A 42903-nucleotide genomic window follows, 5' to 3' on the forward strand; every position below is an offset into this window, starting at 1 on the left:
AAGAGCATGAAACTACTTGACAATGAAGCGCTAATAGCCTAGATTTACACCAGTTGGAGACCTGGATTTTCAACTAAAAAAGGGACAAATTCGTCGTCACCGCAAGCAGTGAAAATAGCGGCAGCGCCGAGAGCGGCAATAAGAGCGAGTTTTTTCATCTTTGTTTCCTTTTTTTTAGATGTTATGTTGTAACAATTGTGAAAGAAAATATAATTTCAAACGAATTTAAAAGTAAAGAAAATTTCAACAAAAAGAAGAAAACCCCCTTTTTAAGGAAAAAAGGGAAATTTACAAACGAAAACAAATGTTTACAAAATGGCGAATGTGGACTTTGCGGCTTCCAAAGTGCGGTCAATGTCCTCGTCCGTGTGGGCAGCACTCACAAAAACCGCCTCAAACTGGCTCGGAGCGAGGTAAATCCCGCGGTCGAGCATGCCGAGGAAATACCGGCGGAACAAGTCCAGGTCGCTTTTTTGCACATCCGCAAAGCATTGGACGGGGGTCTCGGTAAAGAAAACGCACCCCATGGAACCCACCTGGTTGGTCGCAACAGGAATTCCGGCAGACTTTGCCGCATCGGCAATCCCGGCGAGAAGCTTTTTGGTGTTCGCCTCGGCACGTTCGTAGTATTCGGGATGTGCAACCAGTTCACGCATGGTAGCAAGACCCGCCGCCATGGCAACCGGGTTCCCTGAAAGCGTTCCCGCCTGGTAAATACCGCCGAGCGGTGCAATCTGCTGCATCACGTCCAAGCGGCCGCCGTATGCACCTACGGGCATGCCGCCACCGATAATCTTCCCGAAGGTCGTGAGGTCGGGTTTGATGCCATAAAGCCCTTGCGCGCAATGAATACCCACGCGGAAACCCGTCATGACCTCGTCTACAATCAGGAGCGCGCCGTGCTTCTTGGTCTCCTCGGAGAGCGCCTGCAAAAATTCGAGCTTGGCAGGCACCACACCCATGTTGCCCGCCACCGGTTCCACGATGACACCTGCAATCTCGTCGCCAATCTTGTCGAAGAGTTCCTTCACGCCCGCCACGTCGTTGTACTGGAGCGTAAGCGTGTACTTCGCGAGGTCGGCAGGCACGCCCTTACTGCTCGGCTTTCCCGTCGTGAGCATGCCCGAACCCGCCTTGATGAGCAGGCTGTCGCTGTGGCCGTGGTAGCAGCCCTCGAACTTCACAATCTTGTCGCGGCCGGTAAAACCGCGGGCGGCACGGATGGCGCTCATCGTCGCCTCGGTACCCGAGTTCACCATGCGGATCATCTCGACGCTTGGCACAAGACTCATCACGAGCTTCGCGAGTTCCGATTCCAAGCCGCAGGGCGCACCGAAACTGAGTCCGTTCTTCGCGGTATCTGCAACGGCGGCAAGCACGGCATCGTGGGCGTGTCCCAAAAGCATCGGACCCCAGCTGCCCACGTAGTCGATGTACTCGTTTCCGTCCACGTCAAAAATATGGCTGCCCTTCGCGCGGGCAATAAACGGAGGGGTCGCGCCGACGTTCCCGTAGGCACGAACAGGACTGTTCACACCGCCCGGCATGAGCGTCTTGGCTTCGGCAAAGAGTATTTCGCTAACGGAGTGGTTCATACCAATCCCTTTTCCAGCGCTTCCTTCGCGTGGTAGGTGATGATGATGTCGGCGCCCGCACGGCGGAAGGCGATGAGCGTTTCGCGGATAATCGCGTTCTCGTCAATCCAGCCCTTTTGCGCGGCAGCCTTCACCATGGCGTATTCGCCACTCACGTTGTACACCGCCACAGGGACGTCGCTCATCTCGGCGGTCGCACGCAAAATATCGAGAAAGGCAAGACCAGGCTTCACCATCACGATGTCGGCCCCCTCTTCCATGTCGAGCGCCACCTCGTGCAAGGCCTCGCGGGCGTTGCGCACATCCATCTGGTATGTTTTACGGTTACCAAAATGCGGTGCAGAATCCGCGGCATCGCGGAAAGGTCCGTAAAAGGCGCTCGCGAACTTCGCGCTGTACGCCATGATCGGGGTGTTGCAAAATCCGTTCTCGTCCAGCTTTTCGCGAATTGCCGCAACACGACCATCCATCATGTCGGAAGGAGCCACCATGTCGGCACCCGCCTGCGCATGCGAAAGGGCAGTCTTCGCCAGGAGTTCAAGCGTCGGGTCGTTGTCCACGTCGCCATCCTTCACAATTCCGCAATGGCCGTGGCTCATGTATTCGCAAAGGCACACATCGGTAATCACGTACAAATCGGGGAACTTCTGCTTGAGGGCGCGCACCGCACGCTGCACAATGCCGTTCTCGGCGTAAGCCTCGCTCGCCATTTCGTCCTTGTGGTGCGGGATGCCGAACAGGAGGACACTCTTGAGCCCGAGCGTCCCAAATGTCGAGACTTCCTTGAGAAGTTCGTCGACCGAAAAGCGGTACTGGCCCGGCATCGACGGAATTTCTTCCTTGACGCCCTCCCCCTCGACCACGAACATCGGGTACACGAGGGAATCAGGGTTAATCGCAGTTTCCGCAACCATGTTGCGGATGGTTTCATTCTTGCGTAAGCGGCGTGGACGGTTAATCATAATGCCCTAATATAAAAAAAGGCCGGCAAGCCGGCCTTTCCCCTTTTTGAAATTTCTTATTTCACAGCATCTTCGGATCCCGGAGGAACAATCAGGAATGCTTCGCTGTATTGAATGGACAAGTCCATGCCCGGATTATTCGTGACGAAGACATAGGCTCGGGCGACCTTCAGGTTATCGATTTTTTCAGTCATCGTGGCCGTCATGGTATTCCCCACAACCTTGGCATCCTTAATCTCCCAATTATTGTTATTCCATTGCTCCGGAAGATTGTCTTCTGCTGATTCAATCGCATGTACCGGGTACTGCCCTATCGCAAGGGTCGGGTATTCCATTTCTTCGGTATAGAACTGTCCCTCGCTCAAAGTCACCTTGATCGTAAAGGTAGCCAGGTACTGCTTGTCATTTATCTTATTCTGTTCCCATGTAGGTTCAGAAATTTCGAACGTGGCGATGGTAGAAGCTTTCGCCTTGGAACCCTCTATAATCTTTTTTGCCCATCCCAGCTGTTCTGCCGTACCATCGGCATCGTCCATGTCATGATTTCCCTGTTGTACAGTCACTTTGTCCGCCTCGGGTACACCCGTTTTGACCAAAGTAAATGTCAATGACACATTTTCGTACTGGGTAATCGTGAACTTGCCGTTTTTCACTTCGATGGGCATGTCCCATTCTTCCGCATGGATTTGCACAACGGCATTCGCAAAGTCGTCGATATTGCCTTCCCATGTGCCTTCGCCGGCAATCGCATTCTCGTATGTAGCGACATTGTTGCTCATCAGGATTTTCTGATCCGTGGCAACGAACGAACCGTCGTCAAACAAAAAGATGGCTTCGACAAACCCTATCTGCCTGCCCTTGTCATTCACAGAGACCTTATCCGAAACATACCAGGCAACGACCTTGTCCGCATCGTAGCCTTCGGGGAAGAATGCCGTTACCTCCGAGGTTTCTTCAGGGTCTTTGGGATCGTCCTTAGGGTCATCTTTCGGATCTTCCTTAGTTTCCCCCGACTTGCTCGCCTTCGGCACGTTGGAATCCATCAAGGTAAATTTCATGGATTCACCGCCTTCCGGGGCAATTGTGAAGACGCCATCCTTGATTTCAAACCGCATGATATCTCCGTCTATCGCGATTTCAAACGAACCATTCTCGAAATCCTCCTGCGAGCCAGCCCATTCTCCTTCGGCCGCTACACCCTTGGAAGAAGTCACGCCATCCGGTTTGATCTTCACCTTGCTTTCCGTAGCGACAAAGGTGCCATCCTTGAACAGGAAAACGGCATCGACATAAATCTTGGTACGGTCCTTTTCGACGTCCGTTGTCACCTCAGTCGCAAACCACGCCACGACATCGTCAGCCTTGTAGCCTTCAGGGAAGAACGGCGCAAGGGTGTCGGCAATGGCCTGGGCATCGACGGTGCCTCCGTTATTATCGGAAGTGTTTTTACCACCGTTTTCAGAAGCGTTGGCTACAGAATCGGAAGAGCTGTCTCCGCAGCCAACCATCATCCCCATGGACAGGGCAAAAGCAAGGAATAGACCTTTTTTCATACCAGGACTCCTGTTGTTATAATTTTATTACAAAAAAAAACTACCATTATTTAATGGCAGTAGGTATAAAAAAAACGGACTATTGTCCAAAACGTGATTTTAATCACACTTCGTTTTTATTTAAAATCGCGTTCGACCTGTTCGAGGCCCTCGGCCCATTCGGTCTGGATTTTCTGCTTGAGCTTCTTGGCGAGCGCGGGGGCGCGGCCCTGCGTAGAGACCGTTACCGCGATATTTTCGCCAAAATCCATACGGGCAGGCACGATGAAATCGCCATCGAGGTAGTCACAGGCGTTGTTGACCAGGATGCGGCGGGCGCGGGCGTCGTTAGAAACCTGCGCGTTTACGGCGGGCTGATCGGTGCAGATAAAGACCATGAAGATGCCGCGGAGGTCGAGCGGCTCGTAGGGACGGTTTTTCAGGGTAATCGATGAGGCCGATTCGCCGGACTTGAGTGCGTCAAATTCCGGGTCGAACTGCGGGGCAACGACAGTGATGCGGGCACACGTCGGGAGGAGCGTCTTGACCTTGCGAAGGGCGATGCGGCCACCGCCCACGACGAGGACGTTCTTGCCCTCGAGGTTCACTTCGATGGAGAAAAGATTTGAGGTTCGATGCGCAGGAGTCGAGGACGACGAGCCACAAGTACGCGGTTCCTGCGCATTGCGAATACCGGCCACGACCATATCGGCAAAATCCTTCCAGTCGCCAAGGCACGGGAGGAGCGTAATGGGCGTGTCGGGATACTCCTGCTGGAGCCGCGTCACCACCTTGGGCACGTCGCTCTTGGTGTGCTGCCCGTTCAACAGCAGGTAGGGCAAGAGCGTCACCGAGTCCACGTCATCTTCGCGGAGGAGCGTACGCAAATCGTTCTCCAAATCCAGCAAGCTGGTGCTGGTCACGCGAGAGCCCGGCATCTCGTGGTGCAGGCGGTCCAAGATCAGTTCAAAGCCCTTGAACGCCCCAGGCAAGATGCAATGGTGGGCTATGATAAGTATGACGTTCATGCTCCAGAAGCTTTCTTGAAGAATTACTTCTCGAACGGAACCATCTCAACACGGCGATTCTTTTCGCGGCCATTCCTTTCGTTGTTGCTCGCAATAGGCATGGTGCGTCCATAGCCAACAGCGCAAAGGCGAGAGCGGTCGATTCCCTTGGTAATCAAGTAATCCATAACAGCCTGGGCTCGCTTCTGCGAAAGCTGCATGTTGTACTCGTCGGTACCCTTATCATCGGTATGGCCCTGGACTTCAAGGTTGGCATTCGGGAACTTTTTCATCAAGCGGGCAATGTCGTCTAGCGTACCATAGCTCTTTGTGGTGAGCTTGGCAGAATTCAGCTTGAACTGGATTCCCTTCTTGAGTTCGTCAAGGTTTTCCTTCTTGTTGAGCGGGCAACCCACGGTATCGATAGCAACACCCTGCAAGGTATTCGGGCACTTGTCCTTATTGTCGGGCACGCCATCCTTGTCGAAGTCAGGGAGACATCCCAGAGAGTCGACCTGCGCACCTTCAGGCGTATTCGGGCACTTGTCCTTCATGTCGGGAACGCCGTCCTTGTCGGAATCCTTCGGGCAGCCGGTGCTATCCACTTCCGTTCCCTGGGCAGTATTCGGGCACTTGTCGAACGTATCAAAGATTCCATCGCTATCGGAATCCTTCGGGCAGCCAGTGCTATCCACTTCCACGCCCTCGGCAGTATTCGGGCACTTATCAAACGAATCGGGAACACCATCCTTGTCGGTATCCTTCGGGCAGCCAGCGCTATCCACTTCTACGCCCTGGGGAGTATTCGGGCATTTGTCGAGGCTATCGACAACGCCATCCTGGTCAAAATCATGCTGCGTAGTATCCACCATAAACACAATAACGGTATCACGTTGGACAAGCGTATCGCGCTGCGGAAGCCCCTGCGGATTTTCGCGCTGCGGGGCAGGCTCAGCACCGCCAAAGCGGATTGTGAGCATGGCAGCACCGGCCCAGAGGGGCGTAGGTGCGTAGCAGAAGTTGGCGACACGACCATCTTCGCCCTGGTAGTGTACGGGCACATCACTACAACCCTCGACTTCTTTTTCGTAGTCAAAGCCCAGGTTCTTGAGCGTACGAACCGCAACATCCAAACCCATGGCAAGGTCAATATTACGGGTCACGTGGAAACGCATACCCGGAGTAAGGAGCATCGGGTCGGCAAACGGAGCAAAATCCAGGTCGCCCTTGGACTGCAAGCGCATTTCACCGCTAAAATCAAGGAAGAAATCCACAAAGCTAAGCGGTACAAAGTTCAGGCCGGAGCTGTACTCGAGGGTAACCGCTTCGCCATCTTCTAGAGGAATCACGGCCCCACCGGCAATGTTCCAGCGAATGGGGATGTTCTTCTTAGTGAAATCAAGAGAGAACGCAAGACCCGCACCAAAAGCCCAGCTATTGGCCGTGTACGGGTGCGTATAGTCTTCGCCGTTCAAGTACCAAGCGTGCCTCGGGCGCACGCCGGCCTGCGTTTCGCCGGTGGGAACGTAGGCGTCTAGCAAAAGAGCGACGCTAAAGATTTTGTTCGTATCGAGCGGCGCACGAACTTTGGCGTTGATGTTCAGGTCACCACGGGCCACAGTCCACATGTTCATGGAGCCGGCAGGTGCTTCCTGCGCATGGTCATAGTACAAAGGAATGCTTAAGCCAAGGTCCAAGAAATCCAAGAGACCAACCGTCACAAAGAAGTCTCCGGTCATGGCGAAGGTGTAATCGTCAAACGCATAGCGGCTGCCGTTCACCTCGTATCCACCACCGCGGGTAAAGGCCCAGGCGTCGGCAGCAAACGTTCCGCCAGTACCGACAACCACATTCCACTGTCCAAGAGTCTGCGCATTGATTTGACGCAAGCCCTCCGTACCGCCGGCCACAATACCGGAATGGGCAAAAGAAAGTCCCGCAGCAAGCAGAGCAGAACAAATAACCTTGTTAGTAAATTTCACGTAACAATCTCCTTCTTTGGATTGTTTAAAAAGTTCTATGCAATTATAGCAAATTAAAATGTTCCGTGATTCTTTTCACAAGTGAAACCACGGTGGAATCGGCACTCACGAGGGTCTCGAAACCGTACTTGCGGGCGGTAGCCTCGGTCATGCGACCAATGCAGAACGCCAGGACCGGGCAGGCAGGTTGCTTTTGCGGTCCACCAGCGGTGCGGGTCACCCGGGCAAAAGCCTCCACGGCACTGGAGCTGGCGAACACCACGGCGTCGGCCCCCTCCACCGCCTCGCGCTTCCATTCGGGGAGCGACTGCGCGGGGAGCGTCTCGTAAACCACCCAACGCGTCGCCGCGGGGAGCAGCTTAAGCAGGGTATCGTCGGCGAGATTGCCTTGCAGCAGGAGGATTCTGGACGGCTCTGCACCCAAAGCCACCAGGAGCTTGCCCAAACCTTCACCGGTATGGTCCTCGGGCACGTAGTCGCACAAAATACCGCGTTCGCGAAGCCGCCTTTCGGTCATCTTGCCTACGGAGGCAATCTTTTTGCCCGCAAGGCTGCGGATATCGAGCCCCGCGCGGTCCAGCTGTTCAAAAAAGGCGTCCACGCCGTTCACACTCGTAAAGGCGAGCAAGTCAAAATTCTTGAAATCGGCAAAGTTCGCCGACGCAGTCGCGGCATCACCGACCGTCGCGACCATCGGGTTTTCCAAGGCGCGCGTCTCGATCATCGGGGTCTCGATGACCTCGGCACCGAGCGCCGCAAGCTTGCTCGCAATACCACCCACCTGCTTTGCGCTGCGCGTGACCACCAGGCGCTTGCCCGAGAGCGGCAGCTTTTGCCTCCAGGCGAGCGATTTGCCGAGTTCCACCACACCGCCCATGATGGTAATCGCAGGCGCAGTCACCTTCTCGCGCTCCACCACATCGACCGCAGTCGAAAGTGTCGCCACAACGGTGCGCTGGAACGGAGTCGTACCCTTCTCAATAAAGGCGACTGGCGTCTCCGGATCCTTGCCGCACTCCACAAGGCGTTGCGCTATGGTCGCGATGTTGGCAATGCCCATAAGGAAGATGAGCGTCCCCGGGCACTTCGCAAGCGACTCAAAATCAAGCCCCAGCCGGTCGCCATCTTCGCGCTCATGCCCGGTGATAATGTGAAAACTCGTCGCCACACCGCGGTGACTTACGGGAATCCCCGCATAGGCGGGCACGGCAATCGCCGACGTCACTCCGGGAACAATTTCAAAATCCACACCGGTAGCCTTGAGTTCGAGGGCCTCCTCGCCACCGCGCCCAAAAACAAAGGGGTCTCCCCCCTTGAGGCGCACAATGACCGCGCCCGGGCGGGACTTCGCAAAGTCAACGAGCATGCGGTTGATTTCGGACTGTTTCACCTTGTGGTGCGTCGGCATTTTGCCCACGTCGACCATCTCGGCGTTGGCGGCGCAAAAAGCGAGAATCGAGGGCGAAACCAGGCGGTCGTAAACCACTACGTCGGCACGCTCCAAAATGGATTTACCACGCAAAGTAAAGAGCCCCGGGTCGCCGGGACCCGCGCCAATCAAATAAACCTTACCGGCAGTGTTCTGTTCTTTCATCAAAACGCAATTTAGAAAATACGCACGCGCACGGGCAGCGCCGCCCTTATTTTTGTGGCGCAGGTGCGGCGACTAATGGCGGGGTACACCCACGAGTCGCCCTTCCACATGCGCAAGTGGTCACTCCACGCTGCAATCAAGGCTTTTTGCTGGTCACCCATTTTAAAACTGTTCCGCAATTTTTGAAGCCAGGCGGCAACCCAGCTCGCGCGCCTGTTTGTCCGTGGCACACTCGCCTTCCACCCGGGCACGCAGCAAAACCTGTTTAGGTTCAAACCAGTAAATTCCGTTAATACACATAACGTTGTCTTTACAAGCAACGTTATCAATATTTACAACGTTATTTTCACAAGCAACGTTGTTAAAACTATTATTTATTTTATACTCGGCATGGGCAGCCACCGGGTATTGGCAACCGGCGTTGAGCGCCTTGAGAAACGCCATCTCGGCGACCGCAACATTGTAGGTGCGGGCATCGTTTGCACGGGCAAGGATTTGTTCCAGCTCGAGGGAAGGTTGCAAAAGGGTCTCTATCGCGAGGATTCCCTGACCGCTGGCCGGCAGCATTTTTTGGGCGTCAAAGTATTCCGTCACCAAGTCGTCGAGGCCCATGCGTTTGAGGCCCGCGGCGGCGAGCACCACCCCGTCGAGCTCAGAGAGCTTGGCAATGCGGGTCTGGATATTCCCGCGGATGGGGACGTATTCCAAGTCGGGGCGGATTTCTTTGAGCTGCACCACGCGGCGCACGCTCCCCGTGCCAACACGGCTTCCGGCGGGCAAATCCATAAACATGACGCCACCAGCGCCGCCCTTGGCAATAAAGCAGTCGCGCGGGTCTTCTCGCTTAAGGACCGCGGCAAGTTTGAACTGCGGAAGGAGTTCGGCGGGCATATCCTTGAGGCTGTGGACCGCAATATCGGCACGGTGTTCCAGCAAGGCGACCTCGAGTTCCTTCACAAATACGCCTTTCCCGCCAAAACTCGAGAGGGGCCTGTCAAGGCGGCGGTCGCCCTCCGTAGAGAGTTCCACCAGTTCATAATCGAGCGGCGTGTTTGCCAAAGCGCCTGCGGCAACGCCGGAATTCCGCCGGACGATTTCTTCGGCAGCAAGCTTGGTCTGCGTCACGGCGAGTGCACTCCTGCGGGTCGCGATGCGAAGCTTATGCAAGGCGCTCCTCCTTCGCCGTCTTTTCGGCGGCATGGAGGCAATCCAAAAAAGAGCGCACATCGGCCTGCGGGTTCGCGTCCTTCACGCGGTAAAGGTAGTCGTTCGCCATTTTTTTCGCGAACCGCACATACATCATGCGGATGCGCTCACGGTCGGCTTGACTCACGTCGGGGAGTGAACGCAAAAGCTTTTCGCTTTCGCCCTCGGCGGTCGCCACCATGCGTTCGGCCAGCACATGCACATCCTTCGCGATATCGTCCATGCGGTACCACTGCAAAAATTCTTCGATGCCCTCCTGCAAAATGCGTTTTGCGGCGGGGAGTTCCTCCATGCGGAGGCGGCGATTCTCGTCCACCACCTTCTGGAGTTCGTCGACACACACGTATTCTACCCCCGGGAGGGTGCCAACGGAAGGTTCGGCGTTGCGAGGGTTGCCGAGGTCAATGATGAGACGCCTTGTGGCAACTATGGACTTGGGGACCGCGCTTTCACAGGCAGCGGCAAAGGCGTCACGGGTCACAATCGGTTCCTGGCAAGCACTGCAGAGGATGACCACGTCACACTTGGAGGCAACGGCATAGCGGTCCTCGAAGGGCACCGGAGTGAGCACGTCGGCGAACTTTTGCGCGTTTGCAAACGTCTTGCTGCTCGCAAAAATGTGCGTCGTATTCTCTTGCACATACTTGAGCATCAGGGAGCCCATTTCGCCGAGCCCAAAGATATAGACGGAGCGGTTGTCCAAGTCATCAAAGGTCTTGAAAACCCGTTTCATCGCAAGGAACGGGATGTTGCAGCTGAGCTTGCTCAGGTTCGTCTCGGTCTTGATGCGCTTGGTGGTGTGGATGGCCGATTGAAACAGCTTGTTCAGGGTGTTGGCAGTGGCTCCAAACTGGTGGGCTGTCTCGTAGGCACGGGAAATCTGGTGCAAAATCTGGTCTTCGCCCATGGCCACCGAGTCAAGGCCCGCGCACACGTTCATCACGTGGTGAGCAACGTCGTCGCCCGACTTTTCGTAAAAATACTTGCCGAAAGAGTCCTCGCTCTGCCCAGCGATGCCGCACACATAGCGCGTGAGTTCGCCCGCGGCAATGTCGCGGTCGCTCGCCACATAGACTTCGGTGCGGTTGCACGTCGCAAGGATCAGGAGTTCGTCAAACGGGGACTGCCGCAGGGCCTCGGTTTTTACATCCATCGGGATGTAGAACTTCTCGCGGACCGCGATTTCAGCCACCTTGTGGCTCATGCCTGCCATGTAGATTTTGCGCATGCACCAAATCTAGAAAAATTATTCCTTGACAATGTCGAAGGATTCGTTCTAGAGCTTGGCGCACTTTATGGAAGCGGCGCTGTTCTTGGGGACTGTTTTGGATTGTATAGAGACGTTGCTCACATAGTGACAACAATCACGAACTACCTAAAATTCGAGTTTATCCAATCGTAACGTTTTCGCATCCAATCGACCATTGCCGAGACCGCCTCGTCGTATGTCTCGTAAGGGTCCTTGAGCGCCCAGTTCTCGGTGTTCTGCAGCACGGGCCAACGCCGGTACTCGTTGTCGATGGCCTTCTCGATAATGCCGCGGTACAGGGGGACGCTGTCGATAAGCGCCCTGAACTTGTCGTGGTGCGCCGCCCAAAAGTCTTCTACGGCGGGTTTCACCTGGTCCGAATGCACAATGTAGTAGAACCAGCGGTACCGCCGCACATACCAATCCTCGGGGGGCGAGTTCGGTTCGCGGGAGGCATTGCCAAAACCCAGGTCAAAGTCCCACAGCGGTCCAAAGTGGATGGTCCCGCCCACCTGCCAGGTCATGAAGATGCTCCGCGAAAAGTTGGCGTCCTCGTTCTTGGCGAATTCCTGCACCCAGTAATAGCGAACAAAGTCGTCTATGTCGACCCACTCGTGCATAAAGCGGTTGCGATTCACCCCGAAATTCAAAAAGTCCTCGAACTCGTTCAAGTGCGTGCGAAGCAGCTCCAGCGACTTTTCGGAGGCGTTCTTGGGCGACTTCACGTGAAAAGTGTTCCCACCCTTCGTGGTAATGTAGGGCGAGTCAATTTTTTTGTCGCTCTCCTTCTCGAAGAGGAACGCGGAATCGCCCTCGGCCATGTTAACACGGTCCTTGGCGACCTTGACGGTCTCCGAGAGCAGGTAGAGCCCCATGTACTTGCGGTTCAGGTAGAGTTCCACGAAGGTGCACCTGGGGGCGTAACGCACCTGGAGCCAGTCCGAGAGGCGGTACATCATGTAGTTCCTCAGGTGCGTCTTGTCGCCAAAGTTCGCGATGAGCGCCCAGTCCCTGTTCTTGGGCATCCCCAAAAGCGAGACCTTGTCTGTAAATTCCAGTTTCATGCCGTACTTGGGCATTTTGAAGCTGGAATTGCCGCGGCCACGCACCGTGAGGGGCATCGGGGCGGTCTCCGCCTCCGTCTCGCCGTATATCTGGAAGTAGGCGTCAAATTCCGTTTCGCGGTCGCGGATTTCCCTGAAGTCCTCGGTCTCGATGACCACCCGAGGGAGCCCCGCGTAAGGGTACACCGAGTCGTCCATCATCAGGTAGTCGGGCGCCGTCTCGGTCTCTTGCCAAAAGCAACCCGCAAGGAGTCCGAGCATGGCTAGCATCGGCAAAAAAAGTCGGGCGGTTCGCTTTGGCGAGAACAACATGGCAAATAATATAAATATATTTCCCTTTACCATGTTCAAGGCGGCACACCACATTACGACACTTTGTACAACCGTGCTCGTTTGCACCGCAGGCGTCGCCGCCACAGAGACCCTACACCCCATAACGCCACCATCTAGCCATGCGGCAACCCACTGGGGAGTCGAGCTCGACGACGACGTTTACAGCAGCGACCTGACGCTCTCCGCCGAGTACGCCCCGCTTGCGCGCGTGTCGGTTTACGCCGACGCGAGTTTCCGCTTTTTGAGCTACAGTTACGAGTACTCCACCGAGGGCTATATTCACAACTACTGCAACCTGCACGTGAACGGGTTCAACGAGACTTACGCGGGCGTCAAGGCCATGCTCTGGAGAGGCGTCGGAATTGACTTGGGCTGGAGATTCCCGCCCGGCGAAGGCTCGCAGGTGGCGCGGTTCCACCGCCTGAACGTGGAGCCGTTCACCACACTGCAGTTTTCGAGGGACCTCTTGGTGGGCACCGCGTTGCGCTACAATACGTTCTTGGAAGAAGGCGGGTTCAAGCCCGGCGACGAAGTGGGCGTGCGCGGCTCCTTTGTGTGGAGGTTCGGGCAAAACGCCAGGCGAACCGCGGGCTGGCAGCTGACCGAGAAGTTCCTGTACCAGGTGCGTATCCAGGACTCCGAGAACCGCAACCTCGCCCGCCCCTACCGCCAAATGAAGGACCAGTACCGCGGCATGAAAATTGACTACGAAATCATGCGCTACTTCGAGATTTTCAAGGTCCCGCTGGGAATCGGACTCAACTACCAGATAAAAAAAGGCACCCTGTTCGGATTCGAGACAGGGCACCTGATTGGGGTAAGCGTGGGCGGGCGCTAAGGTTGACTAATCGTCAGATGGCTCGGCCCCCTCGTCCGTAGGTTTATAATCCACGGCTCCGTCTCCGCAGGTTCCCCATTCACCCAAGGATTGCATCGTGAACTCTCCGTGTGCATCGCCGAAGAATATGCTGATTTTTTGAGCATTCTCCAACACACAGTTTTTTTCACATCCTTCTGTCTGGTAATCAAACTTATTAAAGTAATCAAAGGAGAAATTATAAATGGTATTACCATCTTTATTTTCAGGCAGATCTATTGCAATATAATTATATTTACCTTCTACATTATACTCTACCCTGAGCTTCGGCAGTAACGGAGATGAACCGTGGGAATACATGTATTGCATACAAAGGCCTTTCATACCACTGATGTCCAAACTAGAACCATTATTCAAGTCAAACGCAACAGCACCCTGGGAATCATCTAGATCCACAAGGATTTGCGCCCCTGCTTGGGCGGTAAAGGTCACGATTAATCGTTGTTCATCATCACTCGGCCACTGATACCATTGAGCATAAACATTGGAATTATTGTAAGATACGAATGCGTAATTCAAGTCTTCCGGCGCACACCACATGGCATTGTGGCATTGGCTTAGAGAATTCAGGTAGTCGGCATATTTACTACTTCCTGAATTTTTTCCAATGGCAATGATATTGAAGTATTGGTTTGCAGAGCCGGACTTCGGAACAAACTGCACTCCGACAAATTGTTTCATATATTCGTCAATATCTTTCCTTATGCCAAAATAACCGGTCTGTTTAAAGTCAAGCCAGCTGAAGCACTTATGCGTAACTTTGTCATCAGTGGTGGATACTAGATTCGCACGATATACATTGTTACCTACAAAACCTTCAGGATCTTTTACAGTCAGCCTAATTTCTATGGTATCCACAGTAGAAACATAATCTACGCATACACCATCCCATTCCTTTATGGAGTCTTCAGATATTACTTTTGCACTCTCCAGGCCCAAACCACCCGGCCAATCGACTTCGTCAAATGGCTTACTTATAAAAGCGCAAGCCCCGCCTTCACATTGTGCAGCAAGTTCCGGACTCATATTTATAGCATCTACCGGGAAAACAAGGATCGACTCATCGTTGCTAATCCAAGTATGGGTAAACACATCGTTGTAAATTTTGCCGTTATACCAGAGCAGATCATTTTCAGAGATGTATTTTTCAATCAAGTTATTTTCGGGCGTGTAATCTATGGGGTCGAATACGTTGTCATCCTTGACGCAGCGAACGGAAGCCTTCTGGCTTTTAGATATTGTCCCTATTTTTGCACCATCTTCCACACCAATAAACAGTGCAAAGGCTGAAGATCCATCCTGTGTTTTACTCCAATACAGCGCAGTACCTGTTGTCGATGGCAGGGCCGCAAATCCATAAAGGTTTTCGCCATTGTAAACACCATCTCCTGTTTTATAGCTGCCCCAGCCAGAAGGGGCTTTCAGCGCCTTGCCCGCGACACTCGAGCCGCCTACCGACGTAACCAGGTCATTGAATTCTTCAACACTCGGCAAATGGAACCCATCGGGGCAGAGTTCGCCAATAAATTCATTTTCTGCCGCGGCCTTCCACGTGTAAATTCCATCATGACCTGTAGAGTCTCCAATGTCGTAGTAATAATCTTGCAACATCCACGTGTACTTGCCAATCTTCCCAATTATGTAATCTTTATCAGTACGATTATCTTTAACAGATCCATAAACCACAGACGATGGGGAAACGTAAGCGGAAGTTTCAAAATCGGATCTAGTAATAGGAGAGAATCTTTCGACAGTAGGGATGCAGGTTCCCTTCGCGCCAATTTCCAGAATGCTGAAGACTGCAGACGTTTGAACAGTATCGAATATACCAAACTGGATAGACTTCATTTTCTTGGCAACATCCTTGCCCGTAACATTCGACGTTTGAGAAAAGTTCTTTTGTTTAAAATCATCCCACGACAAATCCATTATAGAGTAGCTACCTGTTGTTGCCGGCAAAACAGCTATAGGATTATCGTATTGTTGTTTTTTAGCATAAGAAGCAGAAATGTGCAATTCAACCGGGTGTTCGCTGGCGTAGGTAATGCACAAGCCTCCCCAATCCGACACGTCGGCAGACGAATCTTCCGTCACCATAAAAGCGAGCTGGGCATACTTGTGGTTATATACAGTTGAATAAATATCCCGCTTTTCGAGCGAATCCTTCAATTCGGCTATGCCACACATACCATTGCAACGTTTAACGATATCGGCTATGTTAACATCTTCATCGTTTGCAACAGGCCATATAATGCGCGAATTTCCAATAGAAGAAGAGTCTCCCTGGTCGTTGATTTCGAACCATTCTGAGCCGCTGTTATAGCCAGTGTATATCTTTGAGCCATTTATTCCGCCATGCCAGTGGAATTTGGCCGTTGTTGCGCCCAAACAAAGCGCCTGGTTATTATTCAAATTGAATTTTATCGAGGTCGTATCGCCAAGTGTCACGTTAGGCTGGTCCCCTAGAGTACGCGCGGCATCCAACACCTGGTGTTCAGTACCGTACTCAATCTGGTGCGATTCGAGCCCGAGACAATCAAACAGGCTGGCATTCTCTATTTTTATTGCCGTATACACATCCACCGGATATTTCGTCGACAAGACGGATACCGCGAATTTCAAGGTGTCGCCCGGCATAAAAACCTGGACCAGGAACGTGTATTTTTGTATAGAGCTGCTCGAGGACTTGGCAGAACTGCTGGACGAAGCCACGGAAGAACTGCTGGACTTGGCCGAGCTGCTGGACGGAGCCACAGAAGAGCTGCTCGAGGACTTGGCCGAGCTGCTGGATTCCTTTGAACCTTCGGACGAGGAGCTCTTGGGGACAACCTCCGCAACGTTCCCCTGTTCCTCGGCCCTTTGCACGGCGGCATCAAACTCGTCTATCGCAGCCTGGTACTGGTCGCGAGTTTTCTCGACCTCGGCCTCGTAGTCGGTACAGCCCCAAAAAGCGAGAACCATTGCTGCAGCAAGTATAACTTTATACATCTTCATTTTCCCGCTCCTTAGAATAAGATGGACAACCCGATACCGAGACCGCCCGCGATGGCGAGCCCGTAACCGACAGTCCTAAGCTTTTGGTACTTCGAGACGTTGTCTTTGTGCGCGCTGTAGCCAGTATCCTCCGGCGACGAACCGACGGAGCCGTCTTCGACGCTTGCATTAAAGGCGTCTAGTTCCGCCTGGTAGGCTTCGCTCTCGTCCTTCGCCTTTTTGTTGAAAATCACAGCCATGATGCCACCACCCACAAGGATTGCCGAGGAGATGGCGAACGGAATCCAGTGGATGCTCAGGCCCTCGCCCTCTGGCTTGGCGGCGTCCGCCACGGCATCTTTCGCCTTTTGCGAATTCTCTTCGTATTCATCGTCGTAGTAGTCCAGTCCGCGCTGGATGGCGAGCGAGTCCTCGGCGGTCATCTTTTCGGAATCGTCGTTCGCTGCGGTTTCGGGGAAGTTCTTGTCGTTGTCCCACATCCAGCGGCCAAACATGTCGGTCTTTTTGAGTCCCTTGAACACCAGGCGTCCCTTGAAGTCCTCGATAACAGCATCGAGACCCAGTTCCATGACAGCCTTTTTGTTTTTGAGGTCAAATACCAGATGGGACTGGGTGTCCTTAGACGAAAGTTCGCGGCTAAAGAGTTTGTTGCCGTTCAAAAAGTAGGCGCCCTTAGCGGAACGACGCATGGCGACCTTGACGGCGAGCGACTTCTTGTTCATCATCAACTTCACGTTGCTGCCCGCCTTTTTGAGGGAGTCGTTCTTCATTTTCAAAGAAGCGATGAACATGGGAGCAAATTCCTCGTGGGTCTGGCGCAGCACAATGTCTCCGCACTTGCTGAGCCAAAGGTTGGCCAGGCGTTCTTGCTGGGACATGCGCGTTGGGTCGTACGAGAGGGAGAACCGGTATTCAGCGTCAAAGTCGCCGGCAAAGTTGATAGGTTCCAGGTAAACGTTGCCCTTGAGGCGGAGCAGCTGCTCGCGGGGAACCACGATGCTCGCCAAGGCCTCGGAACAGCTCATAAGCTGCTGGGTGCGCTCTTCGAGGGTGGTCGCCATGCGCATGGAGCCCAATCGAACCTCTCCCGTCAATTCCATGTACTCGTTCTCGAATGCGGGCAATTCCACTTCGTAAAAGTATCCGCAAGCCGTATCCAGCACTTCGTTGATGGAGACCATGGAGCAGCGGTCGTTCATTTGGGCTATGCGGTTCGCCTTCTGCAATAGGGCTTCAATTTCTGGATTCGATCCACCAACCATGGTCTGCAAGCTTTTCAAGTCATCTTGCAAAGCCTTGATTTCTTCGGGAACTCTTCACAAATACCGATATGGTGGAGGCTTCACTCTCTTTTTTTTCTTCGACATTGGGCATTGGTTCAGCGACAAAAGCAGGAGCCGGAGCGGCGGGATCGGACTCGACCGCGGCAGGGGCTACGGCTTGTTCCACAGGCGCGGGTTCAGCTGGTGCCGGTTGTGCCGCGGGAGCAGGTTGCGCTGCCGGAGCAGGCTGGGGCGTCTGTGCCAAAGCGACAATCGCCATAAAAAGAACTAGAGAAATGATTCGCTTATTGAGCATATATACTCCAGACATATTGTAATATAAAGATAACTTTAAAGAGAGGTTTTGATCAAAGTAAATTTTCCTAGATAAAAAAAAGCCCCCCAAAATGGGGGGGAGTTGAAATTTAGGTGGGTTAAAAAAAGGTGAAACTGGTCTTTTTGAGTTCGAGGAGAGAGTGCAAAACGGTGTATTTCACCTGACATGCACTCCCTGCGGAAAGCGCCGAAGCCGTCTGGGCTATGGCCTGCTCCAGCTCCCCCGCCGAGGCGGCATGGAACATGGCGTAGAGGTTATACGGGAAGCCCTCGAAGGGGGGACGCTCGTAACAATGCGAAATATGCGGCTCCATGGTCAGGATCCTGTCCGCATCCGGGGCTAAGGGGTGCTCAAAACATACCATGGCGTTATGGGCGAATCCCGCCTCCTGGTGGCGTAGCACCGCACCAAAGCGGCGCATGAGTCCCGAGGCGAGGTCGCCGCGAATTGCCGCCAAAAAAGAGGGCAAGTCGCCCGCCGCATTGGCGCCTGTTTGCGAGACGCCCGCGAAAACATCGACGAACGGCGTAAGGGTGTGCGGCAGGTCGCCGCTGAGGGCGCGGATCCTGCACTTGTCGGCATCGGAGAGTTCCGCGGCGGTCAAAGAATCCGCAGTAACACCGGTCGCAACATTCGTAGCGGTCCCGGTCGCAGAGACCATGCGTGTCGCCGCCTTCCCCATCACCGTATTGATCTTGATTTTGCGGGTGGCAGGAAGCACATGCACGTCGCGGAGCGCGGTTGTCGCGATTAATTTATCTACAATAGAATCGATGGCGGCGGCGGACTCGGCAATGACGGTGAACCACACGTTGTAAGCGTGGCTGCGCACGTAGTTGTGCGTAACTGCGGGAACCCTGTTGACGGCAGCGGCAAACTCATTGAGGGCACTGTCGTCGGTAGCCTTGTTGCCGAGGGCATAAACCTTGCCCGCGACCAATCTGCTCACAAAGCCCAACTTAAAGGAGTCGTAGACGCCGCCAATGCGCCGGATGACGCCCGTGGCGCGAAGTCCCTCGACCAGGGAAAAAGCCTCGCTCTCGGTGACTCCTGTAGAGCCCGCGCCGCAGTCATTCAAGACGCGCGCCAGCTCGGCATAAGGACGTTCCGCGATGGGGAACCCGTCCTGGATAACGTCGAGGATGGCTTGCTCGAGGGGTGCCATGCGTTAAAGACCCAGCTCCGCGTCGGTAAGGTAGCAGGCCGGGTCCTGTTCCCAGAAGTCGCCGGTCACGGCCTCGGCGCGAGTGCGGAAGTTGCCGTTGCAAAGGCCCAGGTACGGGCACTTGGGGCAGCGGCCCTTCAAAAGCGGTTTGCGGTTCTTGAGGCCCGCCATGATCGGGTTCGATTCGTTGCTCCAGATTTCGCCAAAGCTGCGTTCACGCACGTTGCCGAGCGTGATGTACTGCGTGAACTGGTCGGGGTGAACGTTACCGATGCTGTCGATGTTGCCAAACGCCATGCCGCTGCGGTTACCGCCGTTACGCTGGATGAGTTCCAGCACCTTCTCGGCACGGGCAGGGTCTTCGCGCTTCATGCGCAAGTACAGGTAGACGGCGTCGGCATGGTTGTCGACGGTCAGGATTTCCTTGTCGATGCCGCGTTTCTTGAAGTCGAGCGTGCGGTCGATAATCAGGTCCATCGCCTTGCGGCTTTCTTCGTGGTTCAGGTCGTTTGCGACCATCGCCGAACCGCGCCCGCTGTAAACCAGGTGGTAGAAGCACACGCGGTCGATGTTCTCACTTTCGAGCAGGTCGAAAATCGCGTTCAAGTCCTGCACGTTGTAGCGCGTAATCGTAAAGCGGAGCCCCACCTTCTGGCCGGTCACCACGCAGTTGCGGATGCCGCGGAGAGCAAGTTTGTAGGCGCCCTCCTTGCCGCGGAACTTGTCGTGCGTCGCCTCGCAGCCATCCAGGCTGATGCCTACGTAGCCTACGCCCATGTCCTTGAGTTTCTGGGCCACGTCGGGCGTAATGCAGGTGCCGTTCGTGCTGATGGTCGGGCGGATTCCCTTGCTTGCCGCGTAGTTTGCGAGTTCAAAGAAGTCCGGACGGAGCAGAGGCTCGCCACCGCTGAAAAGGATTACCGGCACCTTGAAATCGGCCAACTGGTCAATGAGGGCGATTCCTTCTTCGTGGGTCAATTCGTTCTGGTACTTGATGGCCTCGGAGCGGGCATAGCAGTGCACGCAACTCAGGTTGCACGTCTTGGTGCAGTTCCATACCACCACGGGGCCGCGGCCGGGCGCCACACCGTTCTTGCATTCGTGGGCGCGGGGTTCGTAACGCAATTGGTCACCGTAGTTCGGCGTATCCATCAGGAGCTTGGTAATGCTGATCATGAGCGCAAATATAGAAAAGATGGGAAAAAATATTATATATTAAGGGCAAGACCTTTTTGGGGAATACCAAATGAAAACGAAAATTTTTTTTCTTTTCCTGAGTCTGTCGTTTTTCCTTGCGGCTTGCGGTGATGACGACTCCGTTTCTGCCACTACGGAACAAGACAGTTCCGAGTTAGTGGCCCTAAATGTAAATGGCTTCAGCTGGTCTGGCAAGGCGGGCGAATACACTATAAATACAGGTCTCACATATGCCGAATGGTATATGTTTAACGATTCCGCAGAAGGGGGGCTCTCCACCATAACCTGGCCAGTTCCGCTCGGAAATGATATTACCAACGACGCCATTGATCCGGTTATTGACGAATGCGGGGGAATTTGCGGCACCTTCAACCTGAATCAGGGATCCATGGACCACAAGCCGTATGCCGGAGTGGCCTTCAACCTTGCCGGAAAAGATGCCCTTCCTGTAGATATAACCAATATGTGGGGAATCTGTATCACCTATACGTCCGATGCTACAGCAGTTCTCGAACTCGTCCTCGATGACAAAAAAGAAGCCGCCATCAATCACGACCGCCCCCATGTCACCCTTATGCCGACCTCTTCTGCCCAAGATGTCTGCACCGTGTGGGAGAAGTTCGAACAGGCCGGCTGGGGCAACCCTATTTCCATAGACGAGGCCGTAAAATCAGTGGTTTCGATCCGGTTCAGAATAGAAGCGGCCGACAGCACGACCGGTGAGTTCAATGTTATGGAAATCTACAGACAAACCTGCTGCGACGCCCCATAAAAAACGCCCCCGGCGAACCGAGGGCATTTAAAAATCAAAAGACAGAAATTACTTTTCGGCAGCGAACTTCTTGGAAGCAGCCTTGACCTTCGGGTCGTTCTGGGCATCCTTGATTTTCTGCTTGATGTCGTCCTCGATTTTCTTTTTGAGCTTGGCGGCGAGGGCGGGGAAACGTTCTTCCAGAGAATCACTAAAGACTGCCGGCTTTTTGGCAGCGGGGGCTCCCCCTTTGCGCTTCGCGTTCAAAGGACGCTTCTTCTTGGCCGGGGCCTTCTTTTCGGCGGATTTTTCTTGGGATTTCGGTTCCTGAGGTTTGACTTCTTCTGTGGATTTGACTTCTGTTTCTTCTGCCATAGTATACCTCTTGGAAAATTGTCTTTGGACAAATATGTTAATTGACGCGCCCAAAGATAGTAAAAATTTGGGTGCACCACGGCAAAGTCACAAAAAATTATGCTTTATGGGCCAAACTAGGCCCGATTTTCGAGCCAATGCGCCAAAACGGTGATGTCGGCGGGGCGGACGCCGGGAATTCGGCTAGCCTGCCCCAGGGTGAGCGGCTTTTGTGCGTTGAGGCGTTGGCGGCTCTCGATACTGATGGCCGGGATCTGCATGTAGTCGAAATCAGGGGCAAGCTTGACCGACTCCATCTTTTTTTGGTCGGCAATTTCGCGGGACTGGCGGTCAAAAAAGCCCGCATAGATTTCTTCGGCGTACATGTACCAACGGTCGCGGCGGCAGAGGCTCGAGCCGGGATTCGGCAAACTGGAGTTCGGCAAACTAGGAAGCGCCACATCAAAGAAAAGTTCGGGGTCAATTCCCGGACGGCGCAGCACGTTGATCCAGCGGGTGCGCTCGGTGGCAAGCGCCTGCCCGCCCGCCGCCAAAATCTTGTTGGCGTCCTCAGGGCTGGCGGACTCCGCGACAAGGCTAGCCTTGAGGGCAACCATCTGGTCACGGCGACGCACCCAGTCGGCCCAGTCGGTATCGTCAATCATGCCGATTTTGCGGGCTTTTTCCTTGAGGCGGGCCTCGGCATTGTCGCTGCGCAAAAACAGGCGGTACTCGGCGCGGCTCGTGAACATGCGGTAGGGTTCGTCCAAGAGCACGTTCACCAGGTCGTCGACCATCACGCCCAAATAGCTCTCGGAACGGCCCAAAATAAAGGGTTCCTCGCCCTTGACCTTGAGGGCCGCGTTGATGCCCGCCATAAGGCCCTGGCCGGCAGCTTCCTCATAGCCGCTGGTGCCGCAAACCTGCCCGGCAAAATAAAGACCGGGAACTTTTTTGCACTCGAAGGTCGGGTAAAGCTGCGTCGCGTCAACCGAGTCGTACTCCACCGCGTAGCCAATCTGCAGAACCTTCGCGCGGGTAAGCCCCGGGATGGTGTGGATGGCCGCCAGCTGGATGTCGGCAGGCAGGCTCGAACTAAAGCCGTTGATGTAGACACGACCAATGTCTGCCTGTTCGGGTTCCAAAAACAGCTGGTGACCGTCGCGGTCGCCAAAGCGGTTGATTTTGTCTTCGATGCTGGGGCAGTAGCGCGGGCCCTTGCCATGGATGCGGCCACTGAACATGGGGCTATCCTTGAAGCCGCTGCGCAAAATGTCGTGGGTCTTGATGTTGGTGCGCGTAATCCAGCAAACGCAGTCGTTGCGAAGGGCGTTGGAATGCCGGTCGCTAAACGGCCACGGCACGGCATCGCCGTGCTGCACGTCGCACTCGCCAAAGTCAATGGAATCGGGGTCCAGGCGGCTAGGCGTGCCAGTCTTGAGCCTGCGCAGCGCAATGCCGTTTGCCGCAAGGCACTCCGAAAGCTTGTCGGCGCTGGGCTCGCCCACTCGCCCACCAACACTCGTCTCGAGCCCAGTGAACATCTTGGACGCCAGGAACGTGCCGCTGGTGACCACAATGGAACGCGTCACATAGCGGTCGCCGTTCAACAGCGTTATTTGCAGGCGACCGTCGGGCATGCGCTCAAACGCGGTGAGCTCCCCCTCGATGAGCGTGAGGCCGGGCAAGCCGGCGATAGTCTCGCGGGCGATCTCACTGTAATACTTCATGTCGCACTGGGCGCGCGGCCCCCAAACGGCGGGTCCCTTGCTCATGTTGAGCATGCGGAACTGGATGCCCGCCTTGTCGGTCAAAATGCCCATCAAGCCGCCGAGGGCGTCTATGTCGCGAACAATCTGCCCCTTGGCGACCCCGCCCACGGCAGGGTTACAGCTCATACGCCCGATGGCGTTGATGTCCATCGTGAGCATGGCGGTCTTGACGCCAAGTTTCCAGGCGGCATGGGTCGCCTCGATGCCAGCATGGCCACCACCGACGACGACGACATCGAATTCTGTCATTTTAAACTACTTGCCAGCAGGTGCCGCAGCAGGGGCTGCCGGAGCCGGAGCTGCGGGCTTCAAAGTATCGACCGTGGCCGGAGTCTCGACCTTCCACTCTACGTTCTTGCCGGCGAGGAGTTCGGCGATTTCCTTTTTGAGGTCTTCCTTCTCCTTTTCAAAGGCGGCGTAGAGCTTGTAGGTGCCGTCCGGATTCACGAGGTAAATCTTGGGCACGTAGCCGTCGCTGTAGAGCTCGCCGAACTGGCGCTTTTCGTCGAACACGACGCTCATGTTGTCGTCGTACTTGGCGTCGTCCATAAAGCGGCGAATGCCTGCCTTGCTGTTGCCACCGCTAAACACGGAGAGGGCGGTAAGGCCCTTGGGCACAAATTCCTTGGCGATTTCCACAATCTGCGGAGCTGCATGGGCGCAGTGGCCGCAGGTGGCGGAGAAGTAAGAGATCAGGAGCGGCTTGCCGGCAAACGAGGAGAGGTCCTCGGTCTTGAGTGAAATGCCGGTGACCTTCACCTTGAAGTTTATTTTGGCAGGCATGCCGTTGGGGAGCGTATCACCACGCAGGCCAGCGACTTCGGCCTTGAGTTTCGCTTCTTCCTCCTGCTGCTTTTTCATGGCCTCTTCGCGGAGGGCCTTCATCTTGTCGTTAAAGCGGTTACCAACAGCCTTGAGGGAATCCTCGGGCAGCTGCAAAGCCAAAGTGGTATCACGAATCTTGGCAGCGGCGTCCTTGACACCCAGCACAAAGTAATCCCCGTCGAACTCGGTCTGGAACTGTTCTCCAATGGCACGGAACTGATTAGCAAACTGAATGCCAATAAGGTAAGAGAACTTTTGGTTGTCCGTTGCGTCGGGACCGAGGGTCACGGCAGCTCCCGTCACAGGGGCTTCGCTTTCAATAGGCAGAAGTTTGGCCACAGAGTCCATGTAAGCACGGATCTTTGCACGGTCGCCTTCGAACGAGGCCATGGTGGCACTGTCAGGGCGAGTCGATTCCATGCGCTGGCGAGAACGGGCTCCATACAGGGTACCCACGGCGCGAAGGGAATCATCAGAAAGTTGGAGCTTAAAAGACGTGTCGCTGGCAGCCTTCTGAGCATCGTAAAAAGCCTGGATGACCACATCCTGGTTCAAGTGTTCGCCCATCTGGAGCGGCAGCATCTTAAAATTCTGCCCTCCAAACTGGACTCCCAGCATGTAGGCGAACTTTTGATCGTCAGTTGTATTGGCATTGATAGAAGCCGGGGCCTTGGACTGAGGCATATCGCAAGCGACCATGGCCAAGGCACAAGCACCAAGAGCAATAATTTTGGATTTCATTTTCAACTTCCTTTAGAAAACGTCCTGTAGTTTTTCGAGTTAAAATTACAAAAAACGCTAGGGTTCGACATTCTTGCCATCCAAAAGAGCCGCAATTTCACTCTTGATGGCGTCAATCTTGTTATCTAGGGACACGTATAATTTGTAAGAACCGTCCGGATTTACAATGTAAATTTTTGGAACATAGCCGTCGCTGTAAAGCTCCCCGAATACTCGGGTCTCGTCAAAGACCACGTTCATGCGTTCGTCAAACTGGGCTTTGTCCATGAACTTGCGAATAGCGCTCTTGCTGTTGCTGCTGGAAAACACGGTCGTAGACACAAGCCCCCTGGAGGCAAATTCCTTGAAGATTTCAACAATTTGCGGAGCTGTATGGGCGCAGTGACCGCAGGTGGCCGAGAAATACGTGAGCAGCATCGGCTTGCCGGCAAAGGGCAAAAGATTCTCGGTCTTGAGGGTAATCCCCTTGACCTTCACGTTGAAGTTGATCTTGGCGGGCATGCCGTTGTCGAGTGTGTCACCACGGAGGCTCGCGGCCTCTGCCTTCATTCGCTCCTCCTCCTGGATTTGCCTTTCGCGTTCCTCTTGCTGGCGGACCGCAAGCAAGGAATCAAAACGAGTCCTAATCACCGTAATGGAATCATTGGACATCTGCATGGCAAACGTGGTATCGCGGGCCTTGGCAGCAGATTCACGGACGCCAAGCACAAAGTACTCCACGTCCAAATCGAGCTTGGTGTCGGCACGGAGCTTTAAGAACACCGAGGCATACTGGATGCCGACACGATAAGAGAACATCTGCATTTTTGTCGCGGTGGTATCGCTCAACTTTACGGGGAGGCCCGTCACCTTGCCCTCGGGCTCCACAGGGAGCGAAGCCAACACGGAATCCTTGTATTTTTGAATCCGCTCCCGGTCGTCGCCAAGCTGCACCAGAGTCGCGCTGTCGGGATAGGTTTGGCCATAACGCCCTCGGGCTAATGACTCCATATTGAATGTGGCGGAGCGGAGGGAATCGCCCGAAATCTGGTATTCAAAATCCTCGTCCTCATGCTTTTTGAGATCGTCGCGGATGCCCTGCATCACGCAGTCCTCGTCGAGGTGTTTGCCCATTTGGTGCGGAACCATGGAAAAGTCGTTCAAGGCCATTTGCGCACCGATCATGTAGGCGAACCTTTGCTCGGCGGTCGAATCCGCCGTGATGGCGACCCTGTTCTCGAACTGATTTTGAACGTTGCAGGCGACCAAAAAAGCCGCCCCGAAAATTGCAAAAAGAGCCTTAATTTTCATTTGAATCCCTCTTGTTTAATATCTAACCCAGAAAAAACTTTAAAACATTCGAGCGTCCTTGAGGCGACCTGCTCGGGGATGGCGGTCCCCAGCTCGATGACCGCCTGGACCGGCGTGACATTCAAAAGGCGCATGGGGTACGGCGAAGCCGGGCACAGGGCCAAAAGTTCTCGCGGGTCCGGAGGCGGGAACTCGGCAAACGTCACCGCCAAAAGCCCCCTGCGCTGTTGCAACCCCTGCACGCGCATGCGCCCGGCCAAAAGTCCAATCTCCGAAACCTTCATGAGCATCATGGCAGGTTCCGGCACAGGACCAAAGCGGTCCTCGAGTTCCTGCAAAATGCTCTCGACCTCGGCACTCGACGCCACACGGGCAATGCGCTGGTACAGCGAAATGCGCGTGAGACCGTCTTGAATGTAGTCCTCAGGCAGGTAGGCGTCCACGCCAATCTCCACGCGAGGCTGTATGGGCTTGTCGGTAGGGCCGCCGCGCAACTGCTCCACGGCCTCGCGGACCATGCGCACATAGGTCTCGAACCCGACCTCGGCAATAAAGCCGTGCTGTTCTTGCCCCAGCAGGTTCCCCGCCCCGCGAATCTCCAAATCGCGCATCGCCAACTGGTAGCCGCTTCCCAGGTCGGTGTACTGCTCCAACGCCTTGAGGCGGCGCATGGACTCGGGGGCAATCTCGCCCCGAGTGGGAATCACGAGGTACGCCTTGGCGAGCACATCGCTGCGGCCTACGCGACCGCGCATCTGGTAGAGCTGGCTTATGCCAAAGTGGTTCGCGTTCATGATGATGATGGTGTTCGCGTTGGGCACGTCGAGCCCGGACTCGATAATGGAGGTGCTCACCAGCACATCGAACTCCTTGCTCAAAAAGGCGTTCATCACGCGCTCCAGCTCGTGGTCGTCCATTTGACCATGGGCCACCGCCACACGCGCCTCGGGTACCCAGCCCTCCACGTCCTCGGCCAGCTGGTTAATGGTCTGCACGCGGTCGTTCACAATGAACACCTGCCCACCGCGGGCGAGCTCGTCCTTGACGGCATCGGCCAGCACCACGTCGTCGCGCTTCATGAGCTTGGTCTCGACCGGGAGGCGATTCATGGGCGGAGTATTGATGAGCGAAATGTCGCGGACGCCCGTAAGGCTCAAGTGCAGCGAGCGCGGGATAGGCGTCGCGCTCATGCTGAGAGTATCGACCGCCAGGCGGAACTCGCGCAATTTTTCTTTTTGCTTGACGCCGAACTTTTGCTCTTCGTCAATGATGAGGAGCCCCAAGTCCTTGAACTGGTTCTTGTCGCTCAACAGAGCGTGCGTACCCACAACAATGTCGACCTTGCCCTCGGCGACCTGCTTGAAGATTTCCTTTTTCTCTTTGGCGGTCTTGTAGCGGTTCACCAGGGCGATGTTCACCGGGAAGGCGGCAAAGCGCTCCTTGAAATTCTCGTAATGCTGGGCCGCCAAAATGGTTGTGGGCACCAGAATGGCCACCTGCTTTTTTGCCGAAATACACTTGAAGGCCGCACGCATGGCGACCTCGGTTTTGCCAAAACCCACGTCGCCGCAAATGAGGCGGTCCATGGGCCTGCGGGCCTCCATGTCGCGCATAATGTCTTCGGTCGCCTTCACCTGGTCGGGAGTCGGGTCGAATTCAAAGGCGTCGTCGAACTCCTGCTGCATCTTTTGGTTGGGCGGGAAACCAAAGCCCTCCACCAGCTCGCGCTTGGCATAGAGCTCCACCAGTTCCTTGGCGATTTGCACAACCTTCTTTTTGACGCGCTTTTTGACAGCCTCCCAGGCCTTGCCGCCCAGCTTGTCGAGGCTCGGGACCTTGCCCTCGGGCGGGTCCAGGCGGTCGATTTTTTGCAAGTCCGAAACAGGGAACTTGAGGCGGTCACCGTCGGCGTACTCCAACAAGGCGCAGTCGACCAGGCCGCCATTCACCTCCACGCGCACCAGACCCAAATAACGGCCCACACCATGGTCCTCGTGCGCCACGTAGTCGCCGCGGTTGAGCGATTCGACCATGAGGGCGCTCGCCACCGAGCCTGAAATTTGACGTTTGCGGTGCTTGTTGGCATGACGGTTAAAAATTCGGGTCTCGGTCAAAAAGGCGACGCCGTCGCTCTCCAGCCAAAAGCCCTCGGTCAAATTTCCAACAAAGTAATCTTCCACCGGAAGGTCTTCGAAAACATGTCGTAGCCTAGTGAGGGCACCTGGAGTCGGCGCCACCACATACACACGGCCGCCCACGGCGGCAAAATCCTCAATTTGGCGCGCGACGGACTCGGCGCCATTGCTCGAAAAATCCTGGGACTTTACATTCAGGTTGTACCAGCTGTTGGACTCGGCGCTCACGCGAGTCATGTCGAGGCTCGCCCGCCCGGGGAACTGCCGGGAGAGTTCACCAAACTTGAACCAGAACGTGGATGCGGGAGCCACGTCGACCCCCGAACCGTGGAGATCCTGGTAAACGGCGTCGTAAGCCAAATAAAGCTTGGAGGCTGCCTCCGAGAGCGCCGAAAGTTCCTCGAACACGAGGGTGCACTTGGGCAAGTAATCGAGCAGGCTCGAATTGAGCTCCTGGTACTGGGGGCGTTTCCACCACAGGCCCGAGAGGTCGCCGCGGAACTTTGCCATCTCTGCGCAAGGGAGAGTGAACTCGCCCATGGGGTAAAGCGTAATGCGGTCCATTTTTTCGATGGAGCGCTGCGTAAAAATGTCAAAAGTGCGAACGGACTCCACCTCGTCGCCGTAAAACTCGATGCGGATGGGGTGCGGGTACAAAAAGCAGTTCACGTCGACAATGCAACCGCGAATGGAGAACTCGCCCACCCCGCTAATCACGGGCTGCTCGGTAAAGCCGTTGTCGAGGAACCAGGGGCGAAGAGCCGCGGGCTCAAAGATGTCGCCCACCTTAATAGGCTTGAACTGCCTGGGCAAAAAACCGGGGGCAGGGAGCCTTGCCAAGAGGGCGTCGAGCGGGCACACGGCGACCACAGGGCGCGAAGTGTCGGCGGTATCCTTGAAAAACTTGAGGCGCTCCTCGAGCACGCCCTCGAACGGGACCTTTTGCTCGTAGGGCTTTAGCCCGATGGACGGGAAGAACTTCACGTAATCTTCGCCCAAAAGACTCTGCAGGTTCTCGACCCAAACTTCGGCGTTCTTGTAGTCCTTCGCCACCACGAGCATGTTCCTCGGTTCCGCAAAAAAACGGGCCGCGGCCATCATCGAGGCCATGGGGATTGTCACCCCGTTGACGTGGATGGCTTCGTTGCCGGCATTGGCAAAAAGCGCGAGGGATTCGGGGAGCGAATCCTGGAGAAATTCTTGCAAGGAGTCCATGTCGAGTGCAAATTTAAAAAAAACGACAGATTGAAAAAATAAAAAACCGGTTCCGCGAACGGAACCGGCTTTTCACTGAGCTATGAAGGGCTCGAACCTTCGACCCACGCCTTAAAAGGGCGTTGCTCTACCAACTGAGCTAATAGCCCGAGCGCCCCAAATATACCAAAGTTTTGATAATTTGTAAAGGTATTTGGCTTTTTTTTGATTTTTTTGTAAATTTTGGCTATGAAGTTTTTCGAGAAAAGCCTAACGCTCGCCGCGCTTTCCCTGATGGTCCCTGTAGCCAGCTTTGCCTACTTTGACCACGGCAATGCCGGCCTGGAGATTTTCTCGTTCATGGGAACGTTCGACAGCCCCCGAAACGCCGCTCTCGAAAAATCGGCGGGTGCAAGCCCGAGTACCGACCCCACCATCACGCAGTTGAACCCGGCAGCCATCCGCATGGAAGACGGCAAAAAACGAGTGATCGAAGCGCACTGGCAAACAGGCGAGTTCGCCGACAACCAGGGGTCCATCTACTACACCAGCACGTTCCGCAAATTCATTTACCAAATCAGCTACAACTGGCTGGACTACGGCAGCATCACGGGCTACGACGAACTCGGTTTTGAAACGGGAATCGACTACCAGCCGTTTAGCCAGCTCGCCACGGCGTCACTCGCCTTCCCCATGAAGCACATCCAGTTCGGCTTTACCGCCAAGGTCGCAAGCGACAGGCTCGCCGAAGAAGAAGGCGACCGCACCGCATTTGGCGCCGCCTTTGACTGGGGTGTTTCGTGGCAAGCCTCCAGCAAGCTCTTTGGGTTCTCGTTTATGGCAAGGGACTTCGGCTGCCTGCTGCGCGACTACGTGGACGACGGCGATGACGAGTTCTACCCCATGTCGCAAACATTCGCCCTTGCAGGGTTCTTCCGCCCGCAAAGCGTTAGGCGACTCACGCTGTACGCCGAGAGCGATTTTCCGCGCTATGCCGAAGCCAACCTGAACCTGGGTGCCGAATACGCCCTGGGAAGCTACCTCTCCATTAGGCTCGGCTTTACCCGCACTTGGCTTGACCTAGTGCGCGACTTCAAGGAGCTCGCCTCCTCGGAGAGCCGACCCAGCGAATCGAACGAAGCCCACATGGTGAGCGGCGGTCTCGGTTTTAGCAACAGCCTTTTTGCCGTGGACTACTCGTTCTCGTACCTGGCGCAGGGCCTCGGGTTCGAGCACCGCGTGGGACTCCGCGTAGGCTTCTAATGCGACAGTTCGATGTTTTTGTTTGGGGGGCGCCTGCAAAGGATCCTCCATTCACGGATCCCGCCCTCGGGTGGTTCCTTGGCAACAACATCAACCGAAATCTTGAGAACAGCGACGCCGAATGGCTGGTATTCGCCCACAGCTCAGTAAACATCGACCGGGATTTTTTGAACGACCTCGCGCAGGCCATCGAAGGGTTCCCGATGGTAGACGCATTCGCCCCGCGCGTGAACCTCACGGCGGGCGGAACTGCGACGGACGCAACTGCGAAAGGCTCGCAAAAATTCAAAGGCGGCTACGTGTTGCAAAAATGGTCGGGCCTCCAAATGATTGCAGACGACGCCCAGCTTCGCTTTGTGGCGGCACCGCACCCGCTGGTGGCCGCGTTCTCCAGGCGCATTGTGCAGAGGACGGGTCGTTTTGACGAGACTCTCACCACGCCCATTGCTCTTGTAGATTTCACCCTCCGCATGTACCACGCCGGCGGGCGCATGTTCAGCATTCCTTACCTGGTTACAAACAAACTAACAGACAGCCTTGCCGGGGGGCAAATTTTGGAACCGACATCCACCCCCCTGGAGCTCTCGCTCGCCCTCTACAAGAACTTTGGCTTTTTAAGGAACTTTTTGTTTTACCTCGCGCACCCGGGCACGGTTTTGCCCTTGCTCAAAAACATCAAGGCGCTCGACACCAAGCGTGACGCCGCCATTTTGCTGAGCAAGCTAAGCGAGGAGACTCTTAAAGAAATTACAGGTTCGCGCGGCAAAGGCGCTCATTGACAGGCGCTCGAGCAACGCCTGCGCCGCTTGCGCATCCAGCACGTTCTCGTGGGCCAACACGCGGTCCAGCACCTTGGCATAGGCCTCGGCGTCGTCGGGCGGGTCCACCAGCGGGCAAACACCATCCAGGTTCTCTTTAACGGCAGAGGCGGCGGCGCCAACAGCAGGCGTCCCGCAGGCAATCGCCTCGATAGGCGGCAGGCCAAAACCCTCCAAAAACGACGGGTAAACCATGAGGTCGGCGTGGCGGTAGAATTCACGCAGTTCCTGAGCCGAGAACTGGTTAAAGTGGAACACGTTCATCAGGCGCTTTTCGTTGACAATGCCGCGGAGCCTTTCCGAGAGCTTGCCCACGCGCACAAAGGCGACATCGGGCCTGAGCCGCGCCATCTCGAAATAGGTGTCGATGTTCTTGCGCGGTTCGTCGAGGCTCACGTTGAGGCACATGGCCTGGTAGTTGCGAATGCCGTACTTGCGGCGGAACGCCTCGCGCTGTTCCGGCGTCACGGGCGACTCCGGCAAAGAAAACAGTTCAGAATCAATGGGGCAGCCAATGACACAACCGGGAGCGTTCGCCATACGCGGGCCAAAAAAGGCGGCAGCCTCGCCCCGGGTCCAGTTGGAATTGTACACAAAGGCGTCGGCACAAACCGTGGGACGCACATAAAAGCGGTTGAGCAAAATGAACTTGGGGCTGTGCGGGTAGAGGGTCTCGGCAAAGGTGTCGTGAACAAACATCACCGCCTTGCCCTGCGGGTTCACGCGAGCGAGCACCCCTTTTGCGACAGGCACCAAAAAGCCGAGCTCCGGCCGAATGAAAAACACCAAGTCAGGATTCACCTCGCCTATGGTTTTGCGGAGCGCCCCCCTGAATGAAAAAAAACCGGTGTAGAGGGACTTTGCCCAAACCTCGTGATTGACGCAGCCCTCGACCGGCGACCCCCCGCGTGCAAAGAACTTGGGCGTCTTGAGCCAAAGCACGTGGGCCTCGAATTCGGGGGCCACAGCACGCACCAAGTTGAGCGTCAAACGCCCAAAACTGGTACATTCGTTTTTGTCGCAAATAAAGAGGATTCGCCTTTGAGCCATAGATTATTGGCAATAAAATATAAAATATACCCCCAAAAACGGCACTTTACTATATTAAAGTCATGGCGAAAATTTACATAGCCCTGGCGACCTACAACGGCGAGAAGTATCTGCCCCAGATGCTGGAGTCGTTGCTGTGCCAAAAAAGGCCCGCCGACTGCATTATCGCCATCGACGACGGCTCCAAGGACGGTTCAGCCAAGATTTTGAACGAGTTCGCCCAAAAGCTACCGCTCAAAATCACGGTATTCGAAAAGAACCAGGGTCACCAGACAGCATTTTCGACCGCGCTCAAGCAAATCGCTGACTTGGCCTCCGACGAGGACTTTGTCGCCCTTGCCGACCAGGACGATGTTTGGCTCCCCGAAAAACTCCAGGTCTTGGAACAGGCTCTGGAAGGTTCCGCGCAGGATCTTGTTTTTGGGGACGCCGAGATCATTGACGCCCTCGGCAACAAAACCGCCGATTCCTGGAGGGCCCTAGGTGGGATCGAGAGCAAACTCTCGCTAAGGACCTACCTTACCGGGTACACCAACGTCACGGGTTGCCTCACCCTGTTCCGCGCAAGTCTTTTGAGCCAAGTGCTCCCCTTCCCCGAGGGCATCCCCGTTCACGACCAGTGGATAACGCTGGTCGCGGCGGCGAACCACGGCATTCTTAGCATTACGCAAAAGGTCATCCAGTACAGGCTCCACGGCAACAACGAAATCGGGCTCGGCCACAAGAACACCTGGAGCGGGAACCTGAAAACGAACAACCGCTGGACCAAGAATATCTTGGAGCACCCTTTGTTCAACCGCCTCTCAAAACAGGACCAGGAATTTGCCCGCCACTTCGAAAGTTATACCGCCAAGCGCCTGCAAAAAGGATTCTTGCCAGGCGAGTTCTTTTGGATTCTCAAGAACCGCAAGGACCTGCACCCGCATTTAAGGCACCTGTGGCAGGCAATCCCCCTCGCCCTTTTCGGCACCATTGGCGTCCCCGTCGCCACAAAGTTCTTTGGTAAAAAATGAAAACCGCCGTCGCCATCCTCGTGAACTTCAAGGCTGCACAAGAAACCGTCCGCTGCCTGCGCGCCCTCGAAAAAGGGACGGTCAAGCCGCAGTGCGTTTACGTGGTTGACAACGCCTCGACCGAGGAATCGCAAAAAACGTTCGGGAACGAAGCCTTTGAACTCTCCGTCAAGTGGATTTGGAATACCGAGAACCGCGGCTTTGCCGCAGGCTGCAACCAGGGGATTCGCGCCGCGCAGGCCGACGGATTTGACGGCTTCTTTTGGCTGTTGAACAACGATACCGCCCCCCAGGAGGATGCCCTGGAAAAGCTTTTGGAGAAAGCCTCCGAAACGGGCGCCGGCATCACGGGCTCGCAAATCACCGACATGGACGGGAACTTTTTGGGTGGCGTCGGGTTCGTGAACCCGCAAATGGCGAACGTGCGGCGCGCCAATAGCCCAACCGAACCAGGCTTTGACTACGTCGAGGGTTCGTCTTTTTTGATTTCGCCCGAGTGCCTGCAAAAAGTAGGCCCCATGTGCGAAGACTACTTTTTGTACTTCGAAGAGAACGACTATTGCTGCGCGGCAAAAAAAATGGGCTTTGGGCTCGCCTGGGCAACCGAAAGCATTGTGCGCCACAGCGTAGGGACCAGCACAAAAAGCGAACTGGGCAAGGGCAAAGTCCCCTACTTTATTGACTGCCTCATGATCAGGAATCGCGTCCACTTTGCCTGCAAGTTCGGCTTCCCCAGGGTCTGGGTGCTGCTCGGGCTTTTCATTTCGCTTGGCATCCGCCTAAAACGTTTACAGCCCCAAAGGGTGTGGACCATATTGCGCATCACCATGTCGCCCAACGCCTTTAAAAACTTCGTCCAAAAGAACGGAGGTTATTATGCATAGAACATTCAAGCTGTTTATGCCCGTTTTAATGTTCACGCTCGCCATTGCAAGCAGCAGCACGGCCTTTGCCGCAAACCGCCCGGGCAATCCGCAAGTGCGCCACCTTAGCTTTGCCGACACGGCAAAAAAATACCAGGTGAACTTGCGCGGGCAGCTGGTGGACTCTGTCGCCGTGACGAACTTGACGACGGCCCCCACGCACTACGACAACTCCATGTCGGTGCGGCTCTTTTTGGACGGGCACTTTACCGACGCCTTTTGGTTTGACGCCCGCGTAAAGGTCCATACCGACTACACCAACCGCGATATTGCCGACCACTTTTACAACCCGTACGAGGGAATCCCCTACAACAAGCAAAGCGAAAACAAGCGCACCTGGGACCTTTTCGCCGCCAACATGGGCTACAATGCAGGTTTTGCACGACTGCTCGCCGGGTTCGACTACCTGGAATGGGGACCCGCCCGCCGCAACCACGTGATTCTGCGCGGCGAGAACAACATTTACCGCCCGTGGCAAGACAGCAGCAGCCGCTTGTTCGACGCGGCACCCACACCCTATTTTGGCTACCAGTTCGAGATTGGCCCCGTGATCTACACGCAATACGCCGCCAAGCTCTTCGAAAAGAAGAACGCGGGCAAATACCTGCACGCCCACCGCCTCGACTTGAACCTCCCCAAGAACATAACCCTCGGGCTGAGCGAGACCTCGCTGTACGGGACCACCGTGGAACCCGCCGGCACAAACCCGAACGAGGACGCCGACAGCACCGGCCGCGAATTTGAATGGGCCTACGTGATCCCGTTCATCCCCTACGTTTTCGAGGAGCATTTGCAAGGCGACCAAGACAACATCTCGCTCGCTTTTGACCTGAGTGTCAAGACCATCCCGCACTGGGAATTTTACGGCGAACTTTTATGGGACGACATGAAGTCGCCCACCAGCATGTTCGACGACGGATGGTGGGGCAACAAGTGGGCCGCCACCGTGGGCGTCGCCCGCGACAGCCTCCACCTTGGCCCTGCGCTCATTGACTTCTTTACCGAATACACGCGCATAGAGCCCTGGGTGTACACGCACCACAAGGGCGGAGGCTACACATACGCCACCTACGCGCAGAGCCTCGGGAGCGACCTCGGGCCGAACGCCCAGGAATTCCACGGGGAGCTAAGCGCCACCTACAAATTCATCAAGGGGACGCTCGTTGCCGGAGCCGTCGCCAAGGATACCGCCTTTGGCGGGAACCTCGCCGACATCCACGGACCCGACGACGCCACCGACAAAAAATTCCTGAGGGACGCCTCGACGCTCAACTACAAGGAGCTCGGCGGGTCCGTGAGTCTCTCGCCGTGGAGCTGGATGTGCTTTAAGGCGGGCTACACACGATTCTTTGGCGATTACGAAGGCTACCACGCCACCGCGACCGGCACCTTGCAGTGGTAAGCCGCCAAAACAGCCATATTAGAACAGGGCACGGATTTCGGCGTCGTTCTGGGCGGCAAGCGCCCTCGCCTTCCACTCGGGATCGAGAATTTTCTTTGCCATATTGGCAATCGCCACAGTATGCGCCGTGGCAGACTCGGCAGGCGAAAGCAGCACGCAAATGAACTGCGCCGTCTCGCCGGCGCGAACGTTTACGCCCGTGAAGCCACTCGGACAAACCGCAAAGCCCGCCAGAGGGCGATCCAGGCCCGAGACCCTTGTATGGGGCAGCAACAATCCCTCGCCCATGTAGATCCCCTGCTTGACGCGCTCCGAGAGGGCTTCCCAAACGGCATGGGCGTCAAAGGCGCATGGTCCGTGCACCAGGGCGTCATACGCAAAGCCAAGAGCCCTGTTGAAAGGTTCCTGCGTTGGGTAGAATTTCGTATAAAGTAATTCCATGTTCAGGACAATTGTCCACCTACGCGAGCGCCTTGTCCATGAACCTGAACACTTCGGGGTCGGTCGCCTTGGCCATCTTTTGGAATTCGGCGAACACCAGGCGGAGCTGACGCTTGCCCGGTTCAATATACTGCTCGAATTTTTTGATGCCCTTGACCTTGCTGAGGAAGCAGTAGGCGCCCATGGCCTGCATCACGCGCTGGAGGCTCGCATGGATAAAGCTTTCCCAAGCATCTTCCTTGGTGTAGATCTTGGTGACGTCATACTGCGAACGCCAATACTCAAAGAAGTCCTTGACCATGTCGAGCGGGAGGCAAACATACGGATCCCACAAAAGGCTCGCCAGGTCGTAGAACATAGAGCCGCGGCGCGCGCCCTGGAAATCGACGAAAGCGATCTCGGAATTGGGGCGGACCATGATGTTCTGGCTCTGGAAGTCGCGGTGCATAAGGACCTTGGTCTGGGCGTCCACAGAGACCGCGATAAGCGAATAGAAGTGCTTGACACACTCGGGAATTTCTTGAATGCCCACGTGGCCCTTGAGGTAGTTCTCGGTAAAGTAGTCGGTTTCCCACTTGAGGGCGGCAAAATCAAAACGGTGCAACCAGAGTTCGGTATGGCTGCTGAACAGCGCTTGGCTCGCCTTTTGCCACTTGATGAGAGCTTCGATGACCTCGGGGTACAAAATGCGGGCGTTGCCGGTCATTTTATCGGTCTTGGCGGGGTAAAGTTCGTCGAGCAGGTTGCGCTTGCCCAGGTCCTCTTGCAAAACCATGCAAGCATCCTCGTCCACGCAGTAAATGCGGGTCACAGGCAAGTTGTGATCGCGGAACGCCTTGGAAAATTCCACAAAATGCTTAAAATCGTCGTTGACTTCGGCACAAACTTGGAGCACGCTCGAGCGCTTGCCGTCGGCAATGCGGAAGTACTGGCGGCCCGAGCCGGCACCGGCAATGGACGTCACGGTAAAGTTTTCGGAATAGCCATGAGAAAAGAGGTATTCTCTAATTTTCGAGGAAATCTGCAGCGTTTCGTTATTCATGGGAAGGAATATACAATTTTTTTGAGCAAATTATCCAAACTTGATGCGCGGATCCACCAAGGTGTATAGAATATCACTAAACAGGCGACCGACCATGGCCATGAGGCTGCTCAAAAAGATGACGCCCATCACCACGTTGTAGTCGCGGTTGACCATAGAGTTGTAGTAGAGGAGGCCCATGCCGTCGATGTCGAATACTTTCTCGATGAGGAGCGCCCCCGCAAACATGAGGGTGCAGATTTCGGAGAGTCGGGTCGCAATGGGGATAAGCGCGTTGCGGAGGGCGTGACGGACCAGAGCCTGCTTAAAGTTCATGCCCTTGGCAAGCGCCGTGCGCATGTAGTCCTTGCCTAGCTCCTCGAGAGCAGAATTCTTCATGAGGAACGTGAGGAACGCAAACTCGCCTATCATGTAACAGAATATGGGGAGCACCAGGTGGTGCGCCAGGTCGGCGATTTTTTCAAAGAACGAGAAGTCCTCGAAGTCGTCGCTCGTGAGCCCCCCCAGCGGGAAAATGTCGAGGTACGAGCCGCCGGCGAGGAAGATGATGAGCAAAATGCCCAGGGCGTACCCCGGCATCACGTAGCCCGAAAAAATCACGCCGCTCGTGAGGGAATCGAGTTTGCTCCCGTGATGCACCGCCTTCCAAAGGCCCAGCGGAATGCAAATGAGGTAGCTCAAGAAAAACGACGTAAAGCCGAAGAACAGCGATATGGGGAAACGCGAAACGATGACGTCCCATACTGGGAGGCCGTAGGTATAGCTTGTGCCGAGGTCCAGATGCAGCACGTTCCAGAGCCATGTGAGGTAGCGCCTCCACGCCGGCTGGTCAAAACCGAAATACGCCTGGATTTGGGCGATTTGCTCGGGAGAGAGAGCCTTGGACGCATCTACCCCGCCCTTCATGGCGGCGGCGGCCTGTGCCCGCGAAATGAGTTCCTCCACGGGGCCGCCCGGCAACAGCTGGATGAGCACGAAGCACACCAGCGAAATCCCGATGAGCGTCGGGATCATGAGCAGCAGACGTCGGAGGATATAAGATCTCATGGTTCGCCTTCGGCGAGTTCAAAGTTAATAGTTTCTAGTAACTAGGAACTCTCTATCGCATCTTCCCCGAGCGGAGAACGTCCATCATGTTAAAGGGCTTGGCGGTGCCGGCAGCAATCTGCTCAGCAAGAAAGTTCACGGCATCGACCGTGCCCTCGGCGTAAATCTGGCGGCCGCACACGTTGTGCTGGAACTCAAAATGAACGGTTCCATCGGCGCTGTCGAGGCTGTAGGTGTGGAAGGCATGGCCACCCAGGTACTGTTCGGGCACGTGCATGCGTTCCATCTGGCTCTTTTCGTCGCGGACCTTCTCGATGTCGTCGGGCGTGTAGGCAAAGCCCATCTTTTGGAAGGTACCCACCACGGCGCGGGCGGTGCCGCTCGTATCGGCCTTGGTCTTCTGGTGGCTCTCGACCACAGAGAGCTTGTAGCCTTCAAATGCGGTCGGGAATTCCTTCGCCAAAAATTCAATCATCGACTGAAACGCCACAATCTGCTTCGCCATGTTGGGGGCGATGACGCTCGGGTGGTTTGCGTCGGCGACGAGCTTTGCAAGCGCTTCGCGGTCACCGCCGGTGGTGCCCATCACAAAGGGAATCTTGTGCTTCACATAAAAGGCAGCGTTGTCGTTCACGGCCGTGGGGTGCGTGTAGTCGATGCAAATCATGTCGGGGTACTTCGCCAGCACTTCGCCAATGCGCTCTTCGCGGTTGGAGGGCTTCAAGAGCTGGATGGTCTTGCCCGCCACCTCGGCCTCATTTTCCACAATAATTTCGCCCGTCAAGGAATACGGCACCAGTTCGAGCCCGCGCTTTGCGCAGGTCTCGGCCACAATGCGGCCCATGTTGCCGGGAATTCCGTTCACCATCACTTTTACAGACATATCTATCTCCTGTTTTATTCTCAACGCAATATAATTAAATCAGCCTACGGTCTCGAGCACGCCCGTCAGCAGAGACTTCATATCATCGGGGAAGTCATAATTTTCGAAGGTCCGCGGCGCGTTCCAGTACGGGAGCTGCACCTCCGCCTTGTAGGCATAGAGCATTTGGCTGTGCGCGCCCAAAACCGCAAAGTCGGCTTCGTCGAGGCCTCCCCCGCGTGCCATCTTTTGGTAGAACTCCCCGCCGTGACTGTAAAGGCGATCCCCCACAATCGGGAAGCCGAGTTCCGCCAAGTGCGCGCGGATTTGGTGCTTGCGGCCCGTCAAAAGTTCCGCCTCGACAAGGGAGAACTTATGGTTCGCACCGGGTTCCAGCTGCGCGGGGAATTCGCGTTCGAACGTCGCAAGATGCTTGAAAACCGTATGGCACTCCTTGCCGCCCTCCACACGGTGCATGCGCAAGCGAATGGGATCGTCAGGCAGTTCGCGCAGCGGGAAATCGCAGCGAGTCTCGCCCTCGGGGAACACGCCCTCCACCACCGCGAGGTAAAACTTGCGCAGCAAAATGCGATCCAGGTTCTTTTGGAAGCGAGCAGCCGACTCAACATACTTGGCAAAGAGCATGAGGCCGCCGGTATCGCGATCCAGGCGGTGCATGGGAGTAGCCGTCTCGCAGTCGGTGCCGCGGCGGACAATCGCCGTGAAGGTGTTGTAAAAAATGTGGCCAGTGTGGTGCACCGGAGTGCCCGCCGGCTTTGCAACCACAAGGAACTCCTCGTCCTCAAACACAACCTTGAAATCGGTGGGCACCTCGGGCTCGGTGTAGTTCTCCACATGGTAGACCACCCGGTCGTCGGTATGGGCGACGCTCCCCACATTCGCGACTTCACCGTTGAGCGTCACAAGACCGCGCGTAAGGCGGTCCACCCAGTCTTCGCGGCTGTGGTAGGTAAAGCGTTCGCAGAGCGAGTCCAAAAGCAGGCGGTTATTCTGCTCGGGGCGAACTACACTCTCAAAGAACATGTCACTCGGGACATTCGACATGCTGCTACCGGGTGCTACTCCAAAGCCTTGCGCACGTAACCCGTGCTATCGCGGGCTTCGTCAAAAACTTCGAAGGTCTGCGCCCCGATCACGGCGCCCTTCTTGAAGGCAGTCTCCACGCGGTAGCGGCCCGCGGGCACGTTCTTCTTTTTGCTGAAGCTGCGGAAACCCTCTTCGCGACCGCCGTTAATCACCATGCGGCCCGAAGAAATCTTGTCGGTCAATTTGTAGCTCTCCATGCCTGGGCCCTTGTAGTACCAGCGGTACTCGAGTTCCGCCTTGAGGTCGGCAGGGGCATAAACAGACGAAAGTACGTAGACCTCGCTCTCGGGCAGACGGTGCACTGAGGGCGACTTGAGGCCGATCTTTTGCAAAAAATTCGGGGCATCGACATCGCAGCTGTAGTCGGTCTTGTCAAAGTTCTGGCAAACCAGCTGGTGCTTGAGCACAAGCGGGACAGGCGGCACCCAGTTCATGAGGTAGGCCACCGTGAGGCAAACGCTAATGGCGATGGGCGCTATGAGCACCTTTTTGCTGCGGCGGGAAATTTTCCAAATGAGCACGCAAACGCCAAGCGAAAGGATTGTGCTCAAGAAGAACCAAATGAAGCCTATACTGTGCACCAGGTGCGGGAGCGTAAAGTTCATGAACATCGTACCGAGCAGGCTCAAAAAAGCGAGGCTCACGCCAAAGCTCTCGTACTTCTTTTGCAAAAATTCGTTACCCACCAGCAATACGGCAAGCAAGATGACAAGGATAAAGGACGCAAGAGATCCACTGCTCTTGAAGTAGCATACCACCAATGCGCTAAAAAGGCTTCCAAAACAGAACTGCACCGCCCAACTAAAACGTTGACGCCATTCAGCACTCCATTCGCGGTCCAAAAAATGGTGTTCGACTACGATGGCGTTCTTCGGGATGGCGGTAGACTCGTAACCCATGTTCTTTGCGAAGCGTTCGGCGGCGGCACTCGCTTTACCGGCGGCTTCCTTCGCCTGGGCGGCGGCGCGGTCGGCGGCCTCCTTAGCCTCGGCAGCGGCCTTGTCGGCAAGGGCAATGGCCTGGTTCGCCACCTTGTTCGAAAACAGGGACTTCTTTTGCACTGGGGCGGGTTTGGGAGCCGGTCTTGCAGCCACGGCGACCTGCGCCGCAGGCTTCGGAGCTGGCTTCGCGGCTGGCTTCACGGCTGGCTTTGCCTGCATTTTGACAGCCGCACGAATCCGTTCGGCAGTCCAGCCTTCGGGGTGTTCAAGCCGAGCCGAGAGCAACACGACAAGAATCAGGGCACCCGTATAGTACGCCACCAAGAACACGAGGTCGCTACTCTCGACCATCCGGCCAAGCGTAATCGAGTCCCATCCGAACCCGCCCAAAAAGGCAATGGCCGGGGCGAACTTCTCAATCTTTTTTACCGCAGGCTTTTCCCGTAAATTATCAACAAACTTCATATAGCTTTAATATACAAAACTCGGGGGGGCATGGGCCGCCATGCGGCGGCCTAATCCTTCTTTATGCAGCGGACGGGAAGCCACATTTTTTTAGCATAGGCAGGAAAAGACACCCCAACTGGATTAATAGATACTGCAAACGAACTTTCTACAGATTCAGTCGAGTTTTTATACAAATCCGCAGACGCATATACAGCATATTGGGTTCCGTACTTTGTTTCCACATCGTAGTCAATCCCATTCCTAAAGAAAGGTTCATTGTAGCCCGTAGGTTCTGCATTAAAGCCGTAAACATCTGCCGCTAGTGTTTGGGCAAGAATCGTATCCAGAGAATTGTAATCGTTCCGCCAAATGCCAAAACGACTCAAGTAGATTCCCGGGGATACTTTTGACGAATCCATTGCCCTGGGGATAGTTGAGGAATAGTTATGCGTTTTTATATAATGGATCAAGCCTTCCCAATCCGACACGGAGGGAATTCTCCAACCGTCAGGGCAAATTCCCTGGTAATTTTCGGCATCGTATTCTTGTGACAGATAATCATCAGAATCGCTAGCTAAAGACATTTTCATCCGGGTGTGCCACGGGTACGAAAATCCTTTGGTGCAGTTGGACCTCAAATTGGAGGCGCCTGCACAGCGGGCGGAATCCACACCGGCGTAATTCAAGTTGTCGGCCATCCAGGTCTTGCCGTTTATTTTGGTCATGTGATAGACATGCCCATCACGGGAATCGGTAAAGGTTCCCGCCGTCGAAACCCACCTGCCGCCGGTGCATTTTACAGTTCCGCTCCCGTTATTGTATAGTTCGCCTTCGCGGGAGGAGGTACACTGTCCTAAGACCTCAACCTGTGTCGCATAATCCCAAAAACGATCATAAACTGCCGTAGATCCCTTTTCCTTTGTGGCTAAACATATGTAGCTTGTATCGCGGTACTTGACCATGGTGCCCACGCGTTCTGCATTGCAATGACCAGCAATGCTGTCTCGTCCATCGTAGCCATGCCACTCGCTGTTGAATTTGTCCCTTTTTTAGTTGAAAATCCAGGTCTCCAACTGGTGTAAATCTAGGCTATTAGCGCTTCATTGTCAAGTAGTTTCATGCTCTTTTC

Annotated in this window: 36 protein-coding genes and 1 tRNA gene; 8 read left to right on the forward strand and 29 right to left on the reverse strand. The window is 55.3% G+C overall.

What is annotated here, in order from left to right:
- Positions 1–308 precede the first annotated feature (308 nt).
- The 10 genes from hemL to BUB55_RS10940 all read right to left on the reverse strand — a co-directional run bounded on the left by hemL (position 309) and on the right by BUB55_RS10940 (position 12503).
- On the reverse strand, positions 309–1595 hold the full coding sequence (gene hemL / locus BUB55_RS10900; RefSeq protein ID WP_073191181.1) for a glutamate-1-semialdehyde 2,1-aminomutase: 1287 nt from the start codon (positions 1593–1595) through the stop codon (positions 309–311).
- Positions 1592–2557: a porphobilinogen synthase gene (gene hemB, locus BUB55_RS10905; protein WP_073191184.1), complete on the reverse strand. Its 966-nt coding sequence runs from the start codon at positions 2555–2557 to the stop codon at positions 1592–1594. Before hemB ends, hemL begins: the two co-directional genes overlap by 4 nt.
- A 56-nt stretch (positions 2558–2613) precedes the next feature.
- Entirely contained in the window at positions 2614–4110 is a 1497-nt protein-coding gene (locus BUB55_RS10910; protein WP_143153024.1) for a hypothetical protein, read from the reverse strand.
- Between the two features lie 116 nt (positions 4111–4226).
- The gene (locus tag BUB55_RS10915; protein WP_073191190.1) at positions 4227–5117 is read right to left on the reverse strand and encodes an NAD(P)-dependent oxidoreductase; all 891 of its coding nucleotides are present in this window, start codon (positions 5115–5117) and stop codon (positions 4227–4229) included.
- Between the two features lie 23 nt (positions 5118–5140).
- Positions 5141–7078: an OmpA family protein gene (locus BUB55_RS10920; RefSeq protein WP_073191193.1), complete on the reverse strand. Its 1938-nt coding sequence runs from the start codon at positions 7076–7078 to the stop codon at positions 5141–5143.
- A 43-nt stretch (positions 7079–7121) separates the two neighbouring features.
- A complete protein-coding gene (cobA, locus tag BUB55_RS10925; protein ID WP_073191196.1) occupies positions 7122–8672 on the reverse strand; it encodes a uroporphyrinogen-III C-methyltransferase in 1551 nt (516 codons plus the stop codon).
- 11 nt (positions 8673–8683) lie between these two features.
- On the reverse strand, positions 8684–8833 hold the full coding sequence (locus BUB55_RS14275) for a hypothetical protein (RefSeq protein WP_159431971.1): 150 nt from the start codon (positions 8831–8833) through the stop codon (positions 8684–8686).
- A gap of 1 nt (position 8834) precedes the next feature.
- On the reverse strand, positions 8835–9839 hold the full coding sequence (hemC, locus tag BUB55_RS10930; RefSeq protein WP_234971908.1) for a hydroxymethylbilane synthase: 1005 nt from the start codon (positions 9837–9839) through the stop codon (positions 8835–8837).
- Positions 9832–11106, reverse strand: a complete 1275-nt coding sequence (hemA, locus tag BUB55_RS10935; protein WP_073191199.1) for a glutamyl-tRNA reductase — start codon at positions 11104–11106, stop codon at positions 9832–9834. Before hemA ends, hemC begins: the two co-directional genes overlap by 8 nt.
- 143 nt (positions 11107–11249) lie before the next feature.
- Positions 11250–12503 (reverse strand): CotH kinase family protein, encoded by a 1254-nt coding sequence (locus BUB55_RS10940; protein WP_159431972.1) that lies wholly within the window; start codon positions 12501–12503, stop codon positions 11250–11252.
- A gap of 31 nt (positions 12504–12534) precedes the next feature.
- On the opposite strand from BUB55_RS10940, the gene BUB55_RS10945 reads away from it, so the two are divergent.
- On the forward strand, positions 12535–13362 hold the full coding sequence (locus tag BUB55_RS10945; protein ID WP_159431973.1) for a hypothetical protein: 828 nt from the start codon (positions 12535–12537) through the stop codon (positions 13360–13362).
- 6 nt (positions 13363–13368) lie between these two features.
- On the opposite strand, the gene BUB55_RS10950 is transcribed toward BUB55_RS10945, so the two are convergent.
- Positions 13369–16023, reverse strand: a complete 2655-nt coding sequence (locus tag BUB55_RS10950) for an FISUMP domain-containing protein (RefSeq protein WP_159431974.1) — start codon at positions 16021–16023, stop codon at positions 13369–13371.
- A gap of 34 nt (positions 16024–16057) precedes the next feature.
- On the opposite strand from BUB55_RS10950, the gene BUB55_RS14280 reads away from it, so the two are divergent.
- Positions 16058–16333: a hypothetical protein gene (locus BUB55_RS14280; RefSeq protein ID WP_159431975.1), complete on the forward strand. Its 276-nt coding sequence runs from the start codon at positions 16058–16060 to the stop codon at positions 16331–16333.
- Positions 16334–16406: 73 nt separating this feature from the next.
- On the opposite strand, the gene BUB55_RS10955 is transcribed toward BUB55_RS14280, so the two are convergent.
- The 4 genes from BUB55_RS10955 to nirJ1 form a co-directional block, all read right to left on the reverse strand.
- A complete protein-coding gene (locus tag BUB55_RS10955; RefSeq protein WP_143153025.1) occupies positions 16407–17657 on the reverse strand; it encodes a hypothetical protein in 1251 nt (416 codons plus the stop codon).
- 19 nt (positions 17658–17676) lie between these two features.
- Positions 17677–17973, reverse strand: coding sequence for a hypothetical protein (locus BUB55_RS14480; protein WP_200778532.1), 297 nt, complete (start codon positions 17971–17973; stop codon positions 17677–17679).
- 118 nt (positions 17974–18091) lie between these two features.
- A complete protein-coding gene (locus tag BUB55_RS10965) occupies positions 18092–19159 on the reverse strand; it encodes an Lrp/AsnC family transcriptional regulator (protein ID WP_073191218.1) in 1068 nt (355 codons plus the stop codon).
- Positions 19160–19162: 3 nt separating this feature from the next.
- Positions 19163–20335: a putative heme d1 biosynthesis radical SAM protein NirJ1 gene (nirJ1, locus tag BUB55_RS10970; protein ID WP_073191221.1), complete on the reverse strand. Its 1173-nt coding sequence runs from the start codon at positions 20333–20335 to the stop codon at positions 19163–19165.
- A 70-nt stretch (positions 20336–20405) separates the two neighbouring features.
- On the opposite strand from nirJ1, the gene BUB55_RS10975 reads away from it, so the two are divergent.
- Positions 20406–21128, forward strand: coding sequence for a hypothetical protein (locus tag BUB55_RS10975; RefSeq protein WP_073191225.1), 723 nt, complete (start codon positions 20406–20408; stop codon positions 21126–21128).
- A gap of 48 nt (positions 21129–21176) precedes the next feature.
- Here BUB55_RS10975 and BUB55_RS10980 read toward each other — a convergent pair whose 3' ends face one another.
- The 6 genes from BUB55_RS10980 to BUB55_RS11005 form a co-directional block, all read right to left on the reverse strand.
- Positions 21177–21482, reverse strand: coding sequence for a hypothetical protein (locus tag BUB55_RS10980; RefSeq protein WP_073191228.1), 306 nt, complete (start codon positions 21480–21482; stop codon positions 21177–21179).
- 116 nt (positions 21483–21598) lie between these two features.
- A complete protein-coding gene (gene mnmG, locus BUB55_RS10985; protein WP_073191231.1) occupies positions 21599–23482 on the reverse strand; it encodes a tRNA uridine-5-carboxymethylaminomethyl(34) synthesis enzyme MnmG in 1884 nt (627 codons plus the stop codon).
- A 6-nt stretch (positions 23483–23488) separates the two neighbouring features.
- Positions 23489–24799, reverse strand: coding sequence for an FKBP-type peptidyl-prolyl cis-trans isomerase N-terminal domain-containing protein (locus BUB55_RS10990; protein ID WP_073191233.1), 1311 nt, complete (start codon positions 24797–24799; stop codon positions 23489–23491).
- Positions 24800–24856: 57 nt separating this feature from the next.
- Positions 24857–26089 carry a TlpA disulfide reductase family protein gene (locus BUB55_RS10995; protein ID WP_073191236.1) on the reverse strand — a complete coding sequence of 411 codons (1233 nt, stop codon included), beginning with the start codon at positions 26087–26089 and terminating at the stop codon, positions 24857–24859.
- Positions 26086–29439, reverse strand: coding sequence for a transcription-repair coupling factor (gene mfd, locus BUB55_RS11000; protein ID WP_073191239.1), 3354 nt, complete (start codon positions 29437–29439; stop codon positions 26086–26088). The genes BUB55_RS10995 and mfd overlap by 4 nt, the downstream gene beginning before the upstream one ends.
- A 76-nt stretch (positions 29440–29515) precedes the next feature.
- Positions 29516–29588, reverse strand: a tRNA-Lys gene (locus tag BUB55_RS11005).
- 79 nt (positions 29589–29667) lie between these two features.
- Here BUB55_RS11005 and BUB55_RS11010 point away from each other — a divergent pair.
- Together BUB55_RS11010 and BUB55_RS11015 are read left to right on the forward strand one after the other, a co-directional pair.
- Positions 29668–30681 carry a PorV/PorQ family protein gene (locus BUB55_RS11010; protein WP_073191244.1) on the forward strand — a complete coding sequence of 338 codons (1014 nt, stop codon included), beginning with the start codon at positions 29668–29670 and terminating at the stop codon, positions 30679–30681.
- A complete protein-coding gene (locus BUB55_RS11015) occupies positions 30681–31460 on the forward strand; it encodes a hypothetical protein (protein WP_073191246.1) in 780 nt (259 codons plus the stop codon). Before BUB55_RS11010 ends, BUB55_RS11015 begins: the two co-directional genes overlap by 1 nt.
- On the opposite strand, the gene BUB55_RS11020 is transcribed toward BUB55_RS11015, so the two are convergent.
- The gene (locus BUB55_RS11020; protein WP_083596990.1) at positions 31404–32549 is read right to left on the reverse strand and encodes a glycosyltransferase; all 1146 of its coding nucleotides are present in this window, start codon (positions 32547–32549) and stop codon (positions 31404–31406) included. The two genes, BUB55_RS11015 and BUB55_RS11020, sit on opposite strands and share 57 nt — an antisense overlap.
- Positions 32550–32611: 62 nt before the next feature.
- On the opposite strand from BUB55_RS11020, the gene BUB55_RS11025 reads away from it, so the two are divergent.
- From BUB55_RS11025 to BUB55_RS11035, 3 genes are read left to right on the forward strand one after another with little or no spacing between them, the layout of a single operon-like run.
- Positions 32612–33562 (forward strand): glycosyltransferase, encoded by a 951-nt coding sequence (locus tag BUB55_RS11025; protein WP_073191253.1) that lies wholly within the window; start codon positions 32612–32614, stop codon positions 33560–33562.
- Positions 33559–34446, forward strand: coding sequence for a glycosyltransferase family 2 protein (locus BUB55_RS11030; protein ID WP_073191256.1), 888 nt, complete (start codon positions 33559–33561; stop codon positions 34444–34446). Before BUB55_RS11025 ends, BUB55_RS11030 begins: the two co-directional genes overlap by 4 nt.
- Positions 34439–35887 carry a capsule assembly Wzi family protein gene (locus BUB55_RS11035; RefSeq protein WP_073191259.1) on the forward strand — a complete coding sequence of 483 codons (1449 nt, stop codon included), beginning with the start codon at positions 34439–34441 and terminating at the stop codon, positions 35885–35887. The genes BUB55_RS11030 and BUB55_RS11035 overlap by 8 nt, the downstream gene beginning before the upstream one ends.
- Before the next feature lie 18 nt (positions 35888–35905).
- Here BUB55_RS11035 and BUB55_RS11040 read toward each other — a convergent pair whose 3' ends face one another.
- From BUB55_RS11040 to BUB55_RS11070, 7 genes are read right to left on the reverse strand one after another with little or no spacing between them, the layout of a single operon-like run.
- Positions 35906–36328: a PTS sugar transporter subunit IIA gene (locus tag BUB55_RS11040; RefSeq protein ID WP_073191263.1), complete on the reverse strand. Its 423-nt coding sequence runs from the start codon at positions 36326–36328 to the stop codon at positions 35906–35908.
- Positions 36329–36347: 19 nt separating this feature from the next.
- A complete protein-coding gene (locus tag BUB55_RS11045) occupies positions 36348–37370 on the reverse strand; it encodes an aminoglycoside phosphotransferase family protein (protein WP_073191265.1) in 1023 nt (340 codons plus the stop codon).
- 30 nt (positions 37371–37400) lie between these two features.
- Positions 37401–38417 (reverse strand): ABC transporter permease subunit, encoded by a 1017-nt coding sequence (locus BUB55_RS11050; RefSeq protein WP_073191268.1) that lies wholly within the window; start codon positions 38415–38417, stop codon positions 37401–37403.
- A gap of 52 nt (positions 38418–38469) precedes the next feature.
- On the reverse strand, positions 38470–39300 hold the full coding sequence (dapB, locus tag BUB55_RS11055; protein ID WP_073191272.1) for a dihydrodipicolinate reductase: 831 nt from the start codon (positions 39298–39300) through the stop codon (positions 38470–38472).
- A 39-nt stretch (positions 39301–39339) separates the two neighbouring features.
- Positions 39340–40344, reverse strand: coding sequence for a pseudouridine synthase (locus tag BUB55_RS11060; RefSeq protein ID WP_073191274.1), 1005 nt, complete (start codon positions 40342–40344; stop codon positions 39340–39342).
- Positions 40345–40358: 14 nt separating this feature from the next.
- Entirely contained in the window at positions 40359–41792 is a 1434-nt protein-coding gene (locus tag BUB55_RS14590) for a DUF2914 domain-containing protein (RefSeq protein ID WP_073191277.1), read from the reverse strand.
- Positions 41793–41842: 50 nt separating this feature from the next.
- Positions 41843–42736: an FISUMP domain-containing protein gene (locus tag BUB55_RS11070; protein ID WP_073191279.1), complete on the reverse strand. Its 894-nt coding sequence runs from the start codon at positions 42734–42736 to the stop codon at positions 41843–41845.
- Between the last annotated feature and the right edge of the window lie 167 nt (positions 42737–42903).

The sequence above is a fragment of the Fibrobacter sp. UWP2 genome, from assembly GCF_900141705.1.
Taxonomy (GTDB): domain Bacteria; phylum Fibrobacterota; class Fibrobacteria; order Fibrobacterales; family Fibrobacteraceae; genus Fibrobacter.

Bases quoted from the DNA above. Each gene is read 5' to 3' on its own strand.
- hemL (WP_073191181.1), bottom strand. From the start codon at position 1,595: ATGAACCACTCCGTTAGCGAAATACTCTTTGCCGAAGCCAAGACGCTC.
- hemB (WP_073191184.1), bottom strand. From the start codon at position 2,557: ATGATTAACCGTCCACGCCGCTTACGCAAGAATGAAACCATCCGCAAC.
- BUB55_RS10910 (WP_143153024.1), bottom strand. From the start codon at position 4,110: ATGAAAAAAGGTCTATTCCTTGCTTTTGCCCTGTCCATGGGGATGATG.
- BUB55_RS10915 (WP_073191190.1), bottom strand. From the start codon at position 5,117: ATGAACGTCATACTTATCATAGCCCACCATTGCATCTTGCCTGGGGCG.
- cobA (WP_073191196.1), bottom strand. From the start codon at position 8,672: ATGAAAGAACAGAACACTGCCGGTAAGGTTTATTTGATTGGCGCGGGT.
- BUB55_RS14275 (WP_159431971.1), bottom strand. From the start codon at position 8,833: ATGGGTGACCAGCAAAAAGCCTTGATTGCAGCGTGGAGTGACCACTTG.
- hemA (WP_073191199.1), bottom strand. From the start codon at position 11,106: ATGCGCAAAATCTACATGGCAGGCATGAGCCACAAGGTGGCTGAAATC.
- BUB55_RS10940 (WP_159431972.1), bottom strand. From the start codon at position 12,503: ATGTTGTTCTCGCCAAAGCGAACCGCCCGACTTTTTTTGCCGATGCTA.
- BUB55_RS10945 (WP_159431973.1), top strand. From the start codon at position 12,535: ATGTTCAAGGCGGCACACCACATTACGACACTTTGTACAACCGTGCTC.
- BUB55_RS10955 (WP_143153025.1), bottom strand. From the start codon at position 17,657: ATGGTTGGTGGATCGAATCCAGAAATTGAAGCCCTATTGCAGAAGGCG.
- BUB55_RS14480 (WP_200778532.1), bottom strand. From the start codon at position 17,973: ATGCTCAATAAGCGAATCATTTCTCTAGTTCTTTTTATGGCGATTGTC.
- BUB55_RS10965 (WP_073191218.1), bottom strand. From the start codon at position 19,159: ATGGCACCCCTCGAGCAAGCCATCCTCGACGTTATCCAGGACGGGTTC.
- nirJ1 (WP_073191221.1), bottom strand. From the start codon at position 20,335: ATGATCAGCATTACCAAGCTCCTGATGGATACGCCGAACTACGGTGAC.
- BUB55_RS10975 (WP_073191225.1), top strand. From the start codon at position 20,406: ATGAAAACGAAAATTTTTTTTCTTTTCCTGAGTCTGTCGTTTTTCCTT.
- BUB55_RS10980 (WP_073191228.1), bottom strand. From the start codon at position 21,482: ATGGCAGAAGAAACAGAAGTCAAATCCACAGAAGAAGTCAAACCTCAG.
- mnmG (WP_073191231.1), bottom strand. From the start codon at position 23,482: ATGACAGAATTCGATGTCGTCGTCGTCGGTGGTGGCCATGCTGGCATC.
- BUB55_RS10990 (WP_073191233.1), bottom strand. From the start codon at position 24,799: ATGAAATCCAAAATTATTGCTCTTGGTGCTTGTGCCTTGGCCATGGTC.
- BUB55_RS10995 (WP_073191236.1), bottom strand. From the start codon at position 26,089: ATGAAAATTAAGGCTCTTTTTGCAATTTTCGGGGCGGCTTTTTTGGTC.
- mfd (WP_073191239.1), bottom strand. From the start codon at position 29,439: ATGGACTCCTTGCAAGAATTTCTCCAGGATTCGCTCCCCGAATCCCTC.
- BUB55_RS11010 (WP_073191244.1), top strand. From the start codon at position 29,668: ATGAAGTTTTTCGAGAAAAGCCTAACGCTCGCCGCGCTTTCCCTGATG.
- BUB55_RS11015 (WP_073191246.1), top strand. From the start codon at position 30,681: ATGCGACAGTTCGATGTTTTTGTTTGGGGGGCGCCTGCAAAGGATCCT.
- BUB55_RS11020 (WP_083596990.1), bottom strand. From the start codon at position 32,549: ATGGCTCAAAGGCGAATCCTCTTTATTTGCGACAAAAACGAATGTACC.
- BUB55_RS11025 (WP_073191253.1), top strand. From the start codon at position 32,612: ATGGCGAAAATTTACATAGCCCTGGCGACCTACAACGGCGAGAAGTAT.
- BUB55_RS11030 (WP_073191256.1), top strand. From the start codon at position 33,559: ATGAAAACCGCCGTCGCCATCCTCGTGAACTTCAAGGCTGCACAAGAA.
- BUB55_RS11035 (WP_073191259.1), top strand. From the start codon at position 34,439: ATGCATAGAACATTCAAGCTGTTTATGCCCGTTTTAATGTTCACGCTC.
- BUB55_RS11040 (WP_073191263.1), bottom strand. From the start codon at position 36,328: ATGGAATTACTTTATACGAAATTCTACCCAACGCAGGAACCTTTCAAC.
- BUB55_RS11045 (WP_073191265.1), bottom strand. From the start codon at position 37,370: ATGAATAACGAAACGCTGCAGATTTCCTCGAAAATTAGAGAATACCTC.
- BUB55_RS11050 (WP_073191268.1), bottom strand. From the start codon at position 38,417: ATGAGATCTTATATCCTCCGACGTCTGCTGCTCATGATCCCGACGCTC.
- dapB (WP_073191272.1), bottom strand. From the start codon at position 39,300: ATGTCTGTAAAAGTGATGGTGAACGGAATTCCCGGCAACATGGGCCGC.
- BUB55_RS11060 (WP_073191274.1), bottom strand. From the start codon at position 40,344: ATGTCGAATGTCCCGAGTGACATGTTCTTTGAGAGTGTAGTTCGCCCC.
- BUB55_RS14590 (WP_073191277.1), bottom strand. From the start codon at position 41,792: ATGAAGTTTGTTGATAATTTACGGGAAAAGCCTGCGGTAAAAAAGATT.
- BUB55_RS11070 (WP_073191279.1), bottom strand. From the start codon at position 42,736: ATGGTCAAGTACCGCGATACAAGCTACATATGTTTAGCCACAAAGGAA.